Source organism: Streptomyces sp. NPDC096324 (assembly GCF_044763015.1).
In the GTDB taxonomy this organism is placed as follows: Bacteria; Actinomycetota; Actinomycetes; order Streptomycetales; family Streptomycetaceae; genus Streptomyces.
In genome coordinates, this window is record NZ_JBIWFK010000008.1 from 115,344 (window position 1) to 170,373 (window position 55,030).

Here is a 55,030-nt window from a genome sequence, read left to right on the forward strand (position 1 = left end):
GTACGCCGGATGGTCGGCCGCGATCTCGACGAGCTCTACCCCAAGCAGGACGTCGAGGCGGGCGAAGTCGCCCTCAGCGTACGGCGGCTGACCCGGGAGGGCGTCTTCACCGATGTCTCCTTCGACGTGCGGCGCGGCGAGATCGTCGGACTCGCCGGGCTCGTCGGCGCCGGCCGCACGGAGGTCGCGCGGTCGGTGTTCGGCGTGGACCGCTGGGACGCCGGAGAGGTGGAGGTCGACGGCCGCGCGCTGACCAACGGCGCCCCCTCCGTCGCCATGGCGGCCGGACTCGCCCTCGTCCCCGAGGACCGGCGCGCCCAGGGCCTGGTGATGGACATGTCCATCGAGCGCAACATCGGCCTGACCGGGCTGCGTACGACGGTCAGGGCGGGCCTCATGAACCGCGGGGCCGAGCGCAGCCGGTCCCTCGACTGGGCGGTCAGGCTCCAGGTCAAGTACGCCCGGATCGCCGACACCGTCGCCACGCTCTCCGGTGGCAACCAGCAGAAGGTCGTCCTCGCCAAGTGGCTGGCCACCGGCCCCAGGGTGCTGATCGTCGACGAGCCCACCCGTGGCATCGACGTCGGCACCAAGGCCGAAGTGCACCGGCTGCTCGGCGAGTTGGCCGCCGACGGGGTGGCCGTCCTGATGATCTCCTCCGATCTGCCCGAGATCCTCGGCATGGCCGACCGCGTGCTCGTGATGCACGAGGGCCGGCTCACCGCCGAGATCCCCCGCTCCGAAGCCACCGAGGAATCCGTGATGGCCGCCGCCACCGGGAGGGCCGCCGCGTGACAGCCATGGAGAGGACTGCCCGAGTGGACCGGATCGATCGCGGGGAGGGCCACCGCATGACAGCCGTCGAGAGGGCCGCCCGCACGACAGCCACCGAGAGGGCTGCCCGAATGACCCCGATCATCCCCCGGAGGGCCGCCGCATGACGGTCACCGCGCCGACCCCCGCCACCGAGGTGCCCAGGTCCAGCGGCACCCGCCTGGTGGACCGCGTCTTCAAGATGCGTGAACTCGCCATCCTGGCCGTCTTCCTGGTGATGATCGCCGTCACCCAGCTCGGCAACAGCGAGTTCCTGTCCGAGCAGGGCATCAAGGACCTGCTGCTGAACGCGACGATCCTCGTGCTGGTCGCCACCGGCCAGTCGCTCGTCGTCATCACCCGCAACGTCGACCTGTCGGTCGGCTCGACCCTCGGCATCAGCGCCTTCGCGGCCGGCACCTACCTCCAAAGCGGCGGCAACCCCGTCGTCGCGGTCCTCCTCGCGGTGCTGCTCGGCGTCGGCTGCGGACTGGTCAACGGCGCCCTCGTCAGCCTCGGCCAGGTACCCGCCCTCGTCGTCACCCTCGGCACCCTCTACATCATCCGCGGAATCGACTCCATCTGGGTCGGCTCCCGGCAGATCACCGCGGCCGATCTCCCCGGCGGCTTCGTCGACTTCGGCTCCGGCGGCCTCTCGGCGGTCCCGTACCTCGCGCTGATCGCCCTGGCCGTCCTCGTGGTGACCGCGTACTACCTGAAGCACTTCGGCAGCGGCCGCGAGCTCTACGCGCTCGGCTCCAACCCGGAGGCCGCACGGCTGGCCGGCATCCCCGTCCGCAAACGCATCCTCACCGCGTACGTCGTCTGCGGTGGCCTCGCCGGACTCGCGGGCGCCCTCTACCTCGCCCGGTTCGGCAACGTCGACTCCAGCACCGGGAACGGCTACGAACTCACCGTCGTCAGCGCGGTCGTGGTCGGCGGCGTCGTCTTCACCGGCGGCTCCGGCAGCGTCTACGGAGCCGCGCTCGGCGCCCTGCTGCTCACCTCGGTCAACAGCGTCCTGCCCGCCCTCGGTGTCAGCTCCGTCTGGGTGCTCGCCATCAACGGCGTCCTGCTCATCCTCGCCATCGCGGTCGACCGGATCGTCGCGCTGCGCGTGGCCTCCGCACTGAAGAAGAGGAACGCCCGCCATGGCTGACTCCGCTCTCGCGCGCGCCGTCCGCTGGGACACGGTCGTCGGCGCCCTCCTCATCGTCCTGCTGCTCTTCTCCTTCTCCTTCGTGGACGGCTTCGGCAACGCGCTCAACCTGTCGTTCCTGATCGGCAACACCCTGCCGATCGCGCTGATCGCCCTGCCCATGACCCTGCTCGTGGTGGCCGGCGAGATCGACCTGTCCGTCGCCTCCACGGCCGGGCTCTCCGGATCGGTGATGGGCGCCCTGTGGAACCAGGGCATGGCGATCGAGACGATCATCCCGCTCTGCCTGGTGCTCGGCGTGGTGTGCGGGCTCGTCAACGGCCTGCTGGTGACCCGGCTCGGACTGCCCTCGCTCGCCGTCACCATCGGCACGCTCGCCGCCTACCGCGGCATCGCGCAGATCGTGCTCGGCTCCGACGCCGTCACCGACTTCCCCGTCCAGTACCAGGACTTCGCGGCCGGACGCATCGGGGACACTTTCGTCCCGCGGGCACTCCCGCTCTTCCTGGTGCTGCTCGCCGTCGCGGTGGTCGTGCTGCACGCCACCCCCTTCGGGCGCTCCGCGTTCGCCATCGGCGCCAACGAGGAGGCCGCCCGGTTCGCCGGCGTCCGGGTCAAGCGGCAGAAGCTGCTCCTGTTCGTCGCGACCGGCCTCATGGCCTCGCTGACCGGGGTGTTCTGGGCCCTGCACTACGCCAGCGCCCGCTTCGACAACGCCACCGGGCTCGAACTGTCCGTCGTGGCCGCCGTCCTGCTCGGCGGTATCGACTTCGACGGCGGCAAGGGCACGCTCGGCGGCGCGATCGCGGGCGTCTTCCTGCTCGGCTCGCTCCAGAACGTGATGAGCCTCCTCAACGTCTCCGCGCAGTCGCAGATCGTCGTCACCGGCGTCCTGCTCGTCGTCTCCGTGCTCGGCCCCCGGGTCGGGCGCCAGATCTCCGTGGCGAGGGCGGGCCGCAGAGCCGCCGCGCCGACTCCGACCCCGATTCCGTAAACCCCGCCCCGCCCCGCCCCGCCCGGCCCGGCCCCGTACCCGTCGTCCCGGCCTGGCCCGGCCCCCTATTCGTCACCCCGGTCCGCTCACCGTCGCAAAGGAACCCTCAGCCATGCGCAAGTCATCGATCCGCCGTACCTGTGCGGCGCTCGCCGCCATCACCTCCCTCGCCCTGGCCGTCACCGCCTGCGGCGGCACCACCAAGGACGACGTCAAGGACTCGGGCGGCTCCGGCGCCGCCGCCGGGGCCAAGGCCGACCCGAACGCGGCCACCAAGAAGGGGCTCACCGTCGGCTTCCTGCCCAAGGCGGTCAACAACCCGTACTTCACCTCCGCGGACAAGGGCGGCGAGAAGGCCCTGACCGAACTGGGCTCCAAGTACAAGGAGGTCGGCACCAACAGCGCCACCGACACCAGCGGCCAGGTGAGTTACGTCAACACGCTCACCCAGCAGCAGGTCGACGCGATGGCGGTCTCCGCGCAGGACCCCGGCGCCCTGTGCACCGCGCTCAAGCAGGCCATGACGAACAAGATCAAGGTCGTCACCTACGACTCGGACACCAAGGCCGACTGCCGCAACGCCTTCGTCTCGCAGGCGAGCGCCGAGGACCTCGGCCGCACCGAGGTGCAACTGCTCGCCGAACAGATCGGCTACAAGGGCGAGATCGCGATCCTGTCCGCCGGGCAGACCGCCACGAACCAGAACACCTGGATCGACTTCATGAAGGAGGAGCTGAAGGACCCCAAGTACAAGGACGTCAAGCTGGTCAAGGTCGCCTACGGCAACGACGAGGCCCAGCAGTCCTTCCAGCAGACGCAGGGGCTGCTCCAGGAGCACCCGAACCTGAAGGGGATCATCTCGCCGACCACGGTGGGCATCAAGGCGGCCGCCCAGTACCTGTCCGGTTCCAAGTACAAGGGCAAGGTCAAGCTGACCGGCCTCGGCACCCCCAACGACATGCGCAAGTACGTCAAGAACGGCACGGTCGAGGGCTTCGAGCTGTGGGACCCGGCCAAGCTCGGCGAGCTGGCCGCGCGCACCGCCGTGGCGCTCGCCTCGGGGCAGATCACCGGCAAGGAGGGCGAGACCTTCAAGGCCGGCGCCATGGGGTCCTTCACCATCGGCAAGGACGGTGTGATCAGCCTCGGCAAGCCGACCGTCTTCGACGCGAAGAACATCGACCAGTTCGACTTCTGACGGTGTGCCGGGCCGGTGCTCCCACCGTCGCGCCGGCCCGACTCCCAGGCCCCGGAGGGTCATCGATGCAGCGCGTGTGCTTTCTGCTGAAGGTCCGTGCGGACCGCCTCGACGAGTACCGCGAGCGGCACGCCGCCGTGTGGCCCGAGATGCTCGACGCGCTCTCGGCCACCGGCTGGCACAACTACTCGCTCTTCCTGCGCGAGGACGGTCTGCTGGTCGGCTACCTGGAGACCGAGGACTTCGCGGCCGCGCGGGCCGCCATGGAAGCCACCGACGTCAACGCCCGCTGGCAGAAGGAGATGGCGCCGTTCTTCACCGCGTTGGACGGCGCCCGACCCGACGAGGCCATGACGCCCCTCACCGAGGTGTTCCACCTCGCCTGACGCGGACCGCCCGGCCGACTCCCTCGCCCCGTCCCGCCCGTCTCGCCTCCGGGTGACCGGCCGAACGTGCCGCCCCGCGTGTCCCGTACCACCCGAACCGTCCGCCCGCAGACCGATCGAGGAGCCCGTACATGAGACGACGCACCGTACTGACGACGGCCCTGCTGGGTACCGTGGCGGGCCCCGCCCTGACGGCGGGGACAGCCCGGGCGGCCGTCCCCGGCCCGTCCGTGACGCGGACCGGCACCACCCGACTCGACGCCCAGGCCCTCTACTTCGTCTCCTACGACGGGCTGGTCAACAACAACTCGTTCCAGAAGAACGGCCTGTTGACCTACCGCGGCCATCAGTACGCCGCCTGGTACACCGGTGACCGCAGCGCGGTCGTCGCCCGCCGCGTCCTCGGTGCCTCCACCTGGTCCACGATCACGATCGGCCACAAGCTCAAGAACGACGACTCCCACAACGTGATCTCCATGGGTGTCTCCCGGACCGACGGCCGGCTGCACCTGACCATGGACGCGCACAGCGACGGCTTCTTCTACGTCAAGTCGGTGGCCGGACTGCTCGACAACCCCGCGTCGACGGCCTGGACGCCGGCCGTCCTCGGGGCCGTCCAGACCTCCCTGGACGGACTGGCGCTCACCACGCAGTTCACCTATCCGCAGTTCGTCGCCACACCGGAGGGCCGCCTCCAGCTCTCGTACCGCGTCGGCGTCTCGGGGAACGGGCGCAACGCGCTGGCGGAGTACGACGGTTCGTCCTGGACCGCGCTCGGCGAGTGGTCCGCCTCCACCGGGACCTACACCGACGCGCACGGATCGAGCACCGCCCGCAACATGTACCTGCACGGGATCGACTACGACGTGAACGGGCGGCTGCACGCCTTCTTCACCTGGCGCGAGCAGAACGCCGCCGTGATGTGCAGTGCCGGCGGCATCACCAACCACGACACCGGCTACGTCCACTCCACCGACCGGGGCCGGAGCTGGCGCAACGACGCGGGCACCGTCGTCGGCACCACCGGGACCCCGGGCACCGTCGCCGTCACCGACGCGGGGCTCGTCGTCGACCCCCTCGACCCCGACCACTCCCTGATGAACCAGGAGAGCCAGGCCACCGACTCGGCGGGACTGCCGCACGCGATCATCAGCTATGTGCCCGGACGCTTCGGACAGTGCACCACCGACTACGTGAAGGACCGTACGGCGAACGGCCGGGCCTTCCATCTCCGCAAGGGCTCCTCGGGCGGCTGGACCAAGACCGAGATCCCCCTCGCCCTGAATTCCAGCCAGCGCACCAAGCTGGTCCTGGACCGGTACGACAACGCCTACGCGATCCTGCCGTTCGGGCGGATCGCGGGCGCCTCGAAGTCCTCGGGGCACACCGACTGGACGCTCCTGTTCGACGGCGGAGGCCTGAACGCCTTCGGCGAGGTCGTCATCGACGAGACACGCGTCCCACAGGACGGGACGCTGTCCGTGATGTACCAGGAGAAGTCCAGTGGCACCACGCCGTCGGCCCTGCACGTCATCGATTTCCGCCTGCCCTCCTGACCCCTGCTTCCGGCCCTCTCGCGGATAATGTGAGGGCCCGCCCGCCGCTGCTCGCTCTACTCGTGGAGGTTCCCGCCCGATGGTCCAGTCGGTGGGTATCAAGGACGTCGCCCGTGCCGCCGGAGTCTCCGTCGGCACGGTCTCGAACGTGATCAACCGCCCCGACTCGGTGGCATCCGAGACGAGGGCCCGCGTCCTGTCCGCCATCGACCGTCTCGGCTACGTGCGCAGCGAGTCGGCACGCCAGCTCCGGGCCGGACGCAGCCGGATCATGGGACTTCTCGTCCTCGACATGGGCAACCCGTTCTTCGTGGACGTCGCCCGCGGCGCCGAGCGCGCCGCGCGGGAGGCCGGACTCGGGGTGATGGTCTGCAACAGCGCCCAGTCCCCGAGCGAGGAGGCCGACTATCTGTCGCTCTTCGCCGAGCAGCGGGTGCGCGGGGTGCTGCTGACACCGTCCGACGCGAGCGGGCGCAACATCGAGGCGTTCCGCCGCAACGGCATCCCCTTCGTGCTGGTCGACCGGGTCGCCGAGGGCACCACCGAGTGCTCGGTCTCCGTCGACGACGTGGCGGGCGGCGCGCTGGCCGTCCGGCACCTCGTGGACGCCGGACACCGCTCGATCGCGTACGTCAGCGGCCCGCCCGGGCTCAGCCAGGTGAGGGACCGCCGTACGGGCGCCCTGAACGCCCTGCGCGAGGCCGGGCTCGGCCCGGAGAACCTGCGCGAGCTGCCCACCGAGCGCCTGGACGTGGCGGCCGGGCGCGACGCCGGCGCCCGGCTCCTCGGCCTCGCCGAACGGCCCACCGCCGTCTTCTGCGCCAACGACCTGCTCGCCCTCGGCCTCCTCCAGGCCATGTACGCGGCCGGCGTCGGCGTGCCCGACGACCTCGCGATCGTCGGTTACGACGACATCGAGTTCGCGGCCGCCGCGGCCGTCCCGCTCACCTCCGTGCGCCAGCCGGCCGTGACCATGGGAGCCCTCGCGGCCGAGCTGCTCCTGGAGGAGATCGACGCGGAGACCGCGCCCACGCCGCACGAACACCGCCGTGTCGTGCTCCAGCCGGAACTGGTCGTGCGCCGCTCCAGCCTGGCGGCGCGCTGACCAGCGGTTCAGTTCCCCGTCACCGGCCCGCTGAGTCACTGTTCAGTTCGTTTTCCCGGTCCCCGGCCCGCGGGGCCCGGGCGACATGTGCTGAACTGGGACGCAGCCTGGAATCCGTACGACTCGGGAGACCTGTTGACCGTCAGCTACCGCCAGCCCGGTGTCGTCCTCACCGACCACCGCTTCACCGTGCCGCTCGACCACGACCGACCGGCGGGCGAGACCATCGAACTGTTCGCCCGCGAGGTCGTCGCGAGCGACAAGGCGCACCAGAACCTGCCGTGGATGGTCTACCTCCAGGGCGGCCCCGGCTTCGGGGCGAATCGTTTCGTCGGCCGCCAGGCCTGGCTCGACCGGGCCCTGAAGGACTTCCGCGTCCTGCTCCTCGACCAGCGCGGCACCGGACACTCCACCCCCGCCAACCGGCAGACGCTCCCGCTGCGCGGCGGCGCCCGCGAGCAGGCCGACTACCTCGCGCTCTTCCGCGCCGACTCCATCGTCCGGGACTGCGAGGCCATCCGGCCCGCGCTCACCGGCGGAGCACCCTGGACGGTCCTCGGCCAGAGCTTCGGCGGCTTCTGCACCGTGCACTACCTCTCCAGCGCCCCCGAGGGGCTGAGCGCCGCCGTCGTCACCGGCGGGCTGCCCTCCCTCGACGGACACGCGGACGACGTGTACCGCGCCGCCTACCCGCGCATCGAGCGCAAGGTCGCCGCGCACTACGCCCGCTACCCGCAGGACGTCGAGCGCGCCCGCCGCATCGCGGAGTACCTGCTCCAGCACGAACCGGTGCTCAGCGGCGGCTACCGCCTGACCGCCGAGGCCTTCCAGTCGCTCGGCATCCTCCTCGGCGGCAGCGACGGCAGCCACCGCCTGCACTACCTGCTGGAGGACGCCTTCGTCCGCACCCCGCAGGGCCACACCCTCTCCGACGCCTTCCAGGAGGAGGTCCAGGGGCTCCTGTCGTACGCGGGCCACCCCCTGTACGTCCTCGTCCACGAGGTCATCTACGCCCAGGGCGGCCGACCCACCGCCTGGGCCGCCGAACGGGTGCGCGCCGAGTTCCCGCAGTTCGACGCGGCCAAGGCGCTCGCGGACGACGGGCCGCTGCTGTTCACCGGGGAGTCCGTGCACCCCTGGATGTTCGAGACCGACCCGGCGCTGCGCCCGCTGCGCGACACCGCCGAGGAACTGGCCGCCCGCACCGAATGGGCGCCGCTGTACGACCCGGCCCGACTCGCCGTGAACGAGGTCCCGGTCGCGGCGGCGGTCTACCACGACGACATGTACGTCGACGCCGGCCACTCCCTGGCCACCGCCCGTGCCGTCCGGGGGCTGCGCACCTGGGTGACCGACGAGTTCGAGCACGACGGGATACGAGCCGGCGGGCCGCGCGTGCTGGACCGGCTGCTGGCGCTCACGCGCGACGACGTCTGAGACACCCGGCCTCCTCTAGGATTCTGACGGACTGTCAGAATCCTGAGGGGGTACGGATGATCGACACCACCCGCACGGACATCCCGGAGGACGAGCGGCGCCTCCGCCTCGACGTCGAGGACGGGATCGGCGTCCTCACCCTGTGCCGGCCCGCGAAGCTCAACGCGTGGAGCTGGGAGTCCACCCGCCAACTCGGCCTGATCGCCGACCGGATCCGCTTCGACCCCTCGGTCCGGGCGGTGCTGCTGCGGGCCGAGGGGCGGGCCTTCTGCGCGGGGATCGACGTGAGCGCCCCGGGCGGCGCGATCACCGGCCGCTCGGGTGCCGAGCGCGCCCGCGCCTACTACGAGGGCATCCGCTGGGCCCACGAGCGCTTCGCGGCCTTCGCGCGGCTGCCGCAGCCCGTCGTCGCGGCCGTCCAGGGCTACTGTCTCGGCTTCGGCTTCGAGCTCGCGCTGATGGCGGACATCAGAATCGCCTCCCGCGACGCCGTGTTCGCCCTGCCCGAGGCCCAGTTGGGGCTCGCCGTCGACGCCGGCGGGGACCTCCGTATCGCCCGTGAGGCGGGCGCGGGGTGGGCGAAGTACCTCGCGCTGACCGGGAGACGGCTGGACGCGGCGACGGCCGAACGCCTGCATCTCGTCCAACGCGTCACGGACGAAACCGCGTTGGACGAGACGGCCCGCGCCGTCGCCGCCGAGATCGCGGCGAACGCCCCGCTCGCCGTGCAGGCCGTCAAGCACGACATCGACGCGTACGCCGAGGCCCCGCTGGCCGCCGCTCTCGACCGGACCGCCCTGTCGGCCGCGCTCACCCTCACCTCCGACGACGCGGCGGAGGGATACACGGCCAGGGGCGCCCGCCGCGCGCCCCGCTTCGAGGGAAGGTGACCCACGTGTTTTGATCGGTCACTGTTGTGTACGACGAGACAGGCAGGGGGGAACCGATGCACGACAGTGAACTTCTCGCGGACAGGTTCGAGGAGCACCGGGGCCGGCTGCGGGCGGTGGCCTACCGGATGCTGGGATCGCTGAGCGAGGCCGACGACGCCGTCCAGGAGACGTGGCTGAAGCTCGGCCGCACCGACCCGGACGAGATCAGGAACCTGGCCGGCTGGCTGACCACCGTGACCGGCCGGGTGTGCCTGGACATGCTCAGGTCCCGCACCGCACGCCGCGAGGACCCGCTGGAGCCCTCCGGCACCTTCGTGCCCGACCCCGTCGTCAGCCCCCTGGACCGGATCGACCCCGAACAGGAGGTGCTGCTGGCCGACTCGGTCGGGCTCGCCCTCCTCGTCGTCCTGGAGACCCTGGAGCCCGCCGAACGGCTCGCCTTCGTGCTGCACGACATGTTCGCGGTGCCCTTCGACGACATCGCGCCCGTCGTGGGCCGCAACGCCGCCGCCACCCGGCAGCTCGCCAGCCGGGCACGCCGTCGCGTCAAGGGAGCCGCCCCCGAGCCCGAGCGGGACGTCATCCGGCAGCGCGAGGTCCTCGACGCGTTCCTCGCGGCGTCACGCGGCGGCGACTTCGAGGCGCTCGTCGCCGTCCTCGACCCCGACGTCGTGCTGCGCGCCGACGCGGGCGCGCTGGTCGGCGGCGTCACCGTGTCCAAGCTGGTGCGCGGCGCCGAGGCAGTGGCCCGACAGGCCCTCGCCTTCCGCCGGTTCGCCGCGAGTTCGCGGCTCGTCCGCGTCAACGGGGAGGCGGGCGTCGTCGCGATCGTGGACGGCCGGCCGCAGTCGGTGATGGGCGTCACCGTCGCCGACGGCAGGATCGTCGCGATGTACATCCTGGCCGACCCCGACCGGCTCGCCCGGCTCGACCTGGCGGGGGAGAAGCCGGGGGAGTGAGGGCGCGCGAGTGACCGTCAGCCGGTGAAGGGACCACGTCCCAGTTGGTCCCGCACCGGCGTGACCGGCGGGGCGACCAGGTCCCTGCGCTGCCAGTTGGCGCCGTCGACCACCAGCGTGTGACCGGTGATGAAACGGGCGTAGGGGGACGCCAGGAAGGTGGCGGCCCAGCCCAGCTCACGGGGCAGGCCGACGCGCAGGGCCGGCTGCCGCCGGCCGAGCGCGTCGGCCGCCCCGTCGCGCGTGCCTGAGCCGTCCGGCGTGACCTCGCCGCCCGGTGCGGTCCCGGGGTGGCGGTCATCACGGCCGGGGGGCCGGTCATCCCGCTCCCCGTTGCGGTCCGGGCCGTCCCCGGCGCGCCGAGCGCCCTGGCCGGGCCCGTGGTCCTCGGGGCTGGAGCCGGCCCCGCCGCCCGTGCCTCGGGTCAGGTTGCCGCGGATGTCGTCCGTCATGTCCTCGTGAGGCATCAGCCCCGGCACCAGACCGTTGACCTGGATGCCGTACGGCCCCCACTCGACGGCCAGGGTCCGCACCAGGCTCTCCACGCCGGCCTTGGCCGCCGCGCTGTGCGCGAAACCGGGGCCGCCGGTCCAGGCGTAGGACGCGCCGACGTCGATGACCGACCCCGGTGTGCCCGCCGCGAGGTGACGCCGTCCGAACTCACGGGTCATCAGAAACGTACCGGTGAGGGTGATGTCGACGACCGCCTGCCAGGCGTTCGGGGACATGTCCTCCGTGGCGACGGGGAAGTTGGCGGCCGCGTTGTTGACCAGCACGTCGGGCAGCCCGCCCTCGTCGAACACCTCGGAGACACGCTTCGGGTCCCGGATGTCGCAGACCGCGGACCTGACCCGCGTGCCCAGCTTCGCCAACTCGGCGCGTGCGGGCGCCAGATGCCGCTCGCGGCGGCTGACGATCAGGAGATCGGCGCCCAGCCGGGCGAACTCCGCCGCGATCGCCCTCCCGAGTCCGGTGCCGCCGCCGGTGACCAGCACCAGCGAGCCGTCGAACGTCCCGGCCGGCAGGGCGCTCGCGCCCAGCGGGGGAGGGGCGGGGAGACCGGGGAGCGCTGCGGAGTCCATCCTTTGATCTTCGCAGGGAATCCTGGTATTCGGGCTGGGCGGGAAAGAGCCCTTCAATTTGGAGACGCGGAGCCGTTGAAGTTCTCCCGCCGATACCGGATGACCGACACCAGGTGTGCATACCGGCTTGGATGACCCCACTTTCCAGCCTTATATGAGGATCCAGTTGCTAGTGGAGTGACATGCACCGAGACAGTAGGATCAGGCGAACCGGCGGGAGGGGGCGGGTTGGATGATCCGTGCGTACAAGTTCCTGCTGCGGCCCACCGTCCGACAGGTTCAGGCGCTGGGCGAGATGCTGCGGGATCACTGTTCCCTTTATAACGGAGCCTTGCAGGAACGCCGGGACGCCTACCGCCACAGCTCGAAGAGCACTGTCAGGTATGGGATGCAGTCCGGTCAGCTCAAGGAGATCCGGGCATTCGACCCGGAGCGCCAGGGCCGCTGGTCCTTCTCCTCGCAGCAGGCGACGCTGCGCCGTCTGGACAAGGCGTTCGTCGCGTTCTTCCGTCGGATTAGGTCCGGGGACACCCCGGGTTATCCGCGATTCCGTGGGGTGGGCTGGTTCGACACGGTGGACTTCCCGAAGGACGGGGACGGCTGCCGCTGGGACTCCGCCCCGCACGACCCGGTCACCCGCGTTTGATTCCAGGGTGTCGGGCATGTGAAGGTCAACCAGCACCGGCCGGTCATAGGCAGAGTCAAGACCGTCTCGGTCAAGCGCGAGGGCCGCAGATGGTTCGTAGTGCTGACCGCTGAACAGGACCAGCCGCAACCGCTGCCCTCGACCGGCAGTGTGGTCGGCATCGATCTGGGTGTCGCAAACTTCCTCGCCGATTCCAACGGCGCCTTCGTCTCCAACCCTCGCTACGGGCGCAAGGCATCCGCGCAGCTCGCAGCCGCACAGCGGGCCCTTTCCCGGTTCCCGCGCCGCAGGGTCAGGGACCGCACCGCCAACCACCGACGCGCCGTGGAGAAGGTCGCCCACCTCCACGGCAAGGTTCGCCGCCAGCGGCTGGACCACGCACACAAGACCGCGCTCGACTTGGTCCGCGCGCATGATTTCATCGCGCACGAAGACCTCAAGATCCGCAACATGAGCAAGGCCCCGGTGCCGAACCCCGACGCCGATGGGCGGGGCACCTTCCTGCCGAATGGGGCCACCGCGAAGGCCGGGCTCAACAAGTCGATCGCTGATGCCGGTTGGGGGGTGTTCCTCACGATCCTGCACGCCAAGGCTGAAAGCGCCGGACGGGAATTGATCGCCGTGGACCCCCGCAGCACGTCCCGGACCTGCCCCGAATGCGGGCACGTCGCCAAGGAGAACCGGCCATCCCAAGAGAAGTTCCATTGCGTCGCCTGCGGCCACACAGCGCATGCCGACACGGTGGGAGCCCTCAACGTTCTACGGGCCGGGCTGGTCCGTCGCGACGCCCCACCGGTGTAGCGAGAAGCCCCCGGCCTCGGCCGAGGGAGGAGTCACGGCGGACTCGATACCCGGTGCAGCAGTGCGCCGTCAAACATCCAGGCAAGGACGGCAAGGATCACCTCGCCATGCAGGGCCTGATCCGTAGTCAGCCCAGTTCACGAGCGTGTCCAGGGCTCAGTAGGCTGGAGGACATGCCAGAGGAAGTCCGTCCATCCCCGGATCCCCGTGACGAACTGCGCGCCGACTGCGGGAGCTGCTTCGGGCTGTGCTGTGTCGCCCTGCCCTTCGCCCGCTCGGCCGACTTCGCGATCGACAAGGGCGCGGGGGAGCCCTGCCCCAATCTGCGTGACGACTCCCGGTGCGGCATCCACACCCGGCTGCGGCCGGGGGGTTTCACTGGCTGCACGGTCTATGACTGCTTCGGGGCCGGGCAGCACGTCTCCCAGGTGACCTTCGGCGGCGAGGACTGGCGCTCGGGGCCGAAGGAGCGCGCCCGGCTGATGTTCGACGTGTTCCCCGTCGTGCGCCACCTGCACGAACTGCTGTGGTACCTGAACGAGGCCCTGACGCTGCCCGCCGCACGTCCGGTGCACGCCGACGTCCGGCGCCTGATCTCCACGACCGAGCGCCTCACCCGGCAGACCCCGGAGGAACTGGCCGCGCTGGACGTCGGCGCGCACCGGCGGACGGCCGGCGAACTGCTGCTGCGGGTCAGCGAACTCGTACGGGCCGGCGGGGGCCAGAAGAAGGACCGGCGGGGCGCGGATCTGATGGGGGCCCGGCTCAAGGGTGCCGACCTGCGGGGCGCGAGTCTGCGCGGGGCGCTGCTCGTCGCCGCCGACCTCACCGGGGCCGATCTGCGCGGGGCCGATCTGATCGGCGCCGACCTCCGGGACGCCGATCTGACCGACGCCGATCTGACCGGGGCCCTGTTCCTCACCCAGCCCCAGCTCGACGCGGCCCGCGGCAGCGCCGGCACCCGCCTCCCGGACTCGGTCTCCCGCCCTGGCCACTGGACCGCCCGGAGCTGAGAGCCCCACCTCCCGGAGCTGAGAGACCCGCTCGGGCCGACAGCGGCACCCCTCCCGTCGGGCAGCCCACGCCGGGTGGGGTGCGGCCTCACTCGGTCGCGCCCGCCAGGGTCGCCGCCCGTCCCGGCGCCACGGGTGCGCGCCGTTCCAGATGCAGGCGCAGCCCCTCCGGCATCAGGGTCAGCCGCTCGGCCACCCGCAGCCGGTAGCCGGGGTCGGGCCGCAAGTCGTAGCGGCGCAGCAGCAGTCCGAGGACCAGGGTCGCCTCGTGCAGCGCGAACTGGCGGCCGATGCAGGCGCGCGCCCCGGTGCCGAACGGCTTGAAGGTGTGCGCGGGCCGGGCCCGTACCGCCTTCGCGTCGAAGCGGTCCGGGTCGAAGCCCTCCGCGTCGGCGCCCCACACCCGCGGGTCGCGGTGCAGCATCGCGGTCAGCACCAGTGCCCACGCCCCCCGCCGCACCGGGTGGACACCGCCGAGCACGGTGTCGTGACGGGCCTCGCGCGCGAACGCCGGTGCCGTCGGCCACAGGCGCAGCGACTCGTCGAGGACCCGGCGGACGTAGCGGAGTTTGGCGACCTGCTCGTAGCCCGGCCGGTCCGTGTCGCCCCAGACGCGTTCGACCTCGGCACGCGCGCGGGCGGCCGTCTCCGGGTGCTGGGCGAGGTAGTGCAGGGCGAAGGACAGGGCGCCCGAGGTGGTCTCGTGGCCGGCGATGAGGAAGGTGATGACCTGGCGGCGGATGTTCTCGGGGGTCAGCCGTTCCCCGGTCTCGGGGTGCGCTGTCTCCAGCATGCGGTCGAGCAGGTCGCCGTCGCCGCCGGCGCTCCGGCGGGCGGCCACCACGGCGTCGACCGTGCGGTTGAGGTAGGCCATGTCCGCGGCGTTGCGCCGGGAGGCGCTCCGCAGCAGGAGCGGCGCGAGCGGGACCGGGACGACGTTGAGGCGCTGCGCGTAGGTCAGCGTGCCCACCATCGCGTTCACGAAGGGCTGCGGCCGGGAGCGCTCGAAGGAGGCGAAGTCATGGCCGAAGCCGGTCCTGGCGATCGTCTCCAGTGTCAGCTTCGTCATGTCGCCGGGCACGTCCACGGCGCGGCCCGCGGCCTGCTCCCGGTCCCAGTGGTCCGTCAGCCGCTCGGTCACGGCCAGCATCATGGGGTGGTAGCCCTCCATGGCCTCGCGGCCGAATCCGGGGGCGAGGACGTCGTGCGCGAGCTGCCAGTTGGGTTCGTGGTTGTAGGCGGTGAACAGTCCGTCCCCGGCGACCGGCCGGAGGTTGGCGACGCCCAGGCCCACATGCTTCGCGAACCGCGACTCGTCGGCCAGTTCGGCGGCGAGGTCCGCGCCCCAGACGAAGACGATCTCGTTGCGGAAGGCCCGGCGCCGGAAGATCGGTCCGAGCTCCTTCCCGAACCTCATCGAGTCCTGGAGAGGGGAACGGACGTTCGCGCCGAGCACATCGCCGACCAGCGGGACGCGGCGAGGCGGGTGCGGGATGCGGTGGAGCTCCGGCCAGCCCAGTTCCGCGCTGCGGAACCCCTTGGGCCGCGCCGCCGCCTTCGTCTCCGCCATGACGCCATCTCCCTTGTGAAACGGGCAGGTTGAGTCTGTTGTACGTGGGTTCAATAGCGGAGTTCAGTCTGATCCCGTTGTTGAACCGGCGTCAAGTAAAGTGCGGGCATGACGGGGAAGCAGGGGGAGCGAGCACGCCGTCGGCTCAGTACCGAGGCACGCCGGGAGCAGCTTCTGTCGGTCGGCGCCCGTCTGTTCTCGGAGAGTCCGTACGACGACGTCTGGATCGAGCAGGTCGCGGAGATCGCCGGAGTCTCGCGCGGACTGCTGTACCACTACTTCCCGACGAAGCGGGACTTCTTCGCCGCCGTGGTCGAGCGGGAGAGCGGGCGGATGCTGCGGATGACCGCGGCGGTGCCCGGTGTCCCGGTGCGCGAGCAGCTCGGCGCCGGCCTGGACACCTTCCTCGGGTACGTGGAGGAGCACGCGCATGGGTTCCGTGCCTTCCACCGTGCCGACGCGGCCGGTGACCAGGCCGTGCGCAGGGTCTACCAGCAGGCCCTCGCCGCGCAGGAGCGGCAGATCCTCTCGGCCCTCGCCGCGGATCCCGAGCTCGGCCGGTCCGCCGAGGACCGGCCCGAGCTGCGGATCGCCGTCCGGGGGTGGCTGGCCTTCACCACGGCCGTGTGCCTGGAGTGGCTGCGGGGAGCGGACCTGACCCGTGATCAGGTGAGGGATCTGTGCGCGCGGGCGCTGATCGGCGCGATCACGCCCTGAGGCCCGCCCCCGGCTGCCGCGACGCCCGTTCCGGCCGGGCGAAATTCCGTGCCCGGCCCTTCGATCGGCGCGGTGTGGTTGGCGTACGCCCCGATCTTCGATAGGTTAGGCAAGCCTTACCTAAGGAGGAAGCTGATGGGTGACCGTCACACCTGGACGGCCGCGCCCGCCGCGGCGGAGCACGCCCGCTCGGTGCTCGCCGCGGCCTGGTCCTGCGCGGTGAGCGCCGAGGGCGGCCGGGAGGAGTTCGTCGGCGCGCACTCCGTCGCCGCCGACGGCCGGGTGCTGCTGCGGGTGCCCGAGGACAGCGCGCTGCTCGCCGCGGCCATCTGCTCCCCGCGCGGAGAGCCGTCCGCCGTCCTGGAGTTCGCCGACGTCGCACCGGTTCCCGTACGGAACCGGATCCGGGCCCGGCTCTGGCTCGCCGGCTGGTTCGTCCCCGAGGACGGACAGCTCTCGTTCCGGCCCACCCGCGCGGTGCTGCGCCGCCCCGACGGGACCGTCGTGGTCGACCTGGACGAGCTCGCCGAGGCCCGGCCCGACCCGCTCGCCCTCGCGGAGGCCCAGCTCCTGACCCATCTCGCCGACTCCCACCCCGACGCCGTCGAGCGGCTCACCCGTCTCGTCGAGGCGGACAGCCTGCACGGCGCGGTGCGCGTCCAGCCCCTCGCCGTCGACCGCCACGGACTCACCCTGCGCATCGAACGGGCCCGCGGCAACGGCGACGTACGCCTGCCGTTCCACGCACCCGCCGACGACGTCTCCCAGCTCACGGAGCGCATGCACGTCCTGCTCACCCAGGCGGGCCTCGCCTCCTGCCCCCGTCCGCTACAGCGGCAGCGCACAGACCGCGAGGGGTGAGGCGAACGGTTCGCCCGCGCGCCGGAGTTCACCGCTCTCCTGGTCGACGCCGAAGACCGTGACCGTGCCCGACCGCTGGTTCGCCGCGAACAGCAGCCGTCCGTCCGGCGAGAGGGCGATGTGCCGCGGGAAGTCGCCGCCGACCGGCACCGTGTCCAGCAGCCGCAGCCGGGCTCCGTCCGCCTCGACGGCGTACCGCGTCAGGCTGTTGTGGCCCCGGTTGGCGAGAAACGCGTACGACCCGTTCGGTGTCACCAGGAACTGGGCCGGGTAACTCGTGCCGCCTCCCGTGCCCGTGGACTGTGCCTCGCCCACCGAGAGTCGGCCCGTCGCCGGGTCGTAGCCGCACACCGCCACCGTGTTGTCGGCCTCGTTGGCGAGATACGCGTACCGGCCGCCGGGGTGGAACGTGAGGTGGCGCGGGCCCGCGCCCGGCCTCGTGCGCGCCCGGGAGGTCTCGGTGAGAGTGCCCCGGGTCTCGTCCAGACGGTAGGTGTACACCGTGTCGGTGCCCAGGTCGGCGGCGAGCAGATGTCCGCCGTCCGGACCGGTGACGAACTGGTGCGCGTGCGGGCCCTGTTGACCGGGACCGGGCGCCGGGGACGTGTGCGTGACCAGATCGGTGCGCTCGCCGAGCGCGCCGGACGCCTCGATGGGATGCACCGCGACGCTTCCCGACGCGTAGTTCGCGCTCAGCAGCCAGCGGCCGCTCGGATGCACGGACAGATGGCAGGGACCCGAGCCGCCGGTGGAGCGGCTGCCGAGCACCTCGGTCCCCGGGAGACGCACGGCCGTCACCGCGCCCGCGTTCTGCTCGTCGACGGCGTACAGCGCCCGGCCGTCCGGATGCACGGCGAGGAAGGACGGGTTGTCGACGCCCGCCACCACGCCGCCGCCGGTGATCGCGCCGGTCGCCGCGTCGTACGTGGCGACACCGATCCCCTTCCCGCCGCCGTTCCCCGAGGTGTAGGTGCCCAGGAACAGCCGACGCGGACCGGAGGCCGGAGCCGGGGACGAAGGCGCCGACGCGGAGGCGGAAGCCGGGGACGAGGGCGCGGACGCGGAAGAGGAGGGACCGGCCGCCGGCGCCTTCGGGCGTGGCGTCGTCCCGGCGGGATCCTCCCGGGACCCCGCGCAGGCCGGTGCCGCCGCGATCGCGGCGGCACCCGCCAGCGCGCCGACGAAACGGCGTCGGGTCCAGCCGTCGCCCGCGCCGCGCGACGGCCCTGCACCACTGCTCATGCCTGCACCTCGGGGTGTCGGTTGCCTCGGCCGGAACGGCCACCTTGGCGTGCGACACCCCTCACGTGCAACAACGGCCCCGCGCGTTGCGCTCCACGCAACGCGCGGGGCGTAACGCCTGGATCCGCGCGGGGCGCACCGCCGGTATCTACCAGTCGCCGTCCCCGACGGGCTTGCCCGGCGCGTCACCGAGGGGCTGGACCTGATGGGGCGCGGGCTGCTGCCAGGGCTCGTGGTCGTCGCCCAGCCAGTCGCCCACCGGCTTCACCCCACCGAGTTCGTCCGTGGGTGCCAGGTCGGCGGCGTCCTGGTCGTAGTAGTCGAACCAGGGGAGCCCCGCGCGGGTGTACGCGGCGCGGTCCACCGGGGACGGGGGCGGCGCCTCGCCGGTGATGCGACGCCACTCCGGAGGCGTCACCAGGTGGACGAACACGCGTCCGGCCGGCTCCTTCGCCCAGGCCTTCAGCGGCCGGTCGTCCCGGTAGACCTCCTGACGCATCGAACCGCCGACCCCGAGGCCCATCGCCGGGGCACTGCGCGCACGCGGGGCACCCCCGGGACGCGCGGCTCCGGGCGCGGCGCCCGGAGCGGGCGGTGCGGCCATCATCGGCATGGCCGCGCCGTACCCGCCCAGCGTCCGGGGCATCCGCATGCTCTCCTCGGCCCGGCGGCGCTCCGCCTCCCGCCACGCGGCCAGCTCCCCGGCCTCCAGCGGGAACGACTGGAGCTGGACACCGCCCCAGACCTCCTCGCCGGTGACCTGGCCCTCGACCGTCGCCCCGAGACCCAGCGGCACGGCCACGAACTGGCGGACCGTCCCCTTGCCGGAGTTGATGCCGTCGAGCCACGGCTGCCGGGGGAGGACGACGTAGTTCTGCGGGTCACGGGTGAGCCGGGAGCTCCACGGCTTGCCGGAGACGGCACACACCTTGCCGACGCCCACCTGCAACGCGGCCGGCTCCGACGTCCCGCCGAAACTCAGCCACATGGCCTCGCGCAGATACACCGGCAGCATCACACCGCCGCGCGCCCGCCACTCGGCGGGCACCCGGTCGCCGTAGTCCTCGACACGCCGGACGGGGAACTCGCCGAGCCCCGGCGGCAGCGCGTGCGTGCCCGTCTCGGGCAGCCGCAGCGTCCGTATGAACCGGACCTGCACCCCGCCCGGCAGCCGCAGCGCGTTCCCGTCGATCCGTACGGTGTCCTCGGTCATCCGCCCGCCCCCTCGTTCTCCTGCCACCGGCCACGCCGTGCGGATCACCGCCACGGCGTCGTGCCGTTTCCTCTCACGGAACTCGTCATCTAGAACGCCCGGAGGCCTCGGAACGGTTCCGGTTCCGGCGCGGCCCGCGCAGCCGGTTCCGCAGCCGGGTGAGGCGCGGCCGGCGCTCGCGCTGCTCACGGGTGCAGCGGTCCAGCTCCTCGAACAGCCGCCGGGTGCGGTGCTCGGTGTCCAGCTCGTCGAGGATGCGGGTGACCTCGGTCAGGACGGAGCCGTGGAGCTGCCACTGGCTCGGGTCGCGCCGGACCTCCTCCAGGAAGAGCTGGGCCAGCTTGTCGCGGGTGGTGGCGGCGGCGGCGAGTTCCGCGCTGAGCCGCTCCTCGGCGGACACCGCGTTCTGGGTGACATCGGTGGTCACCAGCACCGCGAAGCTGACGATCGCGTCGGCGACCTCCGACAGCAGCTCCTGGAGGACCGCTCCGGCCTGCGGTTCGAACAGGGGGCGGGGTTCCCGCTCCTTGGCCAGGTCGGTGAGGCTGCGCGCGAGGACCCGCAGGACCACCGTGCAGATCTCCAGGGTGTCCAGGCCGGTGCGCAGCACGACCCGGTGCATCAGGCCCTCGCGCACCCGCGGGTTGAGCTTCAGGCTGTCCTCGGCCTGCCGCAGGGCCGCGTCCACCCCGGCGATGTCGTTGTCCAGCCGGCGGGCCTCGTGCAGCCGCTCGGCCGCCACGTGGAAGGGCGTGTGCGCGGCGGCACCCTCGCCCACCCGCAGCATCAACTGCCGCATCCGGCGTGCCAGATCCTCGATCTGCTCCCCGGCCATGTCGACCCACACGGGCGGCGCGAGCACGAGGTTGCAGGTGAGGCCCACGACCGCCCCGATCAGCGTCTCCAGCACGCGGGCCCACGCGGTGTCGCCCACCCGGGTGACGCCGAGGACCAGCATGGCGCTGATCGCCACCTCCGGCACGAACTCGCTGACCCGGACCAGATGCCCCACCGCCAGCGAGGCGAGGATGATCAGCCCCAGACTCCACCAGGTCAGGCCCACCAGGCTGCTGAAGCCGATGGCGATGACGACGCCCACCACCACGGAGTTCACCCGCCGGATCGCGGTGGTGATCGTCGAGTACAGGGTGACCTGGACGACCAGCAGCGCGGTCAGGGGCGCGGTCAGCGGAGCGGGTTCGGGACTGAGGTGAATGGCCACCACGTACGCGATCGTCGCGGCGGCCGTCGACCGAAGTGTCTGGACGACCACCGGCTCCCGGCGCCGCTCCACGATCTTCGCGACGGATGCCGTCCACTCACCACGTGCCTCGTGCATCCTTGGGGCCTTCCCGTTTAACACGGGTACCGAACGTGTCGATTGCGGACCGTATCTGTCCGCAAGGGGTCCTAGATTGAATGCATCGACAGGGACGGACCCCATCAGGAGGCACCGGAATGAGCGCGACGAGCAACGTCCAGGGCATCGAACTGCTGACGCTGTCGCACGACCGGCTGCGCGCCGTGGCCGCCGGTGTGCCGCAGAGCGCCTGGTCGGCGCCGACGCCGTGCGGTGAGTGGACGGTGGCCCAGGTGCTCAACCACGCCCGGCTCGACCAGCAGGCGTACGGCGCGGCGGTCACCGGCACCGGGTGGCCCGAGTCGGACGCCTTCCACCCGGACGACGTGCTGGAGGCCGACGTCACGGCGGCGCTCGACAAGGTCCTCACCCAGGTCGCCGACGTCTACGCGGGGCTGCCCGCCGACGCGGAGGAGGTGGCCACTCCGCTCGGGCCGCTGCCGTACCGCGTGGCGGCCGCCGCGGCCGCCATGGACGCGGGCGTGCATGCCTGGGACATCGCGGTGGCGACCGGCCAGGCGTCCCCCCTCGACGACGACCTGGCCGGCGGCATCCGGCTCGCGGCGGACCGGCTGGCCGACCACCTGCGCGACGCCTTCGGCGTGTTCGCCGCCGCCCGCGAGGTCCCGGAGGGCGCCGGCCGGGCCGAGGCGCTGCTCGCCTTCCTGGGCCGTGACCCGCACTGGGCTCCGGCCGGATCCTGAGGAAACAGCGGGGCGGGTCGCCGGGGAGCGTCGTGAGCCCGGCGACCCCACCTCGGCCCACCGGCGCCCGAGCGGCCGTCGCGGTTCAGTCGCGCAGCTTCGCCAGGAAGGCGGACAGATGGCCGACCGTCCGGGCGATCTGCTGCTCCGTCGTGAGGGTCTCCTCGAAGCGGCTTCCCGATGGCAGGGCCTTCTTCCCCCGGACGTAGAGGGAGCAGGCGAGGTCGGCGCAGATGTAGATGCCGACCGAATTGCCCTCGCGGCCCGCCGCGCCCGCTTTACGGGCCGTCATCAGCGAGACCCCGTCCACCGGGTGCGTGGTCAGGCACAGCGAGCACATGCTGCGGCGCAGGAGCCCGCGCCGGGAGGACGGAAGCCGCAGGGTGACGCCCACGAGGCCGCCGTCCCGTTCGGTGACGAGAAAGCCGCGGTCGGGCGCGCCGGGATCTCGCCAGCCCAGGAAGTCCAGCTCGTCCCAGGGGCGTTCGTCGAGATCGCGCGGTGTCACGAGCCGCTTCGCCTCGCCCCTGGAGCAGTTGACGAACGAGGTGCGGATGTCCTGCTCGGTGAGCGGTCTCATGGGTGCCTCCCGGTGGTGGTGACGATGAAACCTAGGAGTCCTAGGTTTTGGTCGAAGGTACCTAGTTCCGGGAATGGGGGCCAGCGGATTTCGGGACCCGTGGACGCCGTCACGAGGGCTGCGGACGCGTGGGGTCACCTGGCACAGTGACCTCATGGACGAGGGGGACGCGGACGGGTCGGAGCGGGCCGAGCGGGCACTCCGGGAAGCCGGGCTGCCGCCCGGGAGCCTGGTCGGCCGCCGGGTCCTGTCGGGGGGCACGTACAACGCCGTCGAGGAGCTGACGCTCGCCGACGGCAGCCGCTACGTGCTGAAGGTCCCGCCACCGCCCACCGTCCCCGCCCTCGCGTACGAGCGGCGACTCCTGCTCTCCGAGGCGGAGTTCTACCGCCGGGCCGCCACCGTCGGTGTACCGGCGCCCTCGCCGGTGGGAGACCGCCGCGACGGCCACCTGCTGATGACGCATTGTCCCGGCGAGCCCTGGGCGGACCTCCGCGAGGGCGAACGCGGGCCGCTCCGCCGGGAGTTGGGTCACCTCGTGGCCCGGCTGCACAGGGTGACAGGACCGGGCTTCGGCTACCCCTCCGGCGCGCTCGGCCCGCTCGCCCCCGACTGGCGGACCGCCTTCACCGGGATGTACGAGGCACTCCTGGACGACGCCCGCGGCTACGGTGCCTGGCTGCCGCGCCCCATGGACGAGGTGGCCAGGATCGCGCGGGCCGCCTTCGGCGCCCTGGAGGAGGTCACCGTCCCCCGGCTCGTCCACTTCGACCTGTGGCGGGGGAACATCCTGGTCGAACGGACGGACGCGGGCCCGCGCATCAGCGGTCTGATCGACGGCGAGCGCATGTTCTGGGGAGACCCGCTCGCCGACTTCGTCTCCCTGGCCCTGCTCGGAGACATCCGTCAGGACGCCGACTTCCTGACGGGCTATCAAGAGAGCCGAGGGGCCGTCACGTTCGACCGGGCGACGCGAGTACGCCTTGCTCTGTACCGCAGCTACCTCTACCTGATCATGCTCGTCGAAACCGTCCCCCGCGCGTCCGGCGGCGAACGGGTCGCCTGGGTGCGCGAGACGGTGGCCCCGCTGCTGACGGCCGCCCTCGACGAGATCGGCCGGGGTGCGAACACCCCGGCCGACAAAGCGCTTTAGTGCCGCCTCACCAGGGCCCCCGTGCGCCCTGGTGAGACCTCAGGCCGCCTTGCTCGCGCCCCCGCGGTGCCCCCGGACGATCTCCGCGTAGCGATGACCGCTGCCCTTGATCGTCCGTACCTGCGTCTTGTAGTCGACGTGCACGAGACCGAACCGCTTGTCGTAGCCGTACGCCCACTCGAAGTTGTCCAGCAGCGACCAGGCGAAGTAGCCGGCCAGCGGAACACCCTTGCGGGCCGCCGAGGCGCAGGCCGCCAGATGCTGTTCGAGGTAGGCGACGCGCTCCGGGTCGTCGACGGTGCCGTCGGGGCGTACGACGTCGGGATAGGCGGAGCCGTTCTCCGTGACGTACAGCTTGCGGGCGCCGTACTCGTTCGTCAGACGCAGCAGCAGCCGCTCGATGCCGGCGGCCTCGACCTCCCAGTCCATGCCCGTGACGGGCACGCCGGGCCGGCTGATCTGCCGCGCGTACGGGGCCGGACCGGTCGGGTCGTCGACCACGTGGGACGGGAAGTAGTAGTTGAGGCCCAGCCAGTCCAGCGGCGCGGCCATCGTCTCCAAGTCTCCCGCGACCTCCGGGAGTTCGACTCCGTAGACCTCGACCATGTCGGCGGGGAAGCCGCGGCCGTGCACCGGGTCGAGCCACCAGCGGTTGGTGTGCCCGTCCTGCCGCTTCGCCGCCGCGATGTCCTCCGGGCGGTCGGTGGCGGCCTCGATGCTGCCCAGGTTGTTGACGATGCCGATCTGCGCGCCGGGCGCGGCCGCGCGGATCGCCTGCGTGGCGAGTCCGTGCCCGAGCAGGAGGTGGTACGAGGCGCGGACGGCGGCCGTGAGGTCGGCCAGGCCGGGGGCCATCCGCCCCTCCAGGTGGCCGATCCAGGCCGAGCACAGCGGCTCGTTGAGGGTGGTCCAGTGCTGGACGCGGTCGCCGAGCCGTTCCGCGACCACCGACGCGTAGGCGGCGAGGTGGTGCGCGGTGTCACGGGCGGGCCAGCCGCCCCGGTCCTGGAGCACCTGGGGCAGGTCCCAGTGGTACAGCGTGACCGAGGGGGTGATGCCCGCCTCCAGCAGGCCGTCGATCAGCGCGTCGTAGTAGTCGAGCCCCTTGGCGTTGACCGGCCCGTCGCCGCCCGGCATCACCCGGGGCCAGGCGACGGACAGCCGGTAGGCGTTGGTGCCGAGCCGGCGCATGAGATCGATGTCCTCGCGCCAGCGGTGGTAGTGATCGCAGGCGACGTCCCCGTCGTCGCCGTTGTCGATCTTGCCGGGCGTGTGCGAGAAGGTGTCCCAGATGGATGCGGAGCGGCCGTCCTCGGCGACGGCACCCTCGATCTGATAGGCCGACGTGGCCGTGCCCCAAAGGAAGTCCTCCGGGAGGGCGGCAAGGTCGATGGTCACTGAAGTCCCTTCGTCGTCAATGGTGTCGATGTTCTCGGCGGGGCCGGTCACTTGACGGCTCCCGCCGTGAGCCCGGCGACGAGATAGCGCTGGAGCAGCAGGAAGCCGGCCACCACGGGGACGCTGACGACCAGCGAGGCGGCCATGATCTGGTTCCAGTAAACGTCGTTGAGCGTGGAGTAGCCCTGGAGGCCGACGGCGAGGGTGCGGGTGTCGTCGTTGGTCATCACCGACGCGAACAGCACCTCCCCCCAGGCGGTCATGAAGGCGTAGACGGCGACCGCGACGATGCCGGGGATCGCCGCCGGGACGACCACGCGGAACAGCGCCCCGAGCGGCCCGCAGCCGTCCACCAGCGCCGCCTCGTCGAGATCGCGGGGCACCGAGTCGAAGTACCCGATCAGCATCCAGATCGAGAACGGCAGCGAGAAGGTCAGATACGTGAGGATCAGACCGCCGCGCGAGCCGAACAGCGCGATCCCGGTGGCGTTGCCGATGTTCACGTAGAGCAGGAACAGCGGCAGCAGGAACAGGATGCCGGGGAACATCTGGGTGGACAGCACGGTGACCGTGAACACGCGCTTGCCGCGGAAGCTGTAACGGCTGACGGCGTAGGCGGAGAAGACGGCGATCACGACCGAGCAGCCCGTGGCGGCCCCGGCCACGATCAGCGAGTTCACGAAGTACTTCGCCAGCGGCACCGTCGACCAGATGTCGATGTACGGCCGGATGGTCAGCCCGCTCGGCAGCCAGCGGAACTTCCCCGAGACGTCCGCGAGCGGCTTCAGCGAGCTGGAGACCATGACGTAGACGGGCACCAGGACGAAACAGCTGAGCAGGGTGAGGAAGATCCGCCGGGACCACAGGAAGGACCGCGGCGGGGCCATCGGGGAGCGGGGTGTGGTGGTGCTAGACATCGGCCGTCTTCCTTCCCCGGGAGGTCAGCAGCAGGTAGGCGCCGGTCACCACGAGCAGGAAGAGCAGCAGCAGCACGGACATCGCCGAGCCGGTGCCGAAGTTCCAGGTGACGAAGGACGCCTGGTAGATGTGGACCGAGATGAGGTCCGCCGACTCCGGGGCGGTCTTGCCGAACAGGACGAACGGCGTGTTGAAGTCGTTGAACGTCCACAGGAACAGCACCAGCACCAGGACCTGGTTGACCGGCCGCAGCGACGGCAGGGTGATGCGGCGCAGTTGCTGCCACATCCCGGCCCCGTCGAGGGCGGCGGCCTCGTACAGCTCGCCCGGGATGTTCTGCAGGCCCGCCATGACGATCAGGAAGGCGAACGGCCAGCCCTTCCAGACGGACACGGTGAGCAGGGCGTAGAAGCTGTTGTCGCCGATCAGCCAGAAGGACGGCTTGTCGGTGAGGTGGAGCTGGTCGTGCAGGACGTGGTTCACCAGGCCGTTGTCGTGCTGGAACATGAACACCCAGGTGATCACGGCCGCGTAGACGGGCAGCGCGTACGGCACCAGGAACAGGGCCCGCAGCACACCCCGCCCCACGAAGTTGTCCTGCATGTAGATCGCGGCGGCCGTGCCGATCAGCCAGCACAGGCCGACCGAGAGCAGGGTGAAGGCGACCGTGACGAAGAACGAGTGCAGCAATGCCTCGCCGACGGGCTCGTCGAAGTGCACCGACACCGAGTAGTTGTCGAAGCCGGCCCAGGGCGCCGTGCCCCAGTCGCGGATGTAGAACTGCGTGAGCTCCTTGAAGCTCATCACGATGCCGATCACCATCGGCACCAGGTGGACCAGGAGTTCGAGGACCAGCGCGGGCAGAAGCAGCAGGTAGGGGAGTCCGATGCGCTTGATCCGCCCGGTGCGGCGCGGGCCGCGCGCCGCACCGGGGGAGCTCTTGCGCACCGTCCGCTCGCCGGGTTCGGCGGAAGCGGCGGTCGTGGTGGTCATGAGGGTGTCCGCACTCACTTCTTCGGCATCTGCTGCTGGGCCTTCTCGAGCGCCGCCTTCACCGACACGGTGGTCACCGCGCGTCCGCCGGCCGCGTCGGCGAACAGGCCCTTGATGGCCGTGCCGACCGCGGTCTCGAACTGCGACTCGTCGGCGACCTGCGGCAGCGCGGCCGCGCTCTTGGCCAGGGTGTCCTTCAGAACCGCGTTCGAGGGGGAGTTGAACGCGGTGTCCGTCTGGGCGCCCTTGACCGGCGGGATCGAGGTGTAGGCGCCGTTGAGGATCTTCTGCTCGGCGTCACTGGTCAGGAACTTCACGAACTTCGTGGCGCCGTCGAGGTTCTTGGTGTTCTTGAACACCGCGAGGTTGATGCCGGCGACCATCGAGTTGACGTTCGTGCCCGTGCCCGGAGTGCCGGACTGCACCGGCACCGGGGCGATTCCGTACGCGTCGTCGGCCATGCCCTGCGACTTGAGGTTGGCCGCCGCCGACTGCCACAGCAGCATGGCGTTCTTGCCCTTGGCGAAGTCGCTGACCGACTGGTTCTGGGCGTACTCGGCGTTGCCCGGGGCGATGATCTTGTCCTTCGCCATCAGGTCCACGTACTGCTTGACCGCGGCGACGACCCCGTCGTTGGTGAAGTCGGCCTTGCCGTCGGCGGTGAAGAAGTCGGCGCCGTGCTGCTTGGCGAAGACGAAGGCGTGGTGGATGTTCTCCGACGCGTTGGAGCCCTCCGCGCCGAGACCCCACTTGCCGTTCTTCGAGATCTTCTTGCCGTCGGCGATCAGCTCGTCCCAGGTGGCCGGCGGGTTGGCGATCCCGGCATCGGCGAACATCTGCTTGTTGTAGTAGAGCGCGTACGCCATCGAGTACAGCGGCACCGCGGCGGGGTCCTTGCCCTCGGCGCCCGTCGAACCCAGCGCGGAGTCGACGAAGCGGTCCTTGCCGCCGATCTTGTCGAAGTTCTTCGCGTCCCAGGGCAGCAGCGCGCCGGTGGCCTGGAGCGAGGCGCTCCAGGTGTTGCCGATGTTCAGGACGTCCGGGCCCTGGCCCGAGGTGGTGGCGGTGAGGATCCGGTTCAGCAGGTCGGACCAGGGCACGACCTCCAGCTTCACCTTGATGCCGGTCTGCTTCTCGAACTTCGCCAGTTCGGGGGCGAGCGTCTTCTTGTCGATCTCGATGCTGGCGCCCTGGTTGGACGCCCAGTACGTGAGTGTCTTGGGCGAGGCGTTGGACCCGCCGCTCGACGAGCCGCCGCCACAGGCGGTCGCGGCGGTCAGCAGAGTGATGGTGACCGCACCTGCGGCCGCGGCTCGGATTCTGCGCATGGCTGCTTTCGTCCCTTTCCCGGAGGGAGACATGAGGGGCGTCCGCGTTCACTTCCCGAACGATCCTCATGGCTTAATTTAGGACGTGAGTTAAGACCCGGAAGAAAGTCGCGTCAAGGGATCGCACAGGGGTATCTTGCAGGTCGGGCATGCCGGAAGGGACATCACATGGCGGGGCGGAACGGGCGGACAGTGCGTGACCTGCGGCGGGGCAACCGGACCGCCGTACTACAACGGTTGTATTTCGACGGCCCGTTGAGCCGCTACGAACTCGGTCCCGCGACCGGGCTGAGTTCCGGATCCATCAGCAACGTGGTCGCCGAACTCGTCGCCGACGGGCTCGTCGAGGAGGCCGGAAGCGTCGACTCCGACGGCGGACGCCCCCGCACCCTGTTGCGTGTCGTGCCCGGCAGCGGTCACATGATCGGCGTCGACGTCGGCGAGACCCGGGTCCGTATCGAGCTGTTCGACCTGACCCTGACCGAACTCGCCCGCACCGAGCGGCCGTTGGAACACCAGGGATACGACACCGACCGGCCGCTCCGGCGCCAGGAGTACGACGTCGACGTCATCGTCGGCCACATCCGCGACGGCATCGCCGAGGTCCTCGCCGAGGCGGACATCGCCCCCGGACAGCTCCTGGGCGTCGGCATAGGAGTGCCCGGCATCGTCGCCCGCACGCCCGAGCAGGGCGCGGTCGTGCACGGCCAGACCATCGGCTGGGACGCCGTCCCGCTGGAGTCCCTGCTCCGCTCCGCCTGCGAACTCCCCGACACCGTCCCGTACTTCGCGGACAACGGCGCCCGCACCCTCGGCCAGGCCGAGATGTGGTTCGGCGCCGGACGCGGCGCCCGCAACGCGGTGGTCGTGCTCTTCGGCTCCGGCGTGGGCGCCTCTCTCGTCACGGAGGAGGTCGAGAACGGCCGGTCCGTCGAATGGGGGCACCTGACCGTACGGGTCAGGGGCCGCCGTTGCCGCTGCGGCGCCCTCGGCTGTCTGGAGGCGTACGCGGGAGCGGAGGCGCTCCTGGACCGCTGGCGCGAGGAGGGCGGGCGGCCCCCGGAGGGCACGGACGAGGAGACCGCGCTCACCGCGATGCTCGCCGCCGCCTACCCGCCCGAGGGCACCGAGCCCGACCGCATCGCGCTCGCCGTCCTGGAGGAGACCGCGGAGTACCTGGGCGCCGGCCTCTCCGACCTGATCAACCTCTTCCAGCCCGAACGCATCCTCATCGGCGGCTGGGCCGGCCTCCAGCTCGGCTCCCGCTTCCTGCCCGCCGTCCGCCGGTACGCCTCCTCGTACGCCCTGAGCTACCCCGCCCAGCACGTCACCGTGGACCTCGGCCGGCTCGGCCCCGACGCCGTCACGGTCGGCGCCGCGATCCTCCCGCTGGCCGACTTCTTCGCCCGCGGCGGCCGGCGCGCGGAACCCGCGCCGACCGGACCGTCACCCGCCTGGCGCACGGCCCTGGAGGAACGCGCACCGCACTGATCCCCACGGCGACCGCGCCCGAGGCGGAGGCGCCCGCCCGGCTCAGCCGAAGGCGTTCACGCCGGTCAGCTCGGCCGACAACTCCCACAGCCGGGAGGCCTGTTCGGGATCGGTCGCGTAGGCGCTCACGCCGGTCCGGGTGCCGTCCGCCGGAGCGGGTTCCGCGATGTCGCAGTCCTCGCAGTACACCCCGCCCATGCCGGCGAGCCGCGGCGAGGTAGCGGCCCACACCTGGGTGGCCGCACCCTGCTCGGGCGTCTTGAAGCCCTCGGGGTTCAGCGGCTTTCCGTCCTCGTCGATCCAGCCGCGCTCGACCATCTCCTCCCGGGGCAGGTGCCGCTGGAGCGGGGTGAGGATGCCACCGGGGTGCAGCGAGAAGGCCCGTACGCCGAAGTCCCGTCCCCGTCGGTCGAGTTCCACGGCGAAGAGCACGTTCGCCGTCTTCGCCTGCCCGTAGGCCCCCCACTTGTCGTAACCGGTCCGCCAGTGCACGTCGTCCCAGCGGATGCCGGAGTTGTGGTGGCCGGCGGAGGACACGGACACGACCCGCGCGCCGCCCGGCGCGATCGCCGGCCAGAGGCGGTTGACCAGCGCGAAGTGGCCGAGGTGATTGGTCGCGAACTGCGCCTCCCAGCCGGGGCCGACCCGCGTCTCGGGGCAGGCCATGATGCCGGCGCTGTCGATGACGACGTCGATGACGCGGCCCGAGGCGAGGAACCGCTCGGCGAAGGCGCGCACGCTGTCCAGGTCGCCGAGATCGAGTTCGTCGGTCTCGGCGCCGTCGATGCCGGCCAGCGCCTCGCGCGCGGTGGCCGGGCGCCGCGCGGGGACCACGACATGGGCGCCCGCCCCGGCCAGGGCCCGGGTCGTCTCCAGGCCGAGGCCCGAGTAGCCGCCCGTGACGATCGCGAGCTTTCCGGAGAGGTCGATGCCCCGCAGGACGTCGTCCGCGGTGCTCCGGGCACCGAATCCCGAACCGATCTTGTGCTGTGCAGTGCTCATGCCCCGCACGCTACGAATTGGAGCGGACTCGAAGTCAAACGGACACGGCCGGGGCGGCGAACGCCGGCCCGGGCAGAGAAAAGACCCCGACCGGATGGGGGAATCACGGTCGGGGCCGTCTGCGTGGGCGCCGATGGCGGTCGCCTCGCGGCGAAACGCTCCACAGGGCTTCAGCCGGACGATCGTCCCTGCGGGCTGGGGTGAGGCCCGGGGACACTGTCCCATCCGCACCCACGGTTTGTTCAACGGGTAACTACCTTTGGGTGTTCCCCGGAACGGGGCCGTCGGCGGTGACGTGCGTCACGGCGTCTCGCGGGTCCGGGCCCAGGTCAGCACCTGATCCAGCGTCCACGTGGTGACGACACGTTCCGGCGGCACCCCGCACTCCTCGGCCCGCGCGCACCCGTAGATCTGCCAGTCCAGTTGTCCGGGAGCGTGCGCGTCGGTGTCCAGGGAGAACAGGACACCCGCCTCGACAGCCCGGCGCAGCAGCCGGCGCGGCGGGTCGAGGCGCTCCGGACGGCTGTTGATCTCGACGGCCGTGCCGGTCTCCGCGCAGGCCGCGAAGACGGCGTCCGCGTCGAACGCGGACTCGGGCCGGCCGCGGCCCGTGATCAGCCGGCCCGTGCAGTGGCCGAGGATGTCCGCGTGCGGATTGCGCACGGCGGCGACCATGCGGCGGGTCATCGGCCCCGCGTCCATGCGCAGCTTGGAGTGCACGGACACGACCACCACGTCCACCCGCTCCAGCAGCTCCGGCTCCTGGTCGAGCGATCCGTCGTCGAGGATGTCGCACTCGATGCCCGTGAGCAGCCGGAAGGGCGCCCAGCGTTCGTTCAGGCGGGCGACGAGCGCCAGTTGCTCGCGCAGCCGCTCCGGCGACAGGCCGTTCGCCACGGTCAGCCGGGGCGAGTGGTCGGTGAGCACCGCCCACTCATGACCGAGCCGCGCCGCCGTGCGCCCCATCTGCTCGATGGGGCTGCCGCCGTCCGACCAGTCCGAGTGCAGGTGGCAGTCCCCCCGCAGCAGCTCCCGCAGACCCTCGCCACCCTCGGTGAGCGGTCCCGAGGCCTCCCGCTCGACTTTCTCCAGGTAGCCGGGCACCTCACCGGCCAGCGCCTCCCGCACCACCCGCGCGGTCTTCGGGCCGATGCCCTTGAGCGACTCCAGCGTCCCGTTCGCGGCGCGCTCGCGGACCTCGTCGGCGGTCAGCCCGGCGAGCAGACCCTGCGCGGTGCGGAAGGCCCGTACGCGATACGTGGGCGCCAGGCTCCGCTCCAGCAGGAACGCGATCCGGTCCAGGGCCTCGACGGGATCCATCGGCACTCCTCCCTGCGGTCGCGTCGGCCGCCGCACGCTTCCCCCAGCGTTGCCCAGCCGTCGCCGGACCGCACGGCGGACGTCCGGCGGCGGGGGCGGGGCCGGGTTCGCGGGCGGGCCCGGGCGGGAGCCTCGGCCGACCTCACCCGTCCTCACCCGGCCGGGTGAACGCCCCGTTGACGCCTGCTGCGGCCGTGCCGGGCCGCACGGGCGGGGGACTCTCGGCGCTCCGTCGCTGACCAGCGGGAAGAGCGGAAATCCCCTTACGCTCTAGTCATGACCGAAAGCGCGAGCCCTCACATCTCCCACCCACGGATCATGGTGCTCGGGGTGCAGCCGGGCACGCCGCCGTTCCGGATCATGGAGATCGACGGCGAGATGGTGGGCGAGGCGAAGGCGATCACGGACGTCCTGGAGTACGCGGCCGCGTACGGCATCACGGTCGACGATCTCGACGACCCCGACGTGGTCCGCTGGGTCGGCGGAGACAAACTCACCTGGCATCCGCGCTGACGCGACCGCGGCCACACGAAAGGGCCCGGCACGGGTCATCCGCCGGGCCCTCCGTCACGGCCACGCGAAAGGTTCCGGCACGCGGCGCCCCCATCGGCCCCGGCCACGCGAAAGGGTCCGGCGGGGTGTCCCCGCCGGACCCTTCATCGCTCGCCCGAGCGGCTCGTCAGCCCACCGTCCACTTCTGGTTGGCGCCGCCGGTGCACGTCCAGATCTGCAGGCGGGTGCCGTTGGCCGAGTTGTTGCCCGTGACGTCCAGGCATTTGTTGGCCTGCGGATTCACGAGGTCGTGAGCCGCGGTGACCGTCCATTTCTGGTTGGGTCCGCCGGTGCAGTCCCAGAGCTGGACCGTCGAGCCGTCCGCCGTGCCGTTGCCCGTGACGTCCAGGCACTTGCCGAGCGCGCGGATCGTGCCGTCGGCGGACACCGTCCACTGCTGGGCGCCCGTTCCGTTGCAGTCGTAGAGCTGTACGGGTGTTCCGTTGGCGGAGTTGGCGGCGGCCACGTCCACGCACTTGCCCGCGAGGCCCTTGATCGGGCCGCCGGCGCCGCCCGGGCCGTCGCTCGTGGTCACCTTCACCTCGTCGACGACGAGTTGCTGCGGGAAGGAGGTGGAGCCGTCGGGGTCGCCCGGCCAGTATCCGCCGACCGCGAGGTTCAGGATCAGGAAGAACGGCTTGTTGAACACCCAGGTGTTGCCGCCCAGATCGGCGGGCGCGCGCCGCTGGTAGACCGTGCCGTCCACCGACCAGGTGATCGAGTCGGGCGCCCAGTCGACCGCGAAGGTATGGAAGGCGTCGGCGAAGGCCTGGCCGTTCGGGAGGGAGTAGCCGGCGCCGATACCGGCGGAGCCGGAGTACCCGGGACCGTGGATCGTGCCGTGCACGGTGGACGGCTCGAAGCCGACGTTCTCCATGACGTCGATCTCACCGGAGTTGGGCCAGCCGACCTGCCCGATGTCGCTGCCCAGCATCCAGAACGCCGGCCACATGCCCTGCCCGCGCGGGATCTTCATCCGGGCCTCGACATGACCGTACGTCGACGTGAACTTCCCGGAGGTGTTCATCCGGGCCGACGTGTACTGACATGTGCCGTACCAGCACTGGTAGTTGGCCGGATTCTCCTTTCGGGCCGTGATCACCAGATGGCCCTGGCCGTCCAGTGCGGCGTTCTTGTTGCCCGACGTGTAGTACTGCCGCTCGTGGTTGTTGACGTTGTCGCCGGTCTCGAGCTGCCACTTGGAGGAGTCGACGGCCGAACCGGCGGCACCGTCGAAGGTGTCCTGGAACGTCACGGCCGCCGCGGCGACCGCCGGACCCGCGTGGGCGGGAGCGGCGACGACCGAGGCGGAGGCGACGAGCGCGGCGGACAGCGCGGCGAACAGACATCGGCGGAGCAGGCGTGGGGAGTCCATGACTCTCATTTCCGTACGGCCGCCCGTGACGGGGGAGCCGACTGAGGTGGGGGGTCCATGGTGGGGGGTCCATGCTTCGCCTCTTGATTTAAGGAGTGAGGAAACGACGTGTCAATACTCTGGTACGGACCAGCAGTTGACGTCGTCCGGTCGCGAACTCAGTCGCGGGAGCGCTTCCTGGGGTGAACGGCCCGGCCGAGCCGTCGGCCCAGGAGGAGGTAACCCACCAGCGCTCCGGTGGTGTTGAGGATGACGTCGTCGACGTCGAAGGAGCGGCCGGTGATGAGTGCTCCCTGGACGAGCTCGACCAGGAGCATGACCACCGCCGTCAGCGCGACGACGCGCAGGATGCCGCGGGTCTTCGGGAACACCACCGGCATCAGCACGCCGAAGGGCACCCCGAGCAGGAGGTTCCCGCCGATCTGCTTGACGGCGTCGCGCAGTTCGGGCTGGTCGAGATAGGCCCGCAGCGAGGCTCCGGGGTGCAGGTTGTTGTGGATCAGTGCCGTGGACGCCGGTGAGGGCTCCAGTGTCAGCCGGGCCAGCACGACGGCGAACCCCACCATGGCCGCGAACGCGATCAGCATGGCCAGCAGCCGGAAGGGCAGCGCCAGGGCGCCGGTCTCCCGGGCCGGCGCCGGAGCCGGCGTCCGCTCCGGTGTCCTGCGGCCGAGGAACGGCCACGACCTCTTCTCCGGCTTGCTCCGGTCCGTCTTCGAGGCCTTGCCGCCCCGGTCGGCCTTCGACGCCGACGTGCCTCGCCCGGTCTTCGGCGCGGGCTTTCCCCGGCCGGCCTTCGCGGCACGAGCGCGCAACGCGGTGCGGACCATGAGACCCTCCCCTTTTCAACTGCTCTCTGGTGCAGCCCGCTTACCCCGGAAGGGTCCGACGATGCCCGGCGTCTCGGCCGAGGGGGGACTTCGGGACAAAGGGGAGTGTCTCTCGGACCGCGACCGCGACCGCGACCGCGACGGACGCCGGCGCCGGGGCGGTGGTGTGCCCGCCCCGGCGCCGACGGCTTCGTCCCATCTCGGGCTCCGCCCGGACTCATGCCCCGTAGGTGACCGTCACGTCCGTGAAGCCGAGCGAGCGCAGCAGGCCCTCGAGCATGCTGGTGGTGTTCTCCTCGGCCCGTGCGGTGAGGCGGCTGTCCTTCGCGGCCTTGCCGATGTGCTGGGCCGCGAGACGCTGCACGGCCCGCTCGTCGTTCGGGTTGTCCGAGAAGACGTCACCGAGCCGGTCGAGCAGACCACGCTGTTTCGAGACGGCGTAGGAGTGGTCGGGGTCGAGGGCGGGTTTGCCCAGTGCGGCGTGCGGCAGGCGGAGCGTGGCCGACGTACGGTCGCCGTTGACCGTCACGTCCTTCTGGCCAATGCGCCCGAGATCGACATAGGCGTCGACGGTCCCGGCTCCCACGTACAGCGTGCGGGTGCCGCGGATCGCGTCGGGCAGGTACTTCGCGTCCTTCTCCAGGTCCACGACCACCTGGAAGTTGCCCGACGCGGCGTCGTAACGGCTCATGTCCTGGATGGACTTGAGCAGCGTGGGGCCCGAGTTGTCGTGGGTCTCCGTGCCGAACACATCGCGCAGCCCCGGCAGAACGGCCAGCCGCAGCCCGGCGAACAGCACCACGAGCACCAGCACGAAGGCGGAGACCACCTTCGCCCAGCCGGGCATGCGTTTGATGGACGTCGTCATGTCGACGGTCCTCCTTTCGCCTGTCCGTGTACCCCCCAAGCCCCCTGACAGGCCGCCGGGTTGGCCGCGGGTCGCGTGGCGGAGGCGGTCGGTGGATCGTGTGGCGGGGTCACCCGGGGCCGGGTGGGCGGACGGTACGGCGTCCGGGACGGCCCTGGACGGCCCCGGACGGCCCGGACTGGCGAGACGCCGGTGCCGGCCGCGGCCCCCGGTCGAGCCCGGGCGTCGTGGGCCCGGTGGCGCGTGGCCCGTGCCCTCCGCGAGGGACGCCCTCGTACGGTCCCCCGTACGACCTCGCCGCCGGGCGCGGCCGTGGCCGGTACGGCGCCCCGCGAGGCACCCCGCGGGCCGATCCGCAACCGGAAAGTCCCCGGTCGAAGGCCCGAAAGGTGCCCAGTAGCATGAGGTGCGCACTCCGGGCCGATCTTGTGCCCGGCGACGCGATCCGGTTCGACCATGCGAGGAGCGGACGTGCGTGACATCGCCGTGTTCAGCGGTAGTGCCCATCCAGAGCTCGCGGCCGAGCTCTGCGCCCACCTCGGTGTGCCCCTCAGCCCGACCCGCGTCAGCCGGTTCGCCAACGACTGCCTCGAGGTGCAGCTCCAGGCCAACTGCCGCGAACGTGATGTCTTCCTGGTGCAGCCCCTCGTCACCCCGGTGCAGGAACACCTGGTCGAACTCTTGATGATGTGCGACGCGGCGCGCGGTGCCTCGGCCGGGCGGATCACCGTGGTCATGCCGCATTATTCGTACGCACGTTCGGACAAGAAGGACATGCCGCGGATCTCCCTGGGCGGCCGGCTCGTGGCCGACCTGCTGGTGGCGGCCGGTGCGAGCCGGGTCCTCGCGATGACACTGCACTCCCCGCAGGTGCACGGCTTCTTCTCGGTGCCGGTCGATCATCTGCACGCCCTGCGGGAGCTCGCCGCGCACTTCCGGGCCAACGACCTGTCGCGTACGACGGTGGTCTCGCCCGACCTCGGCAACGCGAAGGAGGCCGCCGCGTTCGCGCGGCTGATCGGCGCCCAGGTGGCCGCCGGTGCCAAGCAGCGGTTCGCCGACGACCGGGTGAGCATCTCCTCGGTCATCGGCGAGATCGCCGGGCGCGATGTCATCGTGCTGGACGACGAGATAGCCAAGGGCAGCACCGTTCTCGAACTCCTCGACCGACTGCGCGAGTTGGGGCCGAAGTCGATCCGGGTCGCCTGCACCCACGGGCTGTTCGCGGCGGGAGCGCTCAAGCGGCTCAGTGAGCAGCCCGACGTACTGGAGATCGTCTGCACGAACACCGTTCCGGTCCCGGACGAGGAGTACACCGAAAAGCTGAGCGTCCTGTCCATCGCCCCGGCGCTCGCCGAGGCGGTCCGGCGCATTCACAACGGTGAGTCCGTCAGCGCCCTGTTCGACGCGCCCCGGAACCAATAGACAGGAGGGAGCGGACCTTCCCTCCCCACCGCTCGGTCACCAGGACCGGCTGCCGTGCCCGGCCGGGAAGCCGCGGAGCAACGCTCGGCGTCACCCAGGTGATCAGGAGGGCTCGCAGTGGCCAAGGCGAAATTCGAGCGGACCAAGCCGCATGTGAACATCGGCACCATCGGGCACATCGACCACGGCAAGACGACACTGACGGCGGCCGTCACCAAGGTGCTGCACGACCGCTTCCCCGATCTCAACCCTTTCACGCCGTTCGACCAGATCGACAAGGCGCCCGAGGAGCGGCAGCGCGGCATCACGATCTCGATCGCCCACGTCGAGTACCAGACGGAGAACCGGCACTACGCGCACGTCGACTGCCCAGGTCACGCGGACTACATCAAGAACATGATCACGGGGGCCGCGCAGATGGACGGCGCGATCCTCGTCGTCGCGGCGACCGACGGGCCGATGCCGCAGACGAAGGAACACGTCCTGCTGGCCCGGCAGGTCGGCGTCCCGTACATCGTGGTCGCCCTCAACAAGACCGACATGGTCGACGACGAGGAGATCCTGGAACTCGTCGAGCTCGAAGTGCGCGAACTGCTCAGCGAGTACGAGTTCCCGGGCGACGACGTCCCGGTCGTGCGGGTCTCCGCGCTCAAGGCGCTGGAGGGCGACCCGCGGTGGAGCGCCACGATCCTCGAACTCCTCGCGGCCGTCGACGCGTTCGTGCCGGAACCGGTGCGGGATGTGGACCGGCCGTTCCTGCTGCCGATCGAGGACGTCTTCACCATCACGGGCCGGGGCACGGTCGTCACCGGGCGGATCGAGCGCGGGGTGCTGAGGGTGAACAGCGAGGTCGAGATCATCGGCATCCACGAGCAGAAGACCCGGACCACCGTCACCGGCGTCGAGATGTTCCGCAAGCTCCTCGACGAAGGCCGGGCGGGCGAGAACGTCGGGCTGCTGCTGCGGGGGGTCAAGCGCGAGGACGTCGAGCGGGGCCAGGTCGTCATCAAGCCGGGTTCGGTGACCCCGCACACCCGGTTCGAGGCGCGGGCGTACATCCTCTCCAAGGACGAGGGCGGCCGGCACACGCCGTTCTTCGACAACTACCGCCCACAGTTCTACTTCCGCACGACGGACGTGACGGGAGTCGTGACCCTGCCCAGGGGCACGGAGATGGTCATGCCGGGCGACAACACCACCATGGAGGTGCAGTTGATCCAGCCGATCGCCATGGAGGAGGGGCTCAAGTTCGCCATCCGCGAGGGCGGCCGGACGGTCGGCGCCGGGCAGGTCACGAAGATCCAGGAGTAGCCGCCGGGGCGGTCGCCGGACTCTCGGCCAGGTCCGAGTCCGCTTCCGGCGGATTCGAGTCCGCCTCTTGGAGGCCCAGCGCCGCCTCCAGCGAGGCCGAGGGCGGCAGGATCCGCGAGAGCCCCGTCAGCCGGAACATGCGCAGGGTCAGCGGATGGGCGCAGACCAGGTGCAGCCGGCCGCCCCGGTCGAGGACGCGGCGCCGGGCCCGGTACAGCAGCCGCAGGCCCGAGCAGTCGAAGAACTCGACGCGCCGCAGGTCGATCACGACCTGCGGCGCGGGGTCCGAGGTCACCGCGTCCAGGAGCGGGGTGATCTCCGTCGTGGCGAGCAGGTCGATCTCCCCGTGCAGCTCCAGGACCACGTGACCGTGGTCCTGGTGGATCCGCAGATGCCGGGTGCACGGTGCGAAGTCGCTCGACACGCGGCCATCACCTCCAGCGGGCCGGCGGTCCGCTCCCGGGCGACACGGGAGCAAAACCGTTTCCTGCTCTGCAAGTTACCCTCGCCGAGGTGAATTCCAGCATGTTCGATTGACATATGTCTCCGCTGTGCGTGGCGAGTTGGCCAGATGTGCACCCGGGCAGCCGCGCAGCCGGGCGTCCGGCCGCGAGGTCGTGCGGCGCGGAGCCCCTACGGCGTCAGTCGACCACCAGCACGAGCTTCCCAGTGGTCCGGCCCGTGTCGCCCAGGGCGTGCGCCTTGGCGGCGTCGGCGAGCGGGAAGGTCTCGGCGACCGTGGCGCGCAGCGCGCCCTTCTCGACGAGATCCGCGACCGCCCGCATCCCCGACTGATCGGCGTCGACGAGCATCCGTACCGCCCGGACGCCGAGCCGTTCGGCCTCCTCGTGGAACGCGTCGGAGCCGACCGGCAGGATGGAGACGACCACGCCGCCGGGGCGCAGGACGCGCAGCGAGCGCAGTCCCGTCTCGCCGCCGATGGTGTCCAGGACGACATCGACGTCGCGCACGGCCTCGGCGAAGTCGACGCCGGTGTAGTCGACGGTCTCGTCCACGCCGATGGACCGCAGGAAGTCGTGCTTGCCGGCGCTGGCGGTGCCGATCACGTGGGCGCCGAGGGACTTCGCGATCTGCACGGCCACATGGCCGACGCCGCCCGCCGCCGCGTGGATCAGTACCCGCTGCCCCGGCCGCACGTCGGCCCGCTCGGTCAGCGCCTGCCAGGCGGTCAGGGAGACCAGCGGGAGGGCCGCGGCCTGCGTGTGGTCGATCACCGACGGCTTGTGGGTGAAGGCGCGGGCCGGACCGGTCACGTACTCGGCGTGCGAGCCGTGGCCGAAGGGGTAGGGCAGCATGCCGAAGACCTCGTCCCCGGGCCGGAAGGCGGCGACGCCGATCCCGGTCGCCTCGACCACGCCGGAGACGTCCCAGCCGAGGACGAAGGGCGGTTCGCCGAGGAACCCGCCGTTCTCGCGGTGCTTCCAGTCGGTCGGGTTGACGCCGGCGGCCCGTACCCGGACCAGGATCTCGTTCGGTCGCGGCGCGGGCCGCTCCAGGGTCACTTCCTCCAGAACCGCGGGACCGCCGAGGACGGTCTGGCTGATGGCTCGCATCGTGTTCACAGTGCTCATGGTGAACCAGCCTGCCCGGAGGCGCCCCGGCAGGAAATGGCATGATTGCCAACCTTCGATAAGATCGTGCCATGAGGGAAACGACGCGGAACGCGGAGCGGGCGGAGCGGCAGGGGTGCGGGGGGCGAGGGGAGCCGGCGGAGCGCGTGGAGCGGGTCGCCGTCCTGGCGCTGGACGGCGTCTACCCCTTCGAGCTGGGGATGCCCAGCCGGATCCTCGGCGCGGCGGACGGCCGTTACGAGGTGGTGACCTGCACGCTCGACGGAGGTCCCGTCCGTACCGACGCCGATTTCTCCATCACCGTCGGCCACGGTCCGGAGGTCCTGCGGACGGCGGACACGGTGGTGATCGCCGCCGTCACTCCGGCCGCGCTCCCCATCGGCCGTCCCGACGAGGTCGCCGCGGCCCTCGCGCACATCCGGCCGGGCACGCGCATCGTCTCGATCTGCACGGGCGCGTTCGTGCTGGCCGCCGCCGGTCTGCTGGACGGACGCCCGGCCACCACGCACTGGCACGTGGCCGACGAGTTCCGGCGGCTGTACCCGCGGGTCGACCTGGACCCGGACGTCCTGTTCGTGGACGACGGCGACATCCTCACCTCCGCCGGCGCCGCGTCCGGCATCGACATCTGCCTGCACATCGTCCGCCGTGACCACGGCAGCGAACTGGCCAACAAGGTGGCCCGGCGCTGTGTCGTCCCGCCGCTGCGCGAGGGCGGTCAGGCCCAGTTCATCGAACAGCCCGTGCCCGAACCGTCGACGGCGAGCACCGCCGCCACCCGCGACTGGGCGCTCGCGCGCCTCGGCGATCCGCTGACCCTGACCGATCTCGCCGCCCACGCCGGCATGAGTCTGCGCACCTTCGCCCGCCGCTTCAACGACGAGGTGGGCCTCAGTCCCGGCCGCTGGCTCATCCAGCAGCGGCTCTCCCGGGCCCGCCATCTGCTGGAGGCCAGCGATCTCCCGGTGGACCGCGTCGCGGGCGAGGTCGGCTTCGCGACGGGTGCCTCGCTGCGCCAGCACCTCCAGGCGACGATCGGCGTCTCGCCGCAGACCTACCGCCGTACCTTCCAGACCACACGCTGACCCCCGCGAGGCCGTCCGTACGGGGCCACGCGCCCCCTCGGCGATCGCTCGCGCGTCTTCGCCCTCCGGCCCGTCGAACGAACCTCCGCACCCCGGCGTCGTAGGAGCACGAGCGACGGGTGGAGGAACTGTGGTGGGGACGCGCAGCGGGATCGTGGCCGCGGTGGTGGCGCTGGTGGGGTTCGCGGCGGCGGGGTGCGGCGGGGACGGGCACGAGGGGGTGGTGGTGACCGGCACCGCGCCCTCCGCCCCGTACGCCGGGCCGCTGGACCTTCCGTACACGGTGGAGGACGACGGGGACGCGGAGCAGAGTTCGGGGGCGGCGGGCCGGGCCCTGGAGTGCGACGGCGCGATCCGGGCGGGTGACGCGGGCGACGGATGGAGCAAGCGCGACGGCGGGTCGACGCCCGAGGGCGGGCTGCGGGCGTACTTCGACATGTATCAGCCCGAACTGCCGGACCAGGGCTACCGGGTGGAGCGCGTCGAAGGGGACCGCGTCCTGTTCTCGTACGACGTCGGAGGCAGGACCAAGGTCGCCGTCGTCGTCGCGAAGGACCAGCCACGGCGCCCGGGCTGGGGCCCGGAGACCAGCGCGTCCTGCGATCCCTCCGAGTTCCCGGCGAGCTGGACGAAGGCGCACGGATACGAGATCTGGACGGACCGGGACGGCCGCCGCGTGCCGACCACCGAGGTGTCCAGCGCGGCGGGTGCCGAGCACTGCGACTGGCAGAGCGCGCACTTCCTCGACCTGGGCCGGTACGGACGCCAGTACGCGCGCGATCCGCGCGGAGTCCTTCCGGCCGAGGCCCTCACCGCCGCCTACGAGGGAGACGTCCGCATGCCCGCCGACGCGCGGGACACCGGCTACCGCTACGGCGACCGGCGGCTCTGGCTGACGCCGGACAGGGCCACGGCGTACGTCAAGACCTCGGACGGGGTGGAGGCGTGGCCGGCGACGGCCTCACGCTTCGGCTGCAAGTGAGACGCCGCCGGCGCGCGCCCGGGCGTGGGTTCGGACCGCCAGGGATGGTCAGAGGTGGTTCAGCACGTTGCCGTTCACGCAGTGGTTCAAGGCGTCACCCACCCGTGCCCCGCCCACCGGCACGACCGCGAGTTCTTGAAAGCACACGGAAGCGGCGCTGAAGTTCCAGTTGTTGGCGGCGTTCACGCCGCTGCCGAAGTTCGAGTCGTTGTCGGCGTGCGCGACGGGAGCGGCCAGAGCCAGGGCGGCAGCGGGCAGCACAGCCAGCATCATGATCCTTTTCATGTACCGGCAACGACGGCAGGTGTCGCCAGGTATCGCCCCGTCACCTGTCCGGGCTCATCCGGATGCCGTCGGTGGGCGGCCGACGGAAGTGACCGTCCTGCTTGCCGGTCGGTGAGCCCGGCCGGGTGTGGTGTCGCCCCCGCGTGACTCATCTGCTCGCGTGCAGGGCGACCAGAAGCTGCCAGACCTCGTCCGCGACGGTGTCCGGGGTGCCCTCCAGCAGGCCGTGCAGCCAGTCGCCGAGGACGCCAGCGAAGGTGGCGGCCACCGCGGAGGCGACGAGGGGCGCGTCCGGCGCACCGGCCAGGGTGCGTTCGGCCAGGCTGCGGGCCCGCAGGTCGCGGTGGAGCACGAGGCCCAGCGGGCCGCCGCCGCCCGGGCTCAGCAGCGCGCGGTAGAGACCGGCGTGCGGGGCGAGTCCGGTGAAGAAGGCGCGCAGCGCGGGGGGCGCCGACACCGGGTCGGGCCGGCCGCGCCAGGCGTGCAGCGCCTCCACGGCCTCCCGGACGACGTCGGCGCACGCGTCGACCGCCAGCGCCTCCAGGTCGGCGTAGTGCACGTAGAAGGTGGCCCGGCCGACCCCGGCCCGCCGCACCAGCGCGGCGACACCGGTCTCCTCCAGCGGGTGTTCGGCGCACTCCTCCAGCAACGCCTGTCGCAGTTTCGCGCGGGTCCGGGCGGCGCGCGGGTCGTCGGTCGTCATCCGGCGAGCAGGACGGCGGCCAGGGCGAGCGCCCCCGGCAGCGCCTGGGCGAAGAGGATGCGGCGGTTCGCGGTGACCGCTCCGTACACACCCGCGACCACGACACAGCACAGGAAGAAGACCTGTGCGTCATGCCCGGTCGGGTCCGCCGCGATCAGTCCCCACACCAGTCCCGCGGCGAGGAATCCGTTGTAGAGACCTTGGTTCGCGGCGAGCGGGGCGGTCGCCCGGGCCATCGGCCCGTCGAATCCGTGGAGCCCCCGCCCCGGCTTCTTCTCCCACAGGAACATCTCCAGCACCAGGATGTACGCGTGCAGCGCGGCCACCAGGCCCACCAGTACGTTCGCGGCCGTTTCCATCGTCGGCGGGCTCCGATTCGTCTCGTCACTTCTTGGACAGGTGTCCACTATAGCTGGACGACTGTCCAAGAAGTGACGGCCAGGGCGGCTCAGGCGTCCGGTGCCGCGTACACGCGCTCCCCTCCGACGTAGGTGAGCGCGACACCGGTCTCCTTGATGGCCTCCGGCGGTCCCGCGAAGGGGTCGCGGTCCAGGACGACGAGATCCGCGAGGGCGCCCGCCCGTACGGTCCCGGTGTCGTCGAGGTGGTTCGCGTACGCCGTTCCCGCGGTGTACGCCGTCAACGCGGCCGTCAGATCGATGCGTTCGGCCGGCAGGAAAACCGGCCCCGGCGCGTCCGGGCTCACCCGGTTGACCGCGACATGGATGCCCTGGAGCGGGTCGGGGCTGCTGACCGGCCAGTCGCTGCCCGCCGCCAGCCGCGCGCCGGAGCGCAGCAGCGATCCGAACGGGTACTGCCAGGAGGCCCGTTCGGGCCCGAGGAAGGGGATGGTCAGCTCGTCCATCTGCGGTTCGTGGGCGGCCCACAGCGGCTGGATGTTCGCCGTGGCGCCGAGCGCGGCGAAGCGGGGGACGTCGTCGGGGTGCACGACCTGGAGATGCGCCAGATGCGGCCGGGTGTCGCTCGGCCCGTTCGCCTTCCGCGCCGCCTCCACGGCGTCCAGGGCGTGGCGTACGGCGCCGTCGCCGAGCGCGTGGAAGTGGCACTGGAATCCGAGCGCGTCCAACTCGGTCACGTACGCGGGCAGATGGTCCGGGTCGATGAAGCTCTTGCCCCGGTTCGCCGTGGCGCAGCCGCACTTGTCGAGGTAGGGGTCGAGGAGCGCGGCGGTGCCGTTCTCCGCGACCCCGTCCAGCATCATTTTCACGCTGGTGGCCCGGAACCTGCCGTGCGCCAACGCGGCCCGCCGCTCGACGAGTTCGGGGATCTGCTCGGCACCGCGGGCGCGGTCCCACCACAGGGCGCCGACCACCCGCGCGGTCAGCGAACCGTCGCGGGCCGCCGTCGTGTACGCCTCCGACGGATCCTCCATGCCGAGGAAGGTGCCGACGATCGCGTCCTGCCAGGCGGTGATGCCCAGCGCGTGCAGATGCCGCTGGGCGTGCAGCAGCGCGGCCAGTCGGTCGGCCGGCGTGGCCGGGGGAGTGAGCCTGCCGACCGACTGCATGGCCCCTTCCTGCAGCATGCCGGTGGGCTCGCCCGAGGCGTCCCGCTCGAAGCGTCCGTCGGCGGGGTCGGGTGTGTCCCGGGTGACACCGGCGAGTTCGAGGGCGCGGCTGTTCACCCAGGCGCCGTGATGGTCCCGGTTCGGCAGATACACCGGCCGGTCCGGTACGACCGCGTCCAGGAGCTCCTTCGTGGGCGTGCCGCCCGAGAAGGCCTCCATGGACCAGCCGCCGCCCGTGATCCACTCCCGCTCGGGGTGGGCCTCGGCGTACGCGCGGACGGCGGCCAGGGTGTCCTCGGCGGTCCTCGCGCCGGTGAGATCGCACTGGGAGAGTTCCAGGCCCGCGGGGAGCGGGTGGACGTGCGCGTCCTGGAACCCGGGCAGCAGGAGCCGCCCGGCCAGGTCGACGACCTCGGTGCCCGGTCCCGCCAGGTCGTGGACCTCGGCGTTCCCGACGGCGGTGATCCGATCGCCGGTCACGGCCACCGCGGTCGCGGCGCGGCCCTCGGGGGTGAACACCGGGCCGCCGGTGAAGAGAAGGTCAGCGTGCATGGTTCCGTTTCCTTGTCGGAGTGGCCGAGAGGTTCAGCCGGTGGTCGCCAGGAGTTCGGGCGCGTCGGCGTCGGTGCCCCGTCCGGTGGTGAAGTAGGCCGACTTGCGGCCCCACTTGGCCCACGCGCCGGCCACGAAGCCCGACACGATCATGAGGGTCGGGGTGAGCAGCAGGAACCAGCCGTTGTCCGCGCTGACCTCGAAATGATCGGCCGAGTCGTAGAAGGACCAGGCGAGATAACCGCCCAGGCCGAGCAGCGCCACGGCGCTCAGGGTCGGCAGGACGACCGCGCGTATCCCGTCCCACAGGTTCTCGCGCAGCAGCCCGCGGAACCGGGCGGCCGCCGCGAGGGCGATGAGCGCGTACGACAGCGCCACGACGATCCCGACGGCGTTGACCGTCGCCATGATCATGTCGGCGAGCCGGGGGATCACCAGGGAGAGCGTGGCGACGACCACGGCCATCGCGCCGATGAGCAGCGTGCCCCTCGCCGGAGTGCCGTACCGGGCGCTGACCTTGGACCACACGGGCCCGAGCGTACGGTCCCGGCTCATCGCGAACATCCCGCGCGCCGTCGGGATCACCCCGGCCTGCAGCGAGGCCACCGCCGAGAACATCAGCGCCACCAGGGGCAGCGCGGCCAGCGGCTGGTCGGCGAGCCGGTTCCCGAGGAAGGCCAGTCCCTCGGCGCCGTGCCCGGCCAGCTCGTCCTCGGACAGCACCCGCTGGAAGGCCACCGAACCGAGCAGGAACAGCCCCAGCATCGTCACCAGCGTGATGGTCCCGGCCCGCGAGGCGTCCCGTGGATCGCGCACCTCCTCGTTCACGGTGAACGCCGCCTCGAAGCCCCAGTAACAGAACACCGACAGCAGCAGACCCTGCGCCAGCGCCGTCGCCGACGGGATCTGGAACGGGTCGAACCAGCTCAGGCTGAAGGGGTGCGGACCGGTCACGATGCCGTATCCGCAGAAGCCCAGCAGGACGACGTACTCGAAGACCAGCAGTCCGGACTGGAGCCGCGCGGCCGTCTTGACGCCGGTCACCGCGGTGAGGGTGACGGCGACGAGGACCCCGACACCCACGGCCGTGGTCTGGGCGGTCGAGCCCGGATCGAGGGCCAGCCCCGCCACGTTGTGCAGACCCGCCTGGCCGGCGAGCTGGATCATCGCCGAACCGGTCACCGCCGTGGTGTACGCGAGGAACGCCACGGTGGCCACGATGCTCACCCAGCCGACCAGGAAACCCAGCCAGGGACTGAGCGAACGGCCCACCCACACATAGCCGTTGCCCGCGTTCGGCTCGACCTTGTTCAGCCGGGAGAAGGCGCCGGCGATCCCCAGGATCGGCACGAAGGCCAGCAGCATGATCGCGGGCAGATGCAGCCCGACCACCCCCGCCGTCACCCCGAGGCCGATCCCGATGCTGGTGGTCGCCGCCGTGCTGGAGGCGGCGATGGCGACACCGTCCAGCACACCGAGGGTCTTGCGCAAGGACGGGGGATCCACACCGTACGGCTTCTGCGTCATGGCCTGCTCCGATCGCACCCGGGGCCTGATTCCGGCCCGATGAGCGGAAATGAAACTGCCCGGGGCCTTAACAGGTCAACGGCGTTGACATAAGGTGCCCGCACCGGAGAAGGACCGCACCGGCGAGACCGCGCCTCACACCGGAGACCGCGCACCACACCGAGAGACCGCGCACCGCACCGGAGGGAGACACCATGACGTCCACGAACGACCGCGTCGTCCCGCCCGCCGCCCGGCGGCGCAGACGCCCCACCAAGACCGGCGTCGTCCTCTCCGAGGAACTGATCGTCGAGACCGCCCTGCGGCTGCTCAAGGAGCACGGCGCCGACGCCCTCACCGTCCGGCGCCTCGGCCTCGCCCTCGGCGCCGACCCCAGCGCCCTGTACCGGTACTTCCGCGACACGGACGATCTGCTGCTCGCCATCGCCGACCAGCTCATCGGCCGTACGCTGCGCGCCTGGCACCCCACGGGGAACTGGCGCGCCGACCTCAGGGACCTCGGCCTGCGCATGCACACCGGGTCCCTCGCCCATCCGCAGGCCGCCGTGCTCAGCTCCTACCGGGTGACCGGCCGGGTCCACGAGATCCAGGCGGTGGAGCGGATCCTCGGGGTGCTCCGCGGCGCCGGATTCCCGGATCCCGACGCCGTACGGATCTACCACGCCTTCGTCGACCAGGCGCTCGCGTTCGCGGCCCTGGACGCCGCGAGTGTCGCCCTGCCGTCCGCCGCCCGCGACGCCGAGGCCGGCGTGTGGCGGGCGACGTACGCCCGGCTGCCCGCCGACAGCCACCCGAACATCGCGGCGACGGCCCGCCACCTCGTGCTCGACATGCGGCACAGTTCCTATCCGACGGCGCTCGACCTGCTGCTGAGCGCCGCCGCGGCCCGGCTCGCGGAGCTCACCGCGGGCGATTCCGCGCCGGGACCCGTTCCGGAGGGGCCCGGCCCGTCACACTGAGGCCCGCTCCGCCGTCATCCGTGCGGGGGCGCTGCCCGCTCCCGGCGCGGATGCGCCGTCCGTACGCCGTCGACCAGGAGGCCGTCCGCAGATGAACCCGCCCGCCCGCACCCGCAAGCAGCGCAAGCAGGACACGCTCGACCGGCTGGAGACCGACGTCGATGTCTGGGTGTCCACCGCCGACGGCGCCGGGGGAACGCCGTATCTGGTACCGCTGTCCTACCTCTGGGACGGGACGACCGTCCTGCTGGCCACCCCCGCCGCCAGCCCGACGGGCCGCAACCTGCGGGCGACCGGCACCGTGCGTCTCGGCCTCGGGCCGACACGGGACGTGGTGATGATCGACGGCACGGTCCGGACCCTGGAGGCCGGTGAACTGCCGGAGGGGGCCGGTGACGCGTTCGCCGCCAGGACCGGCTTCGACCCCCGCGGACTCGCCACGCACTATCTGTACTTCAGCGTCACTCCCGTACGGGTCCAGGCCTGGCGCGAGGCCGACGAGCTCTCCGGCCGCGACCTCATGCGCGACGGCGCGTGGCTGTCCGCCGACTGACGCCGCCGGGCCCGTGCCGCGTGGGTGCCGGTCAGTCGCGCCCGGACTTGGTGGGGGAGGGCCAGACGCCCGTGGACCGTTCGATCGCCTTCGCGCCCGAGCGGTCCACCGCGCTGCGGACGACCGCGAAGATCGCGCCCTGGAGGGCGGCCGCCAGCAGGACCTCGCCCCAGCCGCGGTCCTTGTCCAGGGCGTCGGGAGCGTCCTCCTCGTGACGTATCGCCATCCAGGTCTTCTGGAAGGCGAGTCCGGCGACCGCGCCTCCGGCCCAGCTCAGGACGAAGCCGATCGGCTTGTACGCCATGGGCAGTTTGAGCTTCTTCTGCTTCTTGGACACCCGGGACTCCTTCTCCGCCTACGGGCCCGCCGACCTGCGCGGGCCTCCTGCCACCGGGTACGGGTGCCCAAGGTGCCGCCCTCGTACCCCTTGCTCCGATTGTCCCGGCCGGCACGGTGTGAGGTGGAGACCCGAGGGAAACCGGCCGGTGTGAGTGGTGAAGAGACGACGCAACCGACGGATCGCGCCCCGTCGACACGACGGCAGCGGCCGGGGCAAGGGCTCCGACGGACGGAGGCCGGGTCGGACGGCCAGAACGGCCCGGATGGTGCGGGTGACTCGGACGCCAGGACCAAGGTCACCGTGCTCGTGGCACTGGGCGCCAACCTGCTGATCGCCGTGGCCAAGGCGGTGGGCGGCCTGATCTCGGGATCCCCCGCGCTCCTCTCGGAGGCCGCGCACTCCGTGGCGGACAGCATGAACGAGGTGTTCCTGCTGGCGGCGCTGCGCCGCAGCCGCCGGCCACCCGACCGGCGGCATCCGTTCGGCTACGGCAAGGAACGGTTCTTCTGGTCGCTGCTCGCGGCCGTCGGCATCTTCGTCATGGGCGGCTGCTTCTCCTTCTTCCAGGGCTTCGAGGCGCTCCGCAACGGAGCCGAGGAATCCTTCAGCGGTTACATGACCGGGCTCGCGGTGCTCGGCGTGGCCCTGCTCGCGGAAGGCGCCTCGCTTCTGCGGGCTCTCTTCCAGATCCGCGGCAAGGGCGGCGACGGCATGCGCGACCCGGCCCTGCGGACGGTCGTCGCCGAGGACGGCACCGCGGTCCTGGGGGTGAGCTTCGCGATCGTCGGCATGGTGCTCCACATGATCACGGGCAATGTCGTGTGGGAGGCCTCCGCCTCCTTCGCCATCGGACTGCTGCTCGTGTGCATCGCCTTCTGGCTCGGCAGCGACGCCCGCGAGCAGCTCATCGGCCGGGCTGTCGACGAGGAGCAGAGCGGCCGGATCCGCGAACTGCTGAAGGCACAGCCCGAGATCGACAGCGTCGAGGCGCTGCTGACCATGGAACTCGGTCTCGACTCGACCCTGGTGGCCGCCCGGATCGACCTGGTCCCCGGGCTCGACAGCGAGGAGGTCGAGGAGGTCGCCGTCCGTATCAAGCGCTCGGTCGCCCACACGTTCCCCGAGGCCGACCAGATCTTCCTCGACGTGACCGACGCCGGAGCCGCCCGATCGGCCAGGCGCGGTGCCGGGGCGGAAGACGGGGGCCGTGCGACGAGGGCGGCCGCCGGAGACCCTGCCCGCGCGGAAGGCCCCGCCGCATCGGGAAGCGCCACCGCACCAGGAAGCCCCGCCGCGACGGGGGAACGCGGCGGGGCCTGACAGCCGGGTGCCCGGCGTGCTCCGGTTCATGCACACCGGCGCCGCGGGAATCCTGGGCGCGTCTCGGTCAGCCGACCGGCTCCAGCACGAAGACGGGGATCACCCGGTCGGTCTTCTCCTGGTAGTCGGCGTACGGGGGATACGCGGCGACCGCGCGCTCCCACCACTGGTCCTTCTCCTCGCCGGTGATCTCCCGGGCCCTGAACTCCTTGCGCTCGGCCCCGTCCTGGAGCTCGACGCGGGGGTCCGAGGTGACGTTGTGGTACCAGACGGGGTGCTTGGGAGCGCCGCCGAGGGAGGCGACCACGGCGTACCGGCCGTCGTGCTCGACGCGCATCAGCGGGGTCTTGCGGATCTTGCCGCTCTTCGCGCCGCGTGTCGTGAGGATGATGACGGGCAGGCCGGTGTCCATCAGGGTCGTTCCCTTGGTGCCACCGGAACTCTCGTACAACTCCACCTGGTCCCGGACCCACTGCGTGGGGCTGGGCTCGTACTCGCCCTCAAGTGGCATGACTTCCGTCCCATCGTCGCATCGACTGGTCGTGTCTCGCTGGTCGTGTCTCGGCACGATTCAACACCAGCGCGCACGCGAATCTTCCGTACCGCGCGGCCTGCGTGGCTCCCCGCGCCGGGCCGATCCCCCGGTGGGGTGTACGGGGGGTCGCACCGGGCCCGGGCCCGTGACTTCATGACGAGGCCACCAGGACGCGTACGGCCAACAGCATGATCACGCCGCTCGACGCGAGCCCTGTCACGAGCCGTCCCCGGTGGCTCGTGAGGGTCCGGCCCAGCAGGGCGCCGCCCCCGGCGATCAGGAGCTGCCAGCTCGCGGACGCGGCGAACGCGGCGAGCACGAACACCCCCTGCTCCAGCGGGCGTACCGCCTCGGCCGTGCGGCTGCCGAGCACCAGCGCGGCGAAGTAGACGACGGTGGTGGGGTTGAGCAGGGTGATGCCCAGCAGGGCCACGTAGGCGCGGACGGGGCGCGGGGGGTCCTGCCCGGTCCGCTCGGGGAGCCGGCGCCCGCGGTACCGGCGGACCGCGCCGATCGCGCCGTGGACCGCCAGCGCGGCGAGGACCAGCGCGGAGGCCCGGCTCAGCGGGAGCATCACCGGCTGGAGCGCCGCGGCGAGCGCCGTGCCCCCGAGAGCGGCGACCAGGGCGTACAGCCCGTCGGCCGTCGCGACACCGAGCGCCGCCGAGGCGCCGATCCGCAGGGAGGTACGAGCGGTGAGGGAGACGAGGTAGGTCGCGACCGCTCCGACGGGCATGGCGATGCCATAGCCCGCGAGAAGCCCCGCGACGAGCGCGGCGGTCACGACCGGGGAAGCTCGGGCCTTCGCGGTCGGCCGGGCTGCTGCTGGACCCGCACCGGACGGACGGTGGCGGAGGTCGGCGGCAGGAAGGCTTCGATCGTGGACATGGGCAGATGTTCGGGCCACCGGAAGCGGCCGCGCAACCCCTTTTCGGAAGGGTGTCCCGAGGACTTCGAGCCAGGGCCGGACAGGCGGGTGGGCCGGCGGGGCGGGAAAGCCGGGGGAACCGGAACCGCGCCCACCGCGCTTCGGCCAGATCGCGCGAGCGGCTCATCTGGCCGAACTTCGCGTGGCCGCATAGATGCCTGGGGCATCTAATGAAGATCGGCAAGAGGGAACCGTCGCTTGCGAGGTCACTCATGACAGAAACCCCCCTGACCCAGCCCCCGTCCCCCCTGACCCGGCCCCCGTCACTCCCGCCCCCGGTGTCCGAGGGCGCGGCTCTCCGGAGTCCGGCATCCGAGAGCCCGGTGGCCCGGCCGCCGGCCACGTCCGGGCGCACGGCGACCGAGCCGCCCCCGGTGGCGGCAACCGAGCCGGCGCCTCCGGTCCGCTTTCCGCAGGACCGTACGTGCCCCTATCACCCGCCCGCCGCCTACGCGCCCTTGCGTGAGGGCCGTCCGCTCTCGCGCGTCTCCCTGTTCGACGGGCGTGCCGTCTGGGTGGTCACCGGGCACGGCGTCGCCCGTGAACTCCTCGCCGACACACGGCTGTCCACGGACCGCACACGGCCCGCCTTCCCGGCGCTCACCGAGCGGTTCGCGTCTGCGCGCGACCGCCGGATCGCGCTGCTCGGTGTCGACGACCCCGAGCACCGCGTCCAACGGCGCATGCTGGTACCGAGTTTCACCCTCAAGAGGACCGCCGCGCTGCGCCCCCGGATCCAGGAGACCGTCGACCGGCTCCTCGACCGTATGGAGCAACAGGGCCCGCCCGCCGAGCTGGTGAGGGACTTCGCGCTTCCCGTGCCCTCCATGGTGATCTGCGCCCTCCTCGGAGTGCCGTACGGTGACCACGACTTCTTCGAGGAGTGGTCCCGCCGGCTGCTGCGCGGCCCGGCCGCCGCCGACATCCAGGAGGCCCGCGATCAACTGGACGCCTACTTCGGCTCGTTGATCGACCGCAAGGAGAAGGACCCCGGGGAGGGACTCCTCGACGAGCTCATCCGCGATCAGCTCCGCGAGGGAAACGTGGACCGGGAGGAGCTGATCTCCCTCGCGACCATCCTGCTCGTCGCCGGGCACGAGACGACGGCGAACATGATCTCGCTGGGCACCCTCACCCTGCTCGACCATCCGGAACAGCTCGCGGAACTGCGGGCGGAGCCGGCTCTGATGCCCGCGGCCGCGGAAGAGCTGCTCCGGTTCCTGTCCATCGCGGACGGGCTCCTGCGGGTCGCGGTGCGGGACATCGAGGTCGCCGGTGCCACGATCCGCGCGGGCGAGGGCGTGGTCTTCTCCACCTCCGTCGTCAACCGCGACGAACTGGCCTTCCCCGCGCCCGACACCCTCGACTGGCACCGCTCGGCCCGGCACCACGTGGCGTTCGGATTCGGCATCCACCAGTGCCTCGGCCAGAACCTCGCGCGGGCCGAGATGGAGATCGCGCTGCGCACCCTCTTCGACCGTTTCCCCGGCCTGCGGCTCGCGGTCCCCGCCGACGCCGTCGCGTTCAAGCCCGGAGACACGATCCAGGGGATGCTGGAACTCCCCGTGACGTGGTGAGGAGCGGCATGGGCGCGGGCGTCGGCATCACGATCGACAAGGACGTCTGCATCGGCGCCGGACAGTGCGCCCTCGCCGCTCCGGGCGTCTTCACCCAGGACGACGACGGCTTCAGCGCGCTGCTCCCGGACCGGCCGGAAGGCGGCGGCGACCCGATGCTGCGGGAGGCGGTACGGGCCTGCCCGGTCGGCGCCATCACGGTGACGGCGCAGACCGCCTGACCCCGCGGTCCGGCCCTATTGCCCCGCTTCCAGAAGGAGTTGGGCAGCGGCGCGCGCCTGGGCGGCGGGTTCGGTGCTCCCGTCGATGCCCGCCGTGACCATGGCGCCCTCGGCGAGGAGGAAGAGGTGGTCGGCGAGCGCGGCGGGGCGCCCCGCCGCGCCGACCAGCCCGGCCAGATAGGCCCGGAACGCCGCCTTGTGCGTACGGGCCCGCGCGGCCACCCGCTCCGACGTGGCGCCGAGTTCGCCGTACGCGTTGATCCAGGCGCAGCCGCGGAAGTCCGGCTCGGCGAACCACAGTTCCAGCCAGTCGAAGACGGCCAGCACTCTCCGCTCGGGTTCCCGCACGCCGTCGACGTGCTCCGCCAGCCGAGCCCGCCAGCGGACGTCGCGCCGCTCCAGATAAGCCTCCACCAGGTGTTCCTTCGCCGGGAAGAGCTGGTAGAGCCGCTTGAGCGAGACCTCCGATGCGCCGCGGATGTCGTCCATCCCCACGGCCTGGACGCCCCGGCCGTAGAACAGCCGCTCCGCGGCGTCGAGGGCCTGCTCACGGGCGAGCGCGAGGGCCTGTACTCGGGCGGGTGAGGGGGCCGCCTGATCCCGGGCGGTCGTGCTGTCCATGTGGCGGGCTCCTTGACCTGAGAACGTTCGTTCTCTACCTTAGCGTCCAGAAAGAGAGAACGTGCGTTCTCTGTCACTCTGGAGGGCGACCGCTCTCCATCGCTTTCGCTCGCACCCAGGAGTCCTCATGGCCGACCGCCCACCCCTGCCGCCCTTCACCCGTGAGACCGCGCTCCAGAAGGTCCAGGCCGCGGAGGACGCCTGGAACACCCGCGATCCGCACAAGGTCTCGCTCGCCTATTCCGAGGACTCGGTCTGGCGCAACCGGGACACCTTCGTCACCGGCCGCGCCGGGATCGTCGAGCTGCTCACCGGCAAGTGGGCCCGGGAACGCGACTACGCCCTGCGCAAGGATCTGTGGGCCTTCGACGGCAACCGCATCGCGGTCCGCTTCCAGTACGAGTCACGGGACGCCGACGGCCGGTGGTGGCGCTCGTACGGCAATGAACTGTGGGAGTTCGACGAGCACGGTCTGATGACGAGGCGCGAGGCCTCCATCAACGACGTGCCGATCGAGGAGACGGAGCGCCGGATCTTCGGCCCGCGCCCCGAGTCGGAACACGGACAGGGCTTCCCGCTCCGCTAGCCAGAGTTCGCACTCGGAGCATTGTGCGGGGCCTGCGGACTCGGCGTCCCGATCGCCGTACTACCGTGCGTGAACGAGGCGTTGGCGGCCCACCCCGCCTGTCGGGCCGGTGTCGAGCGGCTCCGCGACATGGGCGTCGTTTCGGAGATCCGTATGGCGGGGAAGGCCAACAGGGCTGCGGGCCAGGGGAGTTCCGCTGGGAACACGTGCTGGACCTGCTGACACCCCAGGCGTGAGGGGCGTCTGATCGAAGGGGAACGGTTTGCTGTTCGGCCGCGTCGTCTCTCTCTGAGGAACGTTGGCTGTGTTCCAGGGAGGGGAAACGGAGTGCAAACGGGTGGCTTCGCCAAGTGGACAAAGCACTTCGAGGACGAACGTGAGCGCAGGCGTGCCCAAGGTGATCCGGACTGGGGGCAGGGCGCGACGCTTCATCGGGCGGTGTGGGCCGGCATCCAGCGTTTCCAGGTCGGCGAGGACGGTGACGGTGCCAACCTCGTCGGCAAGGCGGACCAGGCCGGCGACGCCGACTACGGGCAGGCGGTCCGTCTCTTCGTCGCCGAGGAGCAGAACCACGCCCGACTGCTCGCCCGGCTGCTGGCAGCCGGGGACGTACCGACGCTGAACGGCCACTGGAGCGACGCGGCCTTCGTGCGGCTGCGGCGTCTCATGGGCCTGCGCATGGAACTGTTGGTGCTGATGATCGCGGAAGTAGTGGCTCTGCGCTATTACCGGGTGCTGCGCGATGGCACCGACGACGCGCTCACCACGGATGTGGCGGCGCGCATCCTGTCCGATGAGCGGCGCCACGTCCCGTTCCACTGCGAGCGACTGCACGCCTCCCTGGCGGACCTGCCCCGCGCGGTGCGTCGCCCGGTGATGACCC

Annotated in this window: 54 protein-coding genes and 2 pseudogenes (2 of these 56 only partly in view); 30 read left to right on the forward strand and 26 right to left on the reverse strand. The window is 71.6% G+C overall.

Translation table 11 applies throughout. The features are described 5' to 3' along the window. The 10 genes from ACIQ7M_RS22995 to sigJ form a co-directional block, all read left to right on the forward strand. Window positions 1-795, forward strand: partial view of a sugar ABC transporter ATP-binding protein gene (locus tag ACIQ7M_RS22995; protein ID WP_403647239.1) — the 3' portion only. It extends 723 nt beyond the left edge of the window; the window shows 795 of its 1,518 coding nt (coding positions 724-1,518); its start codon lies off the left edge, out of view; the stop codon is at window positions 793-795. A 142-nt stretch (window positions 796-937) separates the two neighbouring features. Further along, entirely contained in the window at window positions 938-1,972 is a 1,035-nt protein-coding gene (locus tag ACIQ7M_RS23000) for an ABC transporter permease (RefSeq protein ID WP_403647242.1), read from the forward strand. Next, window positions 1,965-2,966, forward strand: a complete 1,002-nt coding sequence (locus ACIQ7M_RS23005; RefSeq protein ID WP_403647245.1) for an ABC transporter permease — start codon at window positions 1,965-1,967, stop codon at window positions 2,964-2,966. Before ACIQ7M_RS23000 ends, ACIQ7M_RS23005 begins: the two co-directional genes overlap by 8 nt. A 112-nt stretch (window positions 2,967-3,078) precedes the next feature. Beyond that, on the forward strand, window positions 3,079-4,164 hold the full coding sequence (rhaS, locus tag ACIQ7M_RS23010) for a rhamnose ABC transporter substrate-binding protein (RefSeq protein ID WP_403647248.1): 1,086 nt from the start codon (window positions 3,079-3,081) through the stop codon (window positions 4,162-4,164). Window positions 4,165-4,229: 65 nt separating this feature from the next. Continuing rightward, window positions 4,230-4,550: an L-rhamnose mutarotase gene (locus tag ACIQ7M_RS23015; RefSeq protein WP_385038703.1), complete on the forward strand. Its 321-nt coding sequence runs from the start codon at window positions 4,230-4,232 to the stop codon at window positions 4,548-4,550. Window positions 4,551-4,681: 131 nt separating this feature from the next. Continuing rightward, window positions 4,682-6,106 (forward strand): BNR repeat-containing protein, encoded by a 1,425-nt coding sequence (locus tag ACIQ7M_RS23020; RefSeq protein ID WP_403647253.1) that lies wholly within the window; start codon window positions 4,682-4,684, stop codon window positions 6,104-6,106. Window positions 6,107-6,185: 79 nt separating this feature from the next. Continuing rightward, entirely contained in the window at window positions 6,186-7,211 is a 1,026-nt protein-coding gene (locus ACIQ7M_RS23025; protein WP_382779464.1) for a LacI family DNA-binding transcriptional regulator, read from the forward strand. 135 nt (window positions 7,212-7,346) lie between these two features. Beyond that, complete coding sequence (locus ACIQ7M_RS23030; RefSeq protein WP_403647256.1) at window positions 7,347-8,648, forward strand: alpha/beta fold hydrolase; 1,302 nt, start codon at window positions 7,347-7,349, stop codon at window positions 8,646-8,648. A 56-nt stretch (window positions 8,649-8,704) separates the two neighbouring features. Continuing rightward, window positions 8,705-9,538: an enoyl-CoA hydratase/isomerase family protein gene (locus tag ACIQ7M_RS23035; protein ID WP_386982445.1), complete on the forward strand. Its 834-nt coding sequence runs from the start codon at window positions 8,705-8,707 to the stop codon at window positions 9,536-9,538. A gap of 56 nt (window positions 9,539-9,594) precedes the next feature. Next, complete coding sequence (sigJ, locus tag ACIQ7M_RS23040) at window positions 9,595-10,500, forward strand: RNA polymerase sigma factor SigJ (protein ID WP_386982447.1); 906 nt, start codon at window positions 9,595-9,597, stop codon at window positions 10,498-10,500. Window positions 10,501-10,517: 17 nt separating this feature from the next. Here sigJ and ACIQ7M_RS23045 read toward each other — a convergent pair whose 3' ends face one another. Next, window positions 10,518-11,582, reverse strand: a complete 1,065-nt coding sequence (locus ACIQ7M_RS23045; protein WP_403647259.1) for an SDR family oxidoreductase — start codon at window positions 11,580-11,582, stop codon at window positions 10,518-10,520. Window positions 11,583-11,814: 232 nt separating this feature from the next. Between ACIQ7M_RS23045 and ACIQ7M_RS23050 the strand changes: the two are divergent. Then, window positions 11,815-13,029 (forward strand): annotated as a pseudogene (locus ACIQ7M_RS23050) (RNA-guided endonuclease InsQ/TnpB family protein). A gap of 173 nt (window positions 13,030-13,202) precedes the next feature. Continuing rightward, window positions 13,203-14,042 carry a pentapeptide repeat-containing protein gene (locus ACIQ7M_RS23055; protein WP_403647262.1) on the forward strand — a complete coding sequence of 280 codons (840 nt, stop codon included), beginning with the start codon at window positions 13,203-13,205 and terminating at the stop codon, window positions 14,040-14,042. An 88-nt stretch (window positions 14,043-14,130) separates the two neighbouring features. Here the strand turns inward: ACIQ7M_RS23055 and ACIQ7M_RS23060 are convergent, their stop codons facing one another. Continuing rightward, window positions 14,131-15,612, reverse strand: a complete 1,482-nt coding sequence (locus ACIQ7M_RS23060; RefSeq protein WP_403647265.1) for a cytochrome P450 — start codon at window positions 15,610-15,612, stop codon at window positions 14,131-14,133. 108 nt (window positions 15,613-15,720) lie between these two features. Between ACIQ7M_RS23060 and ACIQ7M_RS23065 the strand changes: the two genes are divergently transcribed. Further along, a complete protein-coding gene (locus tag ACIQ7M_RS23065; protein ID WP_403647267.1) occupies window positions 15,721-16,329 on the forward strand; it encodes a TetR/AcrR family transcriptional regulator in 609 nt (202 codons plus the stop codon). Window positions 16,330-16,464: 135 nt separating this feature from the next. Next, complete coding sequence (locus tag ACIQ7M_RS23070; RefSeq protein ID WP_403647269.1) at window positions 16,465-17,190, forward strand: DUF2470 domain-containing protein; 726 nt, start codon at window positions 16,465-16,467, stop codon at window positions 17,188-17,190. Here the strand turns inward: ACIQ7M_RS23070 and ACIQ7M_RS23075 are convergent. The 3 genes from ACIQ7M_RS23075 to ACIQ7M_RS23085 form a co-directional block, all read right to left on the reverse strand. Then, window positions 17,158-18,432 (reverse strand): lactonase family protein, encoded by a 1,275-nt coding sequence (locus tag ACIQ7M_RS23075; RefSeq protein ID WP_403647272.1) that lies wholly within the window; start codon window positions 18,430-18,432, stop codon window positions 17,158-17,160. The two genes, ACIQ7M_RS23070 and ACIQ7M_RS23075, sit on opposite strands and share 33 nt — an antisense overlap. A 148-nt stretch (window positions 18,433-18,580) precedes the next feature. Further along, window positions 18,581-19,645 carry a hypothetical protein gene (locus ACIQ7M_RS23080; RefSeq protein ID WP_403647275.1) on the reverse strand — a complete coding sequence of 355 codons (1,065 nt, stop codon included), beginning with the start codon at window positions 19,643-19,645 and terminating at the stop codon, window positions 18,581-18,583. A gap of 85 nt (window positions 19,646-19,730) precedes the next feature. Beyond that, window positions 19,731-20,984, reverse strand: coding sequence for an aromatic acid exporter family protein (locus ACIQ7M_RS23085; protein WP_403647278.1), 1,254 nt, complete (start codon window positions 20,982-20,984; stop codon window positions 19,731-19,733). Between the two features lie 119 nt (window positions 20,985-21,103). On the opposite strand from ACIQ7M_RS23085, the gene ACIQ7M_RS23090 reads away from it, so the two are divergent. Then, window positions 21,104-21,709: a TIGR03086 family metal-binding protein gene (locus ACIQ7M_RS23090; protein WP_386988096.1), complete on the forward strand. Its 606-nt coding sequence runs from the start codon at window positions 21,104-21,106 to the stop codon at window positions 21,707-21,709. Between the two features lie 85 nt (window positions 21,710-21,794). Here ACIQ7M_RS23090 and ACIQ7M_RS23095 read toward each other — a convergent pair whose 3' ends face one another. Continuing rightward, a complete protein-coding gene (locus ACIQ7M_RS23095; RefSeq protein ID WP_403647282.1) occupies window positions 21,795-22,289 on the reverse strand; it encodes an FBP domain-containing protein in 495 nt (164 codons plus the stop codon). Between the two features lie 154 nt (window positions 22,290-22,443). Here ACIQ7M_RS23095 and ACIQ7M_RS23100 point away from each other — a divergent pair, with 154 nt between their 5' ends. After that, on the forward strand, window positions 22,444-23,442 hold the full coding sequence (locus ACIQ7M_RS23100; RefSeq protein ID WP_403647284.1) for a phosphotransferase family protein: 999 nt from the start codon (window positions 22,444-22,446) through the stop codon (window positions 23,440-23,442). Window positions 23,443-23,481: 39 nt separating this feature from the next. Here the strand turns inward: ACIQ7M_RS23100 and ACIQ7M_RS23105 are convergent, their stop codons facing one another. From ACIQ7M_RS23105 to ACIQ7M_RS23120, 4 genes are read right to left on the reverse strand one after another with little or no spacing between them, the layout of a single operon-like run. Continuing rightward, window positions 23,482-24,840, reverse strand: coding sequence for a GH1 family beta-glucosidase (locus ACIQ7M_RS23105; RefSeq protein WP_386988107.1), 1,359 nt, complete (start codon window positions 24,838-24,840; stop codon window positions 23,482-23,484). A gap of 47 nt (window positions 24,841-24,887) precedes the next feature. After that, entirely contained in the window at window positions 24,888-25,757 is an 870-nt protein-coding gene (locus ACIQ7M_RS23110; protein WP_389840062.1) for a carbohydrate ABC transporter permease, read from the reverse strand. After that, window positions 25,750-26,751 carry a carbohydrate ABC transporter permease gene (locus ACIQ7M_RS23115; protein ID WP_389840060.1) on the reverse strand — a complete coding sequence of 334 codons (1,002 nt, stop codon included), beginning with the start codon at window positions 26,749-26,751 and terminating at the stop codon, window positions 25,750-25,752. The genes ACIQ7M_RS23110 and ACIQ7M_RS23115 overlap by 8 nt, the downstream gene beginning before the upstream one ends. Before the next feature lie 14 nt (window positions 26,752-26,765). Beyond that, window positions 26,766-28,079, reverse strand: coding sequence for an ABC transporter substrate-binding protein (locus ACIQ7M_RS23120; RefSeq protein ID WP_403647289.1), 1,314 nt, complete (start codon window positions 28,077-28,079; stop codon window positions 26,766-26,768). 168 nt (window positions 28,080-28,247) lie between these two features. Between ACIQ7M_RS23120 and ACIQ7M_RS23125 the strand changes: the two genes are divergently transcribed. Further along, a complete protein-coding gene (locus ACIQ7M_RS23125) occupies window positions 28,248-29,570 on the forward strand; it encodes an ROK family protein (RefSeq protein ID WP_386988081.1) in 1,323 nt (440 codons plus the stop codon). Between the two features lie 42 nt (window positions 29,571-29,612). Here the strand turns inward: ACIQ7M_RS23125 and ACIQ7M_RS23130 are convergent, their stop codons facing one another. Further along, window positions 29,613-30,572 (reverse strand): SDR family NAD(P)-dependent oxidoreductase, encoded by a 960-nt coding sequence (locus ACIQ7M_RS23130; protein ID WP_403647292.1) that lies wholly within the window; start codon window positions 30,570-30,572, stop codon window positions 29,613-29,615. Between the two features lie 300 nt (window positions 30,573-30,872). Continuing rightward, window positions 30,873-31,892, reverse strand: a complete 1,020-nt coding sequence (locus tag ACIQ7M_RS23135) for a PHP domain-containing protein (protein WP_403647295.1) — start codon at window positions 31,890-31,892, stop codon at window positions 30,873-30,875. 276 nt (window positions 31,893-32,168) lie between these two features. Here ACIQ7M_RS23135 and ACIQ7M_RS23140 point away from each other — a divergent pair, with 276 nt between their 5' ends. After that, window positions 32,169-32,405, forward strand: coding sequence for a hypothetical protein (locus ACIQ7M_RS23140; protein ID WP_361675434.1), 237 nt, complete (start codon window positions 32,169-32,171; stop codon window positions 32,403-32,405). Window positions 32,406-32,571: 166 nt separating this feature from the next. On the opposite strand, the gene ACIQ7M_RS23145 is transcribed toward ACIQ7M_RS23140, so the two are convergent. From ACIQ7M_RS23145 to ACIQ7M_RS23155, 3 genes are all read right to left on the reverse strand, one after another. Then, a complete protein-coding gene (locus ACIQ7M_RS23145; protein ID WP_403647299.1) occupies window positions 32,572-33,819 on the reverse strand; it encodes a ricin-type beta-trefoil lectin domain protein in 1,248 nt (415 codons plus the stop codon). Between the two features lie 158 nt (window positions 33,820-33,977). Beyond that, window positions 33,978-34,649, reverse strand: a complete 672-nt coding sequence (locus ACIQ7M_RS23150) for a VanZ family protein (protein WP_386988071.1) — start codon at window positions 34,647-34,649, stop codon at window positions 33,978-33,980. A 217-nt stretch (window positions 34,650-34,866) separates the two neighbouring features. Then, entirely contained in the window at window positions 34,867-35,517 is a 651-nt protein-coding gene (locus ACIQ7M_RS23155) for a DUF4230 domain-containing protein (RefSeq protein ID WP_403647302.1), read from the reverse strand. 471 nt (window positions 35,518-35,988) lie between these two features. Here ACIQ7M_RS23155 and ACIQ7M_RS23160 point away from each other — a divergent pair, with 471 nt between their 5' ends. Beyond that, on the forward strand, window positions 35,989-36,942 hold the full coding sequence (locus tag ACIQ7M_RS23160; protein ID WP_382779585.1) for a ribose-phosphate diphosphokinase: 954 nt from the start codon (window positions 35,989-35,991) through the stop codon (window positions 36,940-36,942). A 117-nt stretch (window positions 36,943-37,059) separates the two neighbouring features. Then, entirely contained in the window at window positions 37,060-38,253 is a 1,194-nt protein-coding gene (tuf, locus tag ACIQ7M_RS23165) for an elongation factor Tu (protein WP_403647306.1), read from the forward strand. Here tuf and ACIQ7M_RS23170 read toward each other — a convergent pair. After that, window positions 38,234-38,677: an anti-sigma factor antagonist gene (locus ACIQ7M_RS23170; RefSeq protein WP_403647309.1), complete on the reverse strand. Its 444-nt coding sequence runs from the start codon at window positions 38,675-38,677 to the stop codon at window positions 38,234-38,236. The two genes, tuf and ACIQ7M_RS23170, sit on opposite strands and share 20 nt — an antisense overlap. A gap of 217 nt (window positions 38,678-38,894) precedes the next feature. Next, on the reverse strand, window positions 38,895-39,845 hold the full coding sequence (locus ACIQ7M_RS23175; RefSeq protein ID WP_403647312.1) for an NADP-dependent oxidoreductase: 951 nt from the start codon (window positions 39,843-39,845) through the stop codon (window positions 38,895-38,897). Between the two features lie 71 nt (window positions 39,846-39,916). Here ACIQ7M_RS23175 and ACIQ7M_RS23180 point away from each other — a divergent pair, with 71 nt between their 5' ends. Continuing rightward, complete coding sequence (locus ACIQ7M_RS23180; protein WP_403647315.1) at window positions 39,917-40,930, forward strand: GlxA family transcriptional regulator; 1,014 nt, start codon at window positions 39,917-39,919, stop codon at window positions 40,928-40,930. 133 nt (window positions 40,931-41,063) lie between these two features. Continuing rightward, complete coding sequence (locus tag ACIQ7M_RS23185) at window positions 41,064-41,912, forward strand: hypothetical protein (protein WP_386980017.1); 849 nt, start codon at window positions 41,064-41,066, stop codon at window positions 41,910-41,912. Window positions 41,913-41,960: 48 nt separating this feature from the next. Here the strand turns inward: ACIQ7M_RS23185 and ACIQ7M_RS23190 are convergent, their stop codons facing one another. The 5 genes from ACIQ7M_RS23190 to ACIQ7M_RS23210 form a co-directional block, all read right to left on the reverse strand. After that, a complete protein-coding gene (locus ACIQ7M_RS23190) occupies window positions 41,961-42,197 on the reverse strand; it encodes a hypothetical protein (RefSeq protein ID WP_403647318.1) in 237 nt (78 codons plus the stop codon). A 148-nt stretch (window positions 42,198-42,345) separates the two neighbouring features. Beyond that, complete coding sequence (locus ACIQ7M_RS23195) at window positions 42,346-42,900, reverse strand: TetR/AcrR family transcriptional regulator (protein WP_386980011.1); 555 nt, start codon at window positions 42,898-42,900, stop codon at window positions 42,346-42,348. Further along, window positions 42,897-43,259 carry a DUF1304 domain-containing protein gene (locus ACIQ7M_RS23200; protein ID WP_403647322.1) on the reverse strand — a complete coding sequence of 121 codons (363 nt, stop codon included), beginning with the start codon at window positions 43,257-43,259 and terminating at the stop codon, window positions 42,897-42,899. The genes ACIQ7M_RS23195 and ACIQ7M_RS23200 overlap by 4 nt, the downstream gene beginning before the upstream one ends. 89 nt (window positions 43,260-43,348) lie before the next feature. Then, window positions 43,349-44,980 (reverse strand): amidohydrolase, encoded by a 1,632-nt coding sequence (locus tag ACIQ7M_RS23205; RefSeq protein WP_403647325.1) that lies wholly within the window; start codon window positions 44,978-44,980, stop codon window positions 43,349-43,351. A gap of 33 nt (window positions 44,981-45,013) precedes the next feature. Continuing rightward, window positions 45,014-46,507, reverse strand: a complete 1,494-nt coding sequence (locus ACIQ7M_RS23210; RefSeq protein WP_403647328.1) for an APC family permease — start codon at window positions 46,505-46,507, stop codon at window positions 45,014-45,016. Between the two features lie 194 nt (window positions 46,508-46,701). Here ACIQ7M_RS23210 and ACIQ7M_RS23215 point away from each other — a divergent pair, with 194 nt between their 5' ends. Beyond that, window positions 46,702-47,466, forward strand: coding sequence for a TetR/AcrR family transcriptional regulator (locus ACIQ7M_RS23215; protein WP_403647331.1), 765 nt, complete (start codon window positions 46,702-46,704; stop codon window positions 47,464-47,466). A gap of 91 nt (window positions 47,467-47,557) precedes the next feature. Further along, complete coding sequence (locus ACIQ7M_RS23220) at window positions 47,558-48,019, forward strand: pyridoxamine 5'-phosphate oxidase family protein (protein WP_386979993.1); 462 nt, start codon at window positions 47,558-47,560, stop codon at window positions 48,017-48,019. A gap of 31 nt (window positions 48,020-48,050) precedes the next feature. Here the strand turns inward: ACIQ7M_RS23220 and ACIQ7M_RS23225 are convergent, their stop codons facing one another. Continuing rightward, window positions 48,051-48,323 (reverse strand): DUF4235 domain-containing protein, encoded by a 273-nt coding sequence (locus tag ACIQ7M_RS23225; RefSeq protein ID WP_386980082.1) that lies wholly within the window; start codon window positions 48,321-48,323, stop codon window positions 48,051-48,053. A gap of 336 nt (window positions 48,324-48,659) precedes the next feature. Between ACIQ7M_RS23225 and ACIQ7M_RS23230 the strand changes: the two genes are divergently transcribed. After that, complete coding sequence (locus ACIQ7M_RS23230) at window positions 48,660-49,679, forward strand: cation diffusion facilitator family transporter (protein WP_403647334.1); 1,020 nt, start codon at window positions 48,660-48,662, stop codon at window positions 49,677-49,679. Window positions 49,680-49,746: 67 nt separating this feature from the next. Here ACIQ7M_RS23230 and ACIQ7M_RS23235 read toward each other — a convergent pair whose 3' ends face one another. Together ACIQ7M_RS23235 and ACIQ7M_RS23240 are read right to left on the reverse strand one after the other, a co-directional pair. Next, a complete protein-coding gene (locus tag ACIQ7M_RS23235) occupies window positions 49,747-50,190 on the reverse strand; it encodes a nitroreductase family deazaflavin-dependent oxidoreductase (RefSeq protein ID WP_389840019.1) in 444 nt (147 codons plus the stop codon). 175 nt (window positions 50,191-50,365) lie between these two features. Then, window positions 50,366-50,998, reverse strand: coding sequence for a LysE family transporter (locus ACIQ7M_RS23240; RefSeq protein ID WP_403647338.1), 633 nt, complete (start codon window positions 50,996-50,998; stop codon window positions 50,366-50,368). A gap of 518 nt (window positions 50,999-51,516) precedes the next feature. Between ACIQ7M_RS23240 and ACIQ7M_RS23245 the strand changes: the two genes are divergently transcribed. Both ACIQ7M_RS23245 and ACIQ7M_RS23250 read left to right on the forward strand, forming a co-directional pair. After that, complete coding sequence (locus ACIQ7M_RS23245) at window positions 51,517-52,719, forward strand: cytochrome P450 (protein WP_403647341.1); 1,203 nt, start codon at window positions 51,517-51,519, stop codon at window positions 52,717-52,719. An 8-nt stretch (window positions 52,720-52,727) separates the two neighbouring features. Next, entirely contained in the window at window positions 52,728-52,940 is a 213-nt protein-coding gene (locus tag ACIQ7M_RS23250; RefSeq protein ID WP_403647344.1) for a ferredoxin, read from the forward strand. Window positions 52,941-52,955: 15 nt separating this feature from the next. On the opposite strand, the gene ACIQ7M_RS23255 is transcribed toward ACIQ7M_RS23250, so the two are convergent. Beyond that, window positions 52,956-53,561, reverse strand: coding sequence for a TetR/AcrR family transcriptional regulator (locus ACIQ7M_RS23255; protein ID WP_403647347.1), 606 nt, complete (start codon window positions 53,559-53,561; stop codon window positions 52,956-52,958). 127 nt (window positions 53,562-53,688) lie between these two features. Here ACIQ7M_RS23255 and ACIQ7M_RS23260 point away from each other — a divergent pair, with 127 nt between their 5' ends. The 3 genes and pseudogenes from ACIQ7M_RS23260 to ACIQ7M_RS23270 form a co-directional block, all read left to right on the forward strand. Further along, window positions 53,689-54,147, forward strand: coding sequence for a nuclear transport factor 2 family protein (locus tag ACIQ7M_RS23260; protein ID WP_403647350.1), 459 nt, complete (start codon window positions 53,689-53,691; stop codon window positions 54,145-54,147). A 9-nt stretch (window positions 54,148-54,156) separates the two neighbouring features. Beyond that, a pseudogene (locus ACIQ7M_RS23265) lies at window positions 54,157-54,383 on the forward strand (flavoprotein); the annotation flags it as partial. A gap of 91 nt (window positions 54,384-54,474) precedes the next feature. Beyond that, window positions 54,475-55,030 carry the 5' portion of a ferritin-like domain-containing protein gene (locus tag ACIQ7M_RS23270; protein WP_403647353.1) on the forward strand. 176 nt of this gene lie beyond the right edge of the window, so the window shows 556 of its 732 coding nt (coding positions 1-556); it begins with the start codon at window positions 54,475-54,477; its stop codon lies beyond the right edge, outside the window.

Excerpts from the sequence above, each read along its gene's own strand:
- ACIQ7M_RS23000 (WP_403647242.1), top strand. The coding sequence starts at position 938 with ATGACGGTCACCGCGCCGACCCCCGCCACCGAGGTGCCCAGGTCCAGC.
- ACIQ7M_RS23005 (WP_403647245.1), top strand. The coding sequence starts at position 1,965 with ATGGCTGACTCCGCTCTCGCGCGCGCCGTCCGCTGGGACACGGTCGTC.
- rhaS (WP_403647248.1), top strand. The coding sequence starts at position 3,079 with ATGCGCAAGTCATCGATCCGCCGTACCTGTGCGGCGCTCGCCGCCATC.
- ACIQ7M_RS23015 (WP_385038703.1), top strand. The coding sequence starts at position 4,230 with ATGCAGCGCGTGTGCTTTCTGCTGAAGGTCCGTGCGGACCGCCTCGAC.
- ACIQ7M_RS23020 (WP_403647253.1), top strand. The coding sequence starts at position 4,682 with ATGAGACGACGCACCGTACTGACGACGGCCCTGCTGGGTACCGTGGCG.
- ACIQ7M_RS23025 (WP_382779464.1), top strand. The coding sequence starts at position 6,186 with ATGGTCCAGTCGGTGGGTATCAAGGACGTCGCCCGTGCCGCCGGAGTC.
- ACIQ7M_RS23035 (WP_386982445.1), top strand. The coding sequence starts at position 8,705 with ATGATCGACACCACCCGCACGGACATCCCGGAGGACGAGCGGCGCCTC.
- sigJ (WP_386982447.1), top strand. The coding sequence starts at position 9,595 with ATGCACGACAGTGAACTTCTCGCGGACAGGTTCGAGGAGCACCGGGGC.
- ACIQ7M_RS23045 (WP_403647259.1), bottom strand. The coding sequence starts at position 11,582 with ATGGACTCCGCAGCGCTCCCCGGTCTCCCCGCCCCTCCCCCGCTGGGC.
- ACIQ7M_RS23055 (WP_403647262.1), top strand. The coding sequence starts at position 13,203 with ATGCCAGAGGAAGTCCGTCCATCCCCGGATCCCCGTGACGAACTGCGC.
- ACIQ7M_RS23060 (WP_403647265.1), bottom strand. The coding sequence starts at position 15,612 with ATGGCGGAGACGAAGGCGGCGGCGCGGCCCAAGGGGTTCCGCAGCGCG.
- ACIQ7M_RS23065 (WP_403647267.1), top strand. The coding sequence starts at position 15,721 with ATGACGGGGAAGCAGGGGGAGCGAGCACGCCGTCGGCTCAGTACCGAG.
- ACIQ7M_RS23070 (WP_403647269.1), top strand. The coding sequence starts at position 16,465 with ATGGGTGACCGTCACACCTGGACGGCCGCGCCCGCCGCGGCGGAGCAC.
- ACIQ7M_RS23075 (WP_403647272.1), bottom strand. The coding sequence starts at position 18,432 with ATGAGCAGTGGTGCAGGGCCGTCGCGCGGCGCGGGCGACGGCTGGACC.
- ACIQ7M_RS23080 (WP_403647275.1), bottom strand. The coding sequence starts at position 19,645 with ATGACCGAGGACACCGTACGGATCGACGGGAACGCGCTGCGGCTGCCG.
- ACIQ7M_RS23085 (WP_403647278.1), bottom strand. The coding sequence starts at position 20,984 with ATGCACGAGGCACGTGGTGAGTGGACGGCATCCGTCGCGAAGATCGTG.
- ACIQ7M_RS23090 (WP_386988096.1), top strand. The coding sequence starts at position 21,104 with ATGAGCGCGACGAGCAACGTCCAGGGCATCGAACTGCTGACGCTGTCG.
- ACIQ7M_RS23095 (WP_403647282.1), bottom strand. The coding sequence starts at position 22,289 with ATGAGACCGCTCACCGAGCAGGACATCCGCACCTCGTTCGTCAACTGC.
- ACIQ7M_RS23100 (WP_403647284.1), top strand. The coding sequence starts at position 22,444 with ATGGACGAGGGGGACGCGGACGGGTCGGAGCGGGCCGAGCGGGCACTC.
- ACIQ7M_RS23110 (WP_389840062.1), bottom strand. The coding sequence starts at position 25,757 with ATGTCTAGCACCACCACACCCCGCTCCCCGATGGCCCCGCCGCGGTCC.
- ACIQ7M_RS23115 (WP_389840060.1), bottom strand. The coding sequence starts at position 26,751 with ATGACCACCACGACCGCCGCTTCCGCCGAACCCGGCGAGCGGACGGTG.
- ACIQ7M_RS23120 (WP_403647289.1), bottom strand. The coding sequence starts at position 28,079 with ATGCGCAGAATCCGAGCCGCGGCCGCAGGTGCGGTCACCATCACTCTG.
- ACIQ7M_RS23125 (WP_386988081.1), top strand. The coding sequence starts at position 28,248 with ATGGCGGGGCGGAACGGGCGGACAGTGCGTGACCTGCGGCGGGGCAAC.
- ACIQ7M_RS23130 (WP_403647292.1), bottom strand. The coding sequence starts at position 30,572 with ATGAGCACTGCACAGCACAAGATCGGTTCGGGATTCGGTGCCCGGAGC.
- ACIQ7M_RS23135 (WP_403647295.1), bottom strand. The coding sequence starts at position 31,892 with ATGGATCCCGTCGAGGCCCTGGACCGGATCGCGTTCCTGCTGGAGCGG.
- ACIQ7M_RS23140 (WP_361675434.1), top strand. The coding sequence starts at position 32,169 with ATGACCGAAAGCGCGAGCCCTCACATCTCCCACCCACGGATCATGGTG.
- ACIQ7M_RS23145 (WP_403647299.1), bottom strand. The coding sequence starts at position 33,819 with ATGGACTCCCCACGCCTGCTCCGCCGATGTCTGTTCGCCGCGCTGTCC.
- ACIQ7M_RS23150 (WP_386988071.1), bottom strand. The coding sequence starts at position 34,649 with ATGGTCCGCACCGCGTTGCGCGCTCGTGCCGCGAAGGCCGGCCGGGGA.
- ACIQ7M_RS23155 (WP_403647302.1), bottom strand. The coding sequence starts at position 35,517 with ATGACGACGTCCATCAAACGCATGCCCGGCTGGGCGAAGGTGGTCTCC.
- ACIQ7M_RS23175 (WP_403647312.1), bottom strand. The coding sequence starts at position 39,845 with ATGAGCACTGTGAACACGATGCGAGCCATCAGCCAGACCGTCCTCGGC.
- ACIQ7M_RS23180 (WP_403647315.1), top strand. The coding sequence starts at position 39,917 with ATGAGGGAAACGACGCGGAACGCGGAGCGGGCGGAGCGGCAGGGGTGC.
- ACIQ7M_RS23190 (WP_403647318.1), bottom strand. The coding sequence starts at position 42,197 with ATGAAAAGGATCATGATGCTGGCTGTGCTGCCCGCTGCCGCCCTGGCT.
- ACIQ7M_RS23195 (WP_386980011.1), bottom strand. The coding sequence starts at position 42,900 with ATGACGACCGACGACCCGCGCGCCGCCCGGACCCGCGCGAAACTGCGA.
- ACIQ7M_RS23200 (WP_403647322.1), bottom strand. The coding sequence starts at position 43,259 with ATGGAAACGGCCGCGAACGTACTGGTGGGCCTGGTGGCCGCGCTGCAC.
- ACIQ7M_RS23205 (WP_403647325.1), bottom strand. The coding sequence starts at position 44,980 with ATGCACGCTGACCTTCTCTTCACCGGCGGCCCGGTGTTCACCCCCGAG.
- ACIQ7M_RS23210 (WP_403647328.1), bottom strand. The coding sequence starts at position 46,507 with ATGACGCAGAAGCCGTACGGTGTGGATCCCCCGTCCTTGCGCAAGACC.
- ACIQ7M_RS23215 (WP_403647331.1), top strand. The coding sequence starts at position 46,702 with ATGACGTCCACGAACGACCGCGTCGTCCCGCCCGCCGCCCGGCGGCGC.
- ACIQ7M_RS23220 (WP_386979993.1), top strand. The coding sequence starts at position 47,558 with ATGAACCCGCCCGCCCGCACCCGCAAGCAGCGCAAGCAGGACACGCTC.
- ACIQ7M_RS23225 (WP_386980082.1), bottom strand. The coding sequence starts at position 48,323 with ATGGCGTACAAGCCGATCGGCTTCGTCCTGAGCTGGGCCGGAGGCGCG.
- ACIQ7M_RS23235 (WP_389840019.1), bottom strand. The coding sequence starts at position 50,190 with ATGCCACTTGAGGGCGAGTACGAGCCCAGCCCCACGCAGTGGGTCCGG.
- ACIQ7M_RS23250 (WP_403647344.1), top strand. The coding sequence starts at position 52,728 with ATGGGCGCGGGCGTCGGCATCACGATCGACAAGGACGTCTGCATCGGC.
- ACIQ7M_RS23255 (WP_403647347.1), bottom strand. The coding sequence starts at position 53,561 with ATGGACAGCACGACCGCCCGGGATCAGGCGGCCCCCTCACCCGCCCGA.
- ACIQ7M_RS23260 (WP_403647350.1), top strand. The coding sequence starts at position 53,689 with ATGGCCGACCGCCCACCCCTGCCGCCCTTCACCCGTGAGACCGCGCTC.